This is a genomic window from Streptomyces sp. NPDC001889, assembly GCF_053594535.1.
Window position 1 is genome coordinate 230,686 of sequence record NZ_JBSFER010000006.1, and the last position, 57,671, is coordinate 288,356.

The following is a 57,671-nucleotide window of genomic DNA, read 5'->3' on the forward strand; positions in this document are numbered from 1 at the left end:
CAGCACGGCGGGGGCGGCACGGGCCGCCCCCACAGAGGTCTCACGGTGTGTCAGATGCCGATGGTGGTGAAGGGGAGGCAGCGGAACGGCCTGGAGTGCTCGGGGTCGAGCCGGTTGAGCACGAGCTGGGCGACGTTGGGGTCGATGGCCATGCCGAGGTGGCCGGCGGAGTCCGGACGGCACTTGTCCTGGAGGACGATGTTGGTGACGTTGTCCCCGGTGAGCAGGCCGCTGGTGTACGGCGTGACGACACTGTCGTAGCGGCTGACGATGGTGGTGTACTCCGGCCCGGGCACGGCGACGGGGCCGTCGTTGAGCTTGGCGAGGAAGGCGGAGCCGGGCAGATAGTCCGTACAGGCCCCGCAGCCGACGCCGGTCAGCAGCCCCTGGAGCTTCAGGGCGGCGGCCAGGTTCGTCAGGCCCTGGAGCGTGGTGCCGCGGAAGTTGGAGCCGAAGCCGATGAAGTCGTCGACCTTCGCGGCCCCGCCCAGGTACTTGATGTAGTAGGCCGGGACGGTGGTCCCCTCGGAGTGGCCGACGATGTCGACCTTCGCCGACCCCGTCGCGGCGCGCACACGATCGACGAACCCGCCCACCTCGGCGGCGCTCTCGGCCATCGGGGCGAGCCCGCCGGCCAGCCCGCCCAGCACGGTCTTCCCGTAGGTCTCGGAGAAGACGCAGTAGCCGGCCGAGCGGAGGGTGGGTGCGAGGGTCGCGAAGTTGTCCCAGCTGTTGCCGCCGAGCCCGTGGACGAGGACCACCGGCTCGGGATGGGCGGCGCTGGGACGGCAGGACCAGTTGTTCCACCCCGACCGGGGCGGCGCGTCGGCGGAGGCCGCCGTGGTCAGCGTGGTCGAGGCGAGTACGGACAGCACGAGGGCTGCCAGGAACGTGCGGAGCCTGGCCATCGGGCAACTCCTTGTTCGTGGAAGGTTACCCGGAAGTAGAGCACGCCCTCTTGCTGGGAACAAGGCATCGTTTCCAAAAAGAACAGGGGCGTGCGCCGACCGACCCCGGAAGGGTTTCCCGCGGCGCGCGACGGGCGTGACGGGACGTCAGGAGCGGTGGAGTCCGGAGCTGACCACGGTGTAGAAGCGGTCGAGACCCTCCTGGAGGGACGCCCGGTCGGCGGGCGGCGCGGTGCCGGTGTCCACCAGCCAGTCGGCGATGATGTCGAACAGGCCACCGATCAGCCCCATGGCCACGGTGTGTCCGTGCGGACCCGCCTCGACGCCCAGCCGCCGCCAGGCCGTCTCGACGAAGGAGGCGGCCCAGCGGCGGTTGGCGCGCCGGTGCGCCTCCGCCAGCGGTGTCACGGCCCGGCCCTCGCCGAACGTCACCCGCGCCACTCGCACATCGTCCACGAAGGCGTCCGCGAAGTGCCGGATCAGAGCCCGCGCGGCCTCGCTCTCGTCCCGGCCGCCACCCGGCGCGTCCCGTGCGTCGAGCGCCGAGGTGAGCCGGCCCGTCACATCGACCACGATGCGGTCGAGCAGCGCCAGATACAGGGCCTCCTTGCCGGTGAAGACCTCGTAGAAGCTCTTGGTCCCGACGTACGCCTGCTTGCAGACCTGCTCGATCGAGGTGTCCTGGTAGCCCTGGACGGAGAACAGCTCCAGCGCCGCGTCCAGCAGATCCTCACGGCGTCTCGCGCGCCGCTCCCCGGCGTCCAGACCGCGGATGCGCCGGCCCTTCGCGTCTCCCATGTCCCCCACCGAACCAGCCACCGGCCCAAGATACAGGCCGCCCGGCGGATCTCGTTCCGCGGGCTGCCGAGCACGGCCACCGCACCGGCGACCGCCCGGCCACCAACGCTCAATTTCAAATACCCCATCGCATGGTTGCTTCTCCTTCACCCCTTGAAAACAAGGGAGTCTACGAAAAAACTGAACTTGCATTCACATCACTCAACCCGCCCTGGAGGTGCGATGAATCGCCGAGTCCTCGTGGCTGGTGCCGGGATGATCCCGTTCACCAAACCGGGTCACAGTGACCCTTACGACGTGATGGGCGCCCATGCGATCCGCGCGGCGCTGGAGGACGCAGGGATTGCCTACGACCGGGTCCAGCAGGTGTACGCCGGCTATGTGTACGGCGACTCGACCAGCGGCCAGGCCGCGCTCTACCGCGTCGGTATGACCGGAGTGCCGGTCGTCAATGTGAACAACAACTGCGCGACGGGTTCGTCCGCCCTGTGGCTGGCCCGTCAGGCGGTGGAGTCCGGGGCGGTGGAGTGCGCGCTCGCGGTCGGCTTCGAGCAGATGCGGCGCGGGGCGCTCACCACCCACTGGAGTACGTTCTTCGGCGCACGGTCTTCGACCGTCCCGTCGCCTCCTTCCAGAACACCGAGTTCGTGCTCGCCGAGTGCGAGACCGAGGTGACCGCGGCACAGGCGCTCTGCGACCTGGCCATGGAGCTGGAGGAGTCGGGCGACCTCACCCCCGCCGACGCGGCCCGTGTCAAACTCCACGGCACCGAGAGCGCGGGCCGGGTCATCGACCAGTGCCTCCAGCTCCACGGCGGCTACGGCTACATGCTGGAGTACCCCATCGCCCGGATGTACGCCGACATCCGCGTCAACCGCATCTACGGCGGCACCAGTGAGGTGATGAAGACGATCATCGCCAAGGACATGGGCCTCTGACCGCCCGCCTCCGGCGACCGTTCCGGCTGCACGGGCACGGGCACGGGCTCCGGGGGAAGAGCAGATCTTCCCCCGGAGACCGCTCCGGTTCAGCCGGTTCAGTCGGTGATGCCGTAGTAGTCGGTGAGGAAGGCGATGACGGCCGCCGTGTGCGGCAGGAGCTGGGGGAGATAGGTGGTGAGGGCCGCGCGGGTGGCCGTGGCCAGCTCATGGCCGCTCGTCGTGGAGGAGCGGACATACGGGTCGAGACGGCGGATCAGTTCGTAGTTGCTGGCGATGTCCAGGTCCTTCATCGCCTTCTCCAGCGGCGGTGCGCTGGGCGGGGGAATCGGAGGCAGGATGCGGGAGATGTAGGTGACCCGGTGGAGGACGCGCCAGCAGGGCGGCTTGTGGTCGCTCTGGCGGGCCTGGCGCAGGGCCGCGGCGTTCGCCTCGTTGCTGTTGGCGAGCCAGACCGGGTCGGCGACCTTGTTGTAGAAGTCGTCGAAGTGGGAGGTGTCCTCACCGAGGTAGAAGGTCATGAAGCGATAGGCGTCGACCTTGCCGGGGGCGAGGACGGGCTTGCCGTTCAGATACACCGGTTTGCCGTCCTGGCCGTACTTCTGGAGGTCGTTGGTGGGGCTGCACACCACGCTGAGGCTGTGGGAGCGGGTGGCCTCCCGGGAGCGGTGGCGGGTGACGGTCATACCGCCCCCGATGGAGGCGTCGAACTGGAGGCCGACCCCGATGCCCGCGATCTCGAAGTCGATCTCCAGGGATGTGGTGACCGAGCCGGAGACGCTGTAGGAGCCGCCGGTGGTCTCGGTGACGACATCGACCGTGCTCGTGGTCTCGGCGAAGAATCCGCCGTCCGCCGTCCAGACGTAGGTGTTGGCGATGTGGCGGTTGGCGAAGGCGTCCTGGGAGCGGGTGGCAGCGTTCTTCGCCGGTGTGCTCGGTGAGGCGCCGATCACGGAGCCCAGGACCCGTGCCGCGAGTTCCCGCGTCGGGTCGGAGTCATGTGTCTCGGTGGAGACGGCGTTGTAGTACGCCTCCAGATGCTGGCGCTCGCGCAGGATGCGGCGCTTGAGGGCATAGGCCTCGCGGGGCTTGAAGTAGCTGTAGTCGCCGCGCTGGGAGGCGTTGGGGTAGGAGGGGTCGAGGACCTTCCCCTGGTCGTTGAAGCCGACCGCGCCGTCCAGGGTGCCCTGCTTGGTGTACTGGGGGTTGATGGGGAAGGTGATGATGTTCCAGTCCCGGGGGATGTCCGGGTTGGGGGTGATCCGGTAGGCCACCAGGGTTCCCGAGTGGGCGAGCCGCAGGGCGTAGACGTCGGCGGTCTCGGACTGGACGAGGGCGTACCCCTGGTTGGCGGGGACATAGCGCTGGCCGATGGCGCTGTTGAGGGGCGCCGACCTGTCCTCCCAGTGTCCGGTGAGGGTGGCCGTGGTGGCGTAGTCGGTGGTGGTGCCCTGGGAGACGGAGGTCTCGTCGGTCCAGGTGTTGACGTACTCCATACCGCCGCCGATCCGGGCGCGGAGGGCGACGGAGGCGAGTGGCTGGGCGGTGCCGATGCCGAGAGGGGCGGTGATCATCAGGATGTTCTCGTCGATCTCGGCGCCCGCGGCGAGGTTGAAGGAGGCGTTGACGCTCCGCTCGCGGTCGGAGGAGAGGGTGGAGGTGACGGTGTCCGCCTGCTGGAAGGTGACACTGGAGCAGCCGGCGGGTTCGGTGGTGGTGGTCGTGCTGGTGAGGTTCTCGGAGGGGACGGGGGGCGCGCCCTCGATATAGCCGATGAGCTGGGGGTCGAACTGGATCTGGCTGACCCATTCGCTGACCAGGTCGCCGACCTTGTAGCCGGTGGTGAGGTTCCAGGCGCTGTCCTTGATGTGGCTGTAGCAGCGCTTGAGGACGCCGAACGCCTCACCGGCGGCCGTGTACTGGAGGTCGGCGTACTCGGCGGCGGCGGGGGGTGCGGAGATCGTGCGGTGGAAGGGGGTGGCGACGGTGGCGAGGGCCGAGCGGACGGCGGCGGTGTCGGTGGAGACGGGTGCGGTGGACTGGACGACGGTGGGGCGGCTGTTGCCGGTTCCCAGGTCGAGGTTGTTGCCGCGCAGGGAGTGGTCGGCGACGGTGGCGGCGCTGGTGGTGGTGGAGGCGCTGTCGAAGGGCCAGTAGCCGAGGAGGTCCTTCTTGTCGCCCTTGAGACGGGTGAAGAGGTTGTCGAGGAGCTGTTCCCGGGTACGGGCGGTCTGCCAGATCCGTACCTCCTCCAGGGTGCCCCGGAAGAAGTCGGCGTGGGTGGTGCCGCCGGTGTTGATGGCCCCGAGGGTGAGCTGACCGCCGCTCCAGCCGCGGAGGGTGACGGTGTTGACGGCGGTGGACGGGAGGGGCTGGCCGTTGCGGTAGATCCGGAAGGTGCTGGCGGCCGGGTCGGGGTCGGTGGTCCAGCGGGCGCCGCGCAGGCGGAGGGTGTGGCCGCCGGCCGGGTCCTGGGTGGTGCTGCCCTCGTTCTCCTCGAAGGACCAGCGGGACACCAGTCCTTCGTCACGGGGCTGGAGCGGGGTGCCGATCTGGGCGGTGTCGCGGGCCCTGCTCCAGATGCGGACCTCGCCGAGGGTGCCGGTCAGCGGGTGGACGGCGGAAGTGGTCCGGGCGCGGCCGATCTCCAGCGACCCGTCGTTGCCGCGCGGGCCGGGGCCGGTGTAGCGGCCGGTGCCGATCTCCTGGCCGTCGGCGACGAAGACGATGTCGTCCCAGGTCTTGGTGTCGACCCGGTCGATCACCTCCACCGTCTGGGTCTTCTCCTTGCCGTCCGCGTCCTTGTAGGTGAACTCCTTGTTTCCCTTGATCTGCTCCATGGACTTCCCGCCGCGGCGGACCACGGCGAGCCGGTGGAAACCCGGGGTGATCGCTGTGCTGGAGGTGTAGCGCCGGACCGAGGGGCCGGGCTCCTCGAAGGCGAACTCCAGCCGTCCGCCGGGGAGTACGGAGAACTGGTAGGGGACGCTGCCCGCGCTGTCGCCGAGCTGCCCCTTGGAGACAAGGCCCTGCCGGGTGCCGACCGCGTCGATCGTGGCGAAGACCTCGATGGTCAGGTCCTCGGTGAGGTCGAGCTGGTCGGCGTCCTGGGTCTCCGCCCAGGAGGAGCCGTCGAGACGGAGCCCCCAGGACTGCTCGTACACGGCGGCCAGATGGGACCATTCCCCGATCGGGCAGGTCCGGTCACTGATCCGGATCTGGTCGGCGACCTTGGCGATGACCTGGTAGCCGAGGGGGGAGTCGGCGTTGTCGGCGTTGCCCCAGACCCCGCCGTGGCGCACGGCGGTGGAGCGGTCGGTGAAGAGCAGGGCCCCGTCACTGTACGAGGTGCTCTTCTGGTAGCTCCACGCGCCGGTCAGTCCGGCTTCGTCGCCGGTGACGGGCCGGTCCCTGAGGGCGGTGATCTCGGCGTCGGAGCGGGCGGTGTTCCAGGTCCGCAGTTCGGCGAGGTGTCCGTTGAAGAACACGGTGGTGCCGGTGTCCGTGCGGCCGACGATGACGAAGGTGGCGTTCCCGGGCAGGGTGGCGGCGGTGCGGCGGGCGACCTCGGCACCGTCCCGGTGGATGACCTGCGCCTTGGTGGTGCGGTTGAAGGTGACCGCCCAGTGGTGCCAGTCGGTGTCGCTCCAGGTGGTCGTGGTGGTGAGCGTCTCCACGGAGCTGCCGGTGCCGAAGCCGAAGCTGAAGGCGCCGCTCGCGGTGAAGCCCATGGTGAGTCCGTTGGTGCCGCAGGCGACGATGGTGTCCGTGCTGTTGCGGTTGGCGGAGCGCTTGAGCCAGCACTCGATGGTGAAGTCCGTGCCCGTGGGACTCGCGTTGTTGATCTGCATGGCGCTGATGCCGTTCAGCGCCATGGCGCGGGCGGCGGGGAGCAGCATCAGGGAGGTCTTGGTGTCGCCGGACTCCAGTTGGACGAGCCGCTGGCGGGTCGGGGTGGTGGTGACGGGGTCGGGTTTGGCCCAGGCCTCCACGGTGAGATCGCCGGCGGGGGCGGCGAGCTGGGGCAGTTGGGCCGTGGGCAGGGAGAGCCGCTGGGTGGTGCCGTCGAAGGAGAGGGCCCGGCCGGGTGAGTCGCCGCGCCAGCGGGTGCCGTGGCCGGGGGTGGCTCCGGTGGCGGTGCCGTTGGGGATCAGGGTGTCGGCGCTCTCCGCGCCGACGGCGATCCAGCGGGAGCCCCGTGCGAGGGAGGCCCCCGCGCGGGACGCGGTGGCCTGGGCGGTGTCGTAGCGCACCAGGGAGACCACGGCGTTGGTCAGACCGGTCGCGAGATCGGAGGCGACGGTCACGGCGGTGGCGCCGCTCTGCACGGCGGAGGTGACGCGGTAGCGGCGGCCGGAGATCTGGAGGAAGGTGGCGTCGGTGAGTTCGAGGGGGCTTCCGGCGGCGAGGGTGAGGGTGCGGCCCGCCGCACTGGCGACGGTGCCGATCCTGACCGGTTCGTCCGGAAGGCCGTTGATCACTCCGGCCAGGTCCCGGGCGCGGCGCGGAACGTTCTGGAAGGTCTCGGTCTCGGTGGCCCGGGTGATGGTCAGCGTGCACAGGGTGGTCGCGGCTCCGGCCGTGACGGTGATCGTGGTGTCCTTGCCGATGTCGACGCCGGGGTCGCGGGCGGTGAAGAGGATCGTTCCGTCGGTCCCGGAGAGCCGCTGGGTGGAGCGTACGGTGGCGGTGTCCAGATAGGCGGCGGAGAACTGGCCGTCACCACTGGCCCGGTAGTAGAGGGCGACCCGGCCGGTGGCGCTGTCCAGCAGGAACGGGGTGGTGTCGGCCTTGGCGAAGGTCAGCAGGGCTCCGGAGGTGCTGAGGCCGGCGGCGTCGGTGCCGATCAGCGGCACGGCGAGCGTGGTGTCGGCGGCGCCCTGCGCCCCGCCGGTGAGCCGGGCCAGTTCATCGCGGGCGGCGTCCAGCTCCAGGCCCTTGACGGTGCGCAGATTCTCCTTGTCCGCGATGGAGTTGTCGAGTGTCGCCTCCTGCTGCCGCTTCTCGTGGTTGAGCACATCGGGCGCGTAGGCGAGCAGGGACTGGATGCTGATCTGCGATGCCTGGCTCTGTTCCTGGATGGTGTTCCCGCTCAGGTACTTCCCGCTCGCCACGTGCTTGAGTGTCTGGCGGTAGCGGGTCGTGTCGTACGAGCTGCTGAGAACCCACTGGGCCGAGTCCGGCAGCGGCTGGGCGAAGGAGCGCCGCCTCAGCACGAGGCGGGTCCCGGCGGTGGTGCCGCCGTTCTCGGTCTCCACGACCCGGTAGCCGCCGGCCTCCAGGTCGACGATGGCCACCCGGACGTCCCAGGCGGAGCTGCTGGGGAGCGGCAGCAGCTGCCAGTTGTACATCCGGTTGAGCAGGGTGACCGGTGCGCCGTCGGTGGTGCTGCCGTCGGTGCCGAGGACCCTGATCTGGCCCCCGGCGGAGACGTCCAGGCCGACCTTCCGCCGCAGGATGTCGGTGACCCAGGGATCGGAGGGGAGGGCGCGGTCGGGCCCGAGGGCGCTCCGCTGGTTCCGCAGTCCGGTGATGTCGGTGCCCAGCTGGGCGGTCTCGTTCTGGAGGGTGGTGATGCGCTGGTTGAGGGTGTCGGCGGTGGTGGAGGACGGCGGCGGTTGGGGGAGGGCGGTGAGGGTGACCACATCGGGGATCTGGGAGAGCCGTCCGTCCAGGCCGACGCCGAAGTCGACGGTGGCGGCGGCGGGGTCGCCCGTGGCGGTGCCCGTGGGCCGGGTGCCGCAGGCCAGGAGTACGCGGGCCTGCCGCTTGGCGGGCTGGACGGTGCCGCTGTGGCCGGAGGCCAGGTTCTCCTGCTGGTAGTAGACGGTGGCGGTCAGTCCGGTGACGACATCGCGCCCGCTCAGGGTGAAGCTGTCCCGGCGCACCCCGGGGTGGTCCCCGATGGGCGCCTCGGAGGCGACCCAGGAGCAGCTTCCGGTGAGGGTGCCGTGGGCGCCGGTGTCGCTCTGGTCGTACGCCGTGCTGCCGGTCGCCTCGTCGAGACGGTAGTAGGCCACCAGCCCCGGTTCGTTGCCGATCAGCCGGTAGGACAGCTCCTCCGCCAGCTCGCTCTGGGTCCGGGCCCGGTTCCAGATCCGTACCTCGTCGATGACGCCGGAGTAGGTGCCGCCGACGGCGGACGCGGCGTTGATGCAGAGGCTCGCGGTGCTGCTCGATGTCCTGGGCAGGGTGCCCTGTTTCACCAGTGACCCGTTGACGTACAGGGAGGCGGTGGTTCCGTCGTAGGAGGCCGCGATATGGGCGTACACCCCGGTCTTCAGGACGTTGTAGACCCACACACTGCCGTTGGGGTGGGTGAGTTCCAGGTGGCGGTCGTCGGTGGGATTGGCGTACGGGCCGGTCTGATCGGTGTAGACCTTCAGCCGGAAGCCGCTCTGGAACGAGTAGTCCGCCTGGGACACCACCGAGCCGCTGCGGCTGCCCGGCTTGACCCACGCCTCGATGGTGTACGGGCCCGAGCCGAGGCCCAGGGCGGGCCGGCCGCAGTCGATCCAGTTGTTGCCGGTGGCATCGGGGAAGCTGACCGCGCTCTCCGCGTGCAGGGCCTCCGGCAGGACGGGGACCAGCGGCCGGCCGGTGAAGGGGCAGAAGCCCGGGGCCCGTTCATAGACCGATGTCCGGTACTGGGGGTCGGGGCTGGTCCAGTAGCGGGTGCCCTGGGTGTTGAACAGGCCCTCGGTGCCCTGCTCCACACTGAACGAGTCGATCCGTTTGGTGGTGGTGTTGTGGGCGAAGAACTGCCATCGCTGCCGGCCCTGTACGGCGGTCGGGGTGAGGACGGCGGTGAAGCGGCCCCCGGTCAGGTTCCGGATGAACGCCAGCTCCTGGGTGGGTTCGAGGAACGGCCTGCCGTCCATGTCGGTGGCGCCGAGGCTGTCCTTGACCGAATCCGGACTGGTCTTGTGACGGCTGCGCCGGAAGCGGACCTCGCTGACCGGTTTGAGGGCGCCGCCGACGAGGAGGAAGCGGTCGCAGAGCAGCGTAGCTGCGGCCACCGGCACCTTGGTCCCGGCGGTGTCCTTCACATAGTCGGTACGGGAGGCGCTGCCGGAGCTGCCGCCCCCGGTGAGGAGGTGGACGGCGTCCGCGTGTCCGCCGTCGACCGCCTGCCGGAGCACCACCACATGGGTGCCGTCCGACAGGACCTGGAACGGCACGGCGGGCGCGGTCAGCCGGGCGGTCGAGGAGAGAAAGGGGTCGGTCTCGTCGTCGGCGAGCAGTTCGTCCGCGCCCGCCTCGCTCCGCCCGCCCCGTTTGACCACGGGCAGGGCGGTCGCGCCCGCCACCGCGTAGCCCACTTTGACGATCTCGCGCGGGAAGGGCAGCTCGACCGGGTTCTCGGACCAGTAGGCGGCGTCGAGTTCCCCCTTGGCGTCGTCGTGGACGGAGAGGTCGAGCACCGTGTAGACGATGCGGCGCTGCTCGTCCAGGGCGAAGGCGAGGGCCGTTCCCTGGTGGCGCACCATCGTGGTGTGGGTGTAGCGGCGGTCGTTGTAGGCCTTCTGCAGACTCGGGTCAGCCGTGGTCATGGGCCATCCGTCCTCGGAGCGGCCCCACCTCGTGCGCGGGGGAACGCGGGTGGGGGAAACGGGTGGAGCAGGGGGCTGGGCAGGAGAGAGCAACCGCCGGCCGGGGCAGGGCAGAGCGAACGCGTCCCGGGCAGGCGGGTGAAGGAGCGGTCATGTCGATTGCGGCACAGTCGACCACACCCCGACTCTCACCGAAAATCGAACAGACAGCCAAAAATCCCGCGAGAAGGCGGAATGGCGCATACCCCCACCACACGGAGAGAGATCCGCCCCCGGTCGGTGACCGGAACCCATTCCGGCACCGGCGCCCGGCACAGCACCGAGGCGCACCACTCCCCCGCACGCGGCGTCAGCAGCCGGAACAACCCCGGCCCACTTCGGAGAACGCCGCGCCGCCCGGCCCTCCGGCGCACCCGGACTCCGCGCACCCCGTCGTCCGGCACTGGCTCAACCCCGCCGCCACGGCAGGAGGAGAACGGCCCGAAACCACCCCGGGCGGGCCGCGGAGGGGCAGCGCCGCCCCCGCGCCGGCGGAGGGGGACGGCTGCCGGATGGCGCCGAGGCGGTCCTCGCGGACGCCGGCCGGGGCCGGCGTCTCCCCGGGAAAGAGGTCCCAGGGCGGTTGTCCGGCGGGGCGCCCGGAGCGGCGCTCCCGGTCTCCCCCTCCGCTGTCAGGTCCGGAGCCCCGGAACCGCATCCGCGGAACCGTCGGTGAGTGGGTGGGAACGGCCGTCTCCGTGACAGCCGTTGAAGGCGGCGCCGGTCTCCGTCATCCGCTCGACCGCGTAGGCCGGGTCGATCAGTGCCTCGGGGGTGTGGATGCCGGGCGGGACGGCTTCGCCGCGCAGCCCGAGCAATCGCTCGACACCGAGGGCGATGCCGGTCGCGGTCAGGGGGCGCTGCCCCGCCGGGTGGACCAGGCAGCGGCTCGTACGGATCGGCGCTCCCCCTCGGTCCGCTCCTTCGAGGTCGATCCGGACCTCGAAGGAAGCGGGTTCCCCGCGGCTCCGGCCGGCGGATTCGCCGATGGCGAGGTCGAAGCGGACATGGGGCGCGTCCGTGGCCAGGGCGAGACTCGGCACATCGAGGATGGCGATGCTCTGGCCGGGCAGATCGATGCCGTCGGTCCTGCGCACATCCGCCTCCGCGTCGGGGCCGGTGACCCAGGTGAAGACGCCGTCCCGGCGCACGAGTCCCGCCGAGGTGGCCGTGGACCACCGCTCCAGATCCGCCGTTCCCGCAGGCCCGCCGGTGTCCTGTTCGTCCAGCACGGCACTGATCCGGATGGTGTCGATCCGGTCGAACCGCCGGGCCGCGCGCAGTGCCGCGAGGACGACGGTACCCGCGCAGTAGTGGCTGGCCACCAGGATCGGCGCGGCCTGTGCCCGCTGGGCGCCCGCGACGACCTCCGGCGCGATGTCCACCAGACCGCTGGAGACGCTGAGGTACGGCAGCCCGCGGCGCTGCGCGTAGCGCAACCCGTGCAGGCGGTCGTCCCAGAGCGCGGCGACCACCGCCGAGTGGCCCCGGTCGGCCGGGAGGCCGAGATCGGCGCGCCGCAGATCGATGGTCGCGGCGGTCGCGGCGCCGAGTCCGTCGGCCACCCGCCGCGCGCGACCGATGTCACGGCCCGCGATCGTCAGCGGCAGTGCCGGGTGCCACTGGCGCAGGAGGGCGGCGGCACCCGCGCCCGCCTGGCCCGTTCCCCCCAGGATCAGTACCGATTCCTGCTGTTCCACGGTCGGTTCCCCCTCACATCCATGAAGCTACATTTTGTAACCTACGTTTTGTAGCTTAGATTGGAGCGGGAACGCAAGGGAGGACCATGGCCACCACACCGACCCGTCTGTCCAGGCAGGCCAGGCGCGAGCAGTTGCTCGACACCGCCGGGGCGATCGTGCGCGGCCAGGGCGCCGACGCCCTGACGCTGGTGACCCTCGCGGAGGCGGCCGGGGTGAGCAGACCGATCGCGTACGACCACTTCGCCACTCGCCCCGGCCTGCTGCTCGCGCTCTGCCGGCGACTCGACGAACGCCACCGGGCCGCGATCACACAGGCGCTGCGGGACGCCGCACCCAGCGCCGGCGAGGTCGCCCGCGTCATCAGCGCCGCCTATTTCGCCTGTGCCACCGACATGCCGGAGCTCAGTGCCGTTTCCGCCGCGCTGAAGGGCAACCCGGGCATGGAGGCGGTCCAGCACGAGCTGACCGACGGCTACGCGGAGCTGATGGCCACCGCGCTGCTGCCGTACTCCGGCCTCGCGCCCCAGGCCCTCCGGCTGCGGTGCGTCGGCCTGCTGGGTGCGGCCGAGGCGATCGCCGCCGAGCTGCACCGGGAGCGGACCACCGACGGCGAGGCGGTCGCCGTGTTCACCGACCTGATCCTGGGCGGTCTCGACGCCAGGGCTCGCGAGCCCGGCGAGATCCGCGAGAGACGACCCGGGTCCTGAACGGAAGGACATCGCGGTCAGGGTCCCGGTAATGCCTTCGTGGCCGTCGGGAGCGAGGCGTCCCGGCGCGTTGGGCGGTACGGGAGCGGCTCGGCGGGACGGCCGGTGGCCGGCGGGTCGTGCGGACGGGAATGCATGGGCCGGAGCCCGTGTCGATCCCCCACAGGTGCGACAGGGCTTTGCGCCGAAATACTCCCCGCCGGGCTGCTGCTGCCCTCGTCCCGGCAGGTGGCAGGCGTTCACACACTGACGTGTCTGGCTTGTTCGACCGCAGGGCAGTCGTTCATCCGTCTGTGGGCCCATGGCATCGCGGAGGATGGCGGTCACTGACCGGTTCGAGGAAGGGGAGTTCTCGGCATGGCGGATTGGGTGAAGGTCGCGGGCAGTCTCACGGCCGTCTCGGCGGGGTCCAGGACGACGGTGTGGGGGGTGAACGCGGCGAGCGCCGTCTATCACTACACCAACTACGACGGCAGCCCCTGGATCAACATCCCCGGGACACTGAGCGACATCGGCGCCGCGTCGGACGGCACCGTGTGGGGCGTCAACAGCGGGAACCAGATCTACCGGTACACCGGCGACCAGACCACGACGAACTGGGTGGGCATCAGCGGGAGCCTGGTCCGTGTCGACGCGGGCTCCCGGACGAACGTGTGGGGTGTGGACTCCGCCGGTGCCGTCCACCGGTACACCAACCACGACACCAACCCCTGGATCAAGATCCCCGGGACACTGAGCGACATCGGCGCGGGCGCCGACGGCACCGTCTGGGGCGTCAACGCCGGGAACCAGGTCTACCGGTACACCGGCGACCAGGACAGCTCGAACGCGTGGAAGGGCGTCAGCGGCAGCCTCAAGCGCATCGCGGTGGGCTCCCGGACCCATGTGTGGGGCGTCGACCCCGGCGGCGCCATCTACCGGTACACCAACAACGACGCCGCCGGCGGCAACCCGTGGGTCAAGATCCCCGGCACCGCCACCGACATCGCCGCCGGCGCCGACGGCACGGCGTGGCACATCAACACCGCGGGCGAGATCTACCGCTACACCGGTGACCAGCCCAGCTGACGCCGCCCCACCCCCGCGCGGGCCCCCGGCCGATCAGGCCGGGGGCCCGCGCCGCGAGCACTCCGGCACCGGTGCCGGTGTCACGGTTTCGCCCCGACGGTTCGCGCCTGCCGGCGGGATAATGCCGCGAGCCGAGTCCCGTACACCAGACTGATCCGAATCGATGGAACGACCATCGCATCGGAGGGGGCCAGGCCATGGGGGAACGGCACGGATCTGCGCGGTTCTCGTGGAACACCGTCAGAGTCTTCGGGGTGATCTGGCTCGTGGGCCTCGTGGGGTCCTGTTGTGTGGGGCTCGCGGTCGTGGGTGTCCTCGATCTGGGCGTGGAGCCGACGGCCAGGGGCGGGACCCTCGCGGACGGCCCCGGGAAGGGCTGGTATCTCGCCGCCGGCTGGACAGGTGGCGTCTGGGTCCTGTTCCTCGGGATGATTGTTGTTCTCAGCGTGAAGTCGCCTGAACCATTGCACCCGGTCGAGATGCTGGTGCTGCTGACCCATATGCCCGCCGCCGCCGCGATCAATGTGTTCGTCCTGTGGCAGGTGGACGAGACCGGCCGGCACCGGGACAGCGCCTGGGCCTTCATCGCCGCGGGTCTGGTGATCCCGGCTCTGCTGTGGCTGCTGAACCAGGCGGGGTGGCGCGGTCAGCAGGCACGCCGGGCAGCTGCCCGGGCAGGCGCACCCCGTCCGTGAACCGCGGCGCGGACGCGCTCTTCGCCGAGCCGTCCGTCGTGGTGCGCCGCGGAGGGCATCACGTGGTGATGGGGCGATCCTCCGGGACCCGTGTGTTCTCCGCCGTGTCTTGGTGCGGCTGAAGCAGAAGGATAGAAAGGAAGTGACGGTTGGATTCGTCAGGCCCGCCGGACTCCGGCGGGCCCATGGTTGTCTACTCAAAGGTGGATCCTTGAGAATCACCAGACTTGTCTCGCTGGCGCTGAGCGTCATAACCGCCGCCGCCGTGTCGATGCCGACCACGGTATCCGCCGCGGCCGACCCGCCGTCCCCTGCCGCGGCCCCCTCCCTGGAGGCGGTGTTCAACAAGCCGGTTCCCACGGGTACCGCGGGCTACGGCCGGACCATCGAGAACAAGCTGAAAGAGCTGATCGGCAAGGCCACCCCGACCTCCCGCATCCGGGTGTCCCTGTACATCATGGAGGACAGGGAGATCGCCGACGCGCTCATCGCCGCCCAGGCGAGAGGCACCGACGTACGTGTCCTCAGCGAGCGCTGCCGGTGGTCCGGGCCGAATCTGGACTGCGCCGTCCCACTCCCGGAGGTCCAGCGCCTGGCGCAGTCGCTCGGCAACGGCCCCGACAACCGGCCGCGCGTGGTCCTCTGCAACAAGGGCTGCATGCAGACCAAGGACATCAACCACGACAAGTTCTGGCTGTTCAGCGAAGTCTCCGACGGCCGGACGAACGTCGCGGTCCAGTCCTCGCACAACCTGTCGAAAACGTCCCCCGGGCTCGCGGACAACATGCTCATCAGCTCGAACGACGCGCAGATACACCAGGGCTACGAGCACACCTGGGACACCATGCTCTCGAAGGAGATCGCGGGCGAGACCGCCGCGATCTGGCCGCAGGTCGACGCCGGCGGGACCGGCGACTTCAGCGGACACGCGGGCAAGGCCGCCGGCTGGCGCTTCCCCCGGTCGGCCACGCAGGGCGGGGTCGTGAACGACCCGGTGGCCAGGAGCATCAGAGCCCTCGACTGCGCCACACGCCCGCAGGTCCACATCGCGATGGCGTCGTGGGGCGGCCGTACCGAGGTCGACGCCGCCATCAAGGACAAGATCGACAACGGCGCCGTCGGCGGCAATCGGTGCGCGTTCAGGATTCTGGTGGCGGGCTCGCCCGAGAAGGCACTGGCCCTGGAGCCGAACGCGGCACACCCGAACCGGGACGTCCAGGTGTGGGCGGTCACGATGAACCAGCTCAACGGGGCCTCGGGCGGGCTGCACTCCAAGTACACGCTCCTGTCCTGGGAGGATGCCGCCGGCCCGCACCGCGTGGTGCACACCGGCTCCGACAACTTCAACAACCCCGCCGTCACCAGCGCCGACGAGACGCACCTGCGCATCACCGACGCACGGATCTACGACGACTTCAAGGCGAACTGGGACTGGCTGCGCGCGCAGAACGACCTGACGGCGAACGGGCTGACGGCCCTTCCGTTCCTGGCGACGTACCCGCGGGAAACACCCTCGTCGGCCCCGTACTCGGCCAGGCCGTTCACCTTCGGGACGACCGGGCACAACACGTTCCGCGACCCCAAGAACTCCCCCCAGGTGATCAGCTCGCCCGCGGGCGCCGCCCACAGGACGGCCCGGGGTGACGTCAACGGCGACGGTGTGCCCGACCTCGTCACCCTGAACGACGAGGGCGTCAAAGCCGGGAAAGCGACGTTCTCCCTGGAGACCTTCCTCGGCAAGCCCGACGGCCGCTACTCCGCGGGCACCACGTCCTGGAGCGCGAACTCCGACTGGGGCTGGTTCACCAGCATGCGCCTCACCAGTGGCGACTACAACGGCGACGGACGCGACGACATCGCGGCGCTCTACACCTACGCGGGCAACGGCGACCGGTGGAAGATCTTCACCTTCCTCGCCCACTCCGACGGCACCTTCTCCGGACCGAAGACCGGGTACGAGAACACGAGCGGCTTCGCCCGGACGAGCGAGATGCAGCTCGTGAGCGGGAAGTTCGACCCCGACGGCCGCGACGACATCGCGGTCCTCTCCTCCGCCGACGGGCTCGGCCTCCACACGTTCACCGCCAAGGCGGACGGCACCTTCAACCCGCCCTTCCGCTCGTGGACAACGACCAACACCGGTGCCTCGTACTGGGGAGCGCCGGAACGCACACGCATCGTGAGCGGGAACTTCGACGGCAAGGGCGGCGCCGACATCGCGGCCCTGTACGACTACGAGGGCGGCTCCGCGGTCGGTCTGCACACCTTCCTCTCGAAGGCGGACGGCGGTTTCCACGCCCCCTTCCAGGCGTGGAAGGTGACGAACACCCCGGACAACCGCTGGGGCACCGCCGACCGCATGAGGCTGACCACCGGCGACCTCAACGGCGACGGGATCGACGACATCGCCTCTCTGTACGGGTTCACCACGGTCCCCGAGATGGCCGTGCACATCTTCGGCGGCCGGCCGGACGGAACGTTCAACCCGCCGTTCCGCGGTTGGGTGGGCGCCGGGTACACGTGGGGGAACATCCAGGTGCCGGCGGCCTGATGGCCTGACGCGGCGCCCGGTTCTCCACCCGGACGAGCCGGATTGACCCACCGGTCTCCGTGCCGGGCCCTGGAGGCCCGGCACAGAGACCGGCGCGGCGCCTCGCGGTCCGGGACGACCTCGCAGATCCGCGGCCGGCGGGGTGGCCCCACCGTCTCCCGGGTGTCCTTCGACGCGCGCGCGGCCCCGACAGCGGGCCGCCCCCGAAGACGCCCCCGCGTTCGCGCTCACACCGGAACGTCCGCTGCTGGACGATCGCGACACTCCGGGTCCCGGCAGCGAGCACCGGACCGGTTCTGACGTGCGCGCAAGACCGAATCCCGAAACCCGTGCGGCCGGATGCCCCACCGGGACTCCACCACCGATCCCCTGGGCCGGAGTGCGGCCGGCCCACCGGTTCCCCGCCGATATCCCGTGAAGGGGCAACCTCCCCGGTTCGAACCCCCTCTCCTCCCCCGGAGAAAGAGAGGGTGGCGTCCCGGACGGGACGCCATGACGGCAACTCAAGGGAAACGGGGACGAGTTGAGATGGAGAACGACAGGAACTCCCGTGCCGGTGGCAGCTCTCCGCCGCATTCCCCGGGCGCGGCACCAGCACGCTCGCGGACCACCCCGGACCGCGACGGCGCGAGCCCCACCGGACGTCTCCCGCGTTCAGCCCGAGGCGGGCCCTTCCCCACCCACCACCATCCCTTCACCATCCGAAAGGCGGTACAGCCATGAAACGTTCCCGATATTCCGGCGGAATGGCTCTGCTCCTGCTCCCTTTGTTCCTGCTCGCCTCCGTGCTGATCGCCCCCGGCACAGCCGTCGCGGCGCCCTCCGCGAAGTACGGGAACGCGCGCTACGACCAGTGGTCGTTCGTGACCACCCACAATTCCTACGCGTACGACAGCAGAATCACGCCCCGCGCGCGGAACCAGGGCCGCAGCATCAACGCCCAACTGGTCGATGGCGTGCGGGGGTTCATGCTCGACACATACGACCGGAGCGGCGAGATCCAGCTCTGTCACGCGCACGACTGCGCCGACCTGCTCCGCAATGAGCTGCGCACCATCGTGGACTGGCTGAAGCAGAACCGGGAGGAGGTCGTCACGATCTTCCTGGAGAACTCCGTCTCGGAGGAGAGACTCAGGACGGAGATCACCAACCTCCTGTGGGACAGGAGCGCCCCCAAGCTGCTCTTCGATCCGGCCTCCTTCAATATTTACCAGAACAACTGGCCGACCCTGCGGCAGATGGTCGACGCGGATCAACGGCTGGTGATTTTCCGGGACAAGGAGGCGAAGAATGTCTCGGTCGACCCCAACCCCAACGACAGCAAGAACGTCAAGGGCTCCCTGCTGTACACATGGGGTCACGCGGTCGAGACCCAGTACGGATATGGACTCATGGCCACCCCCTATGGCTGCCGGAACCGTGCCGAGAGCCAGCCGATGAACACCCCGAAGGTCAGTGGGAATCTGACGCCGCTGTTCATCCTGAACCAATTCAATTCAGATGACTGGTTCATCGACGGGCCGTTCAACGGCAGGAAGCTGGTCCAGCGCGTCGAGAAGGACTGCGCATCCACGGGGCGTGTGCCGAACGCCATCGCGGTGGACCATTACCACAAGAGCGACGGCTCCGGCGTGACCCCGATTTCGGTGGCCAAGGACCTCAACCGCAAGAACTTCATCTACGCCCATGAAGGCATCTGGATTCTCAACAGCATGAAGCAGTACGAGAACTCCCGGTACCGGAACCGCTGCATGGTGCGCGGCGCCGAGTCGGGCACCACGGGCGGTCTGGTCACTCAGCGCGGGTGCGCGAACCCGGCGCCCAACAGTCAGCAGTGGGAGGCGTCCCTCCCGACCGGGTTCGACAGCCGGAACCACTTCTGGATCAGGACGAACACCGGCAACTGCCTCACCGTCCCCAACAACGGCGGCAGCCATCCGCCGAGCGGTACGCAGCTGTGGTGGTGGCCGTGCGGGAACTCCTGGGGGGTCGGGAATCAGCTCTGGAGCATCCATCCCGTGAAGGTGGGCAACGGCAATGCGAACGGCTTCGCCTTCGCCAACGCGTGGACCGGGAAGTGCCTGACCGTGCACAACGGCGAGGCGTTCCAGAACAACGGCAGGATCGTCGAGGCGTCCTGCCCCACCCCGACGGTCTGACCCCGATGATCCGACCCGCCGATCCGAGCCGGACGATCTGACCCCGCTCCCCCGCGACCCGCGCGGTCCGGGACACCGGAAGATCCACGGGCAGGCCCGGGCCCCACGCTTCGGCGGGGCCCGGGTTCTGCCGTGTCCCCGAGGGCAGCGGGGCCGCCCTCTCGCGCGGGAACTCCCGGCGCCCGGGCCGGTGCGGGGCCGGTGGCGCACTCGGCGCGACTCGGCACGTGAGGCCCCAGCACACCATCCGGAATCTATCGGATCATCCCATGAATAACGCGTTTGGGTGAATACGTTGCGCGCAGTGATCGGCTGGCTCGATACCACTGATATCAATCTCCGTGCGCTCGCATCCGAGCCGAGCACCCTCCCTTCCAGGCCGCGCGTGAAACACGCCCGACCTGGGCCGAGAATGGAGTCCGCGCATGGGAATCACCCTCCGCAAGTCCCTCGCCCTGGTATCCGTGGCGGCGATGGCTTCCCTCCTGTCGGCCGCTGAGTCCGGGGCGGCGCCCACCGCCCAGCAGGCCCCCGGCCAGTACTGCCTGGCCAACGCCTGGGGCACCCCCGACATCTCCAGTCAGCCGTGCGACACCAGCGACCCCGGCCAGCGCTGGACCGTCTCGGGCAACCAGATCTCCCTCACCGACGCGCCCGGCTACTGCCTGGCCAACGCCTGGGGCACCCCGGACATCTCCACCAAGCCGTGCGACCCCACCGACGAGGGCCAGTACTGGGACGTGGAGGGGCAGCAGATCTCGCTCAACTACGCCTCCGCCTACTGTCTCGCCAACGCCTGGGGCACTCCGGACGTCTCCAGCCAGCCGTGTGACACCAATGACCCCGGCCAGCACTGGGTGGTGTTCAAGGACCAGATCAGCCTGGCACTCGTCTGACCCTCACCACCGTGCCCGGGGCAGGGACCACCCTCCCCGGGCACAGCCATGCGCGGATACCGGCGCGGAACGCGGAACCGCACGGGGCCGACGACACGCCTCCCGGGCTTCCCGGGCTTCCCGGGCTTCCCAAGGAGACGGCGGGAGAGTCAGGGCGCGGCGATGAAGGTCCAGCCGGTTTCGAAGACGTCCCACCTGGTGAGGAGGGCGATCAGGGTGCCGGAGACGGGGGCCACGTCGACGGGTTCGTGTTCGAGGATGCGCAGACGGGTGCCCTGGGAACCGGTGGGGTGCGGCTGGGAGGGCTTGGCCGGGTCGAAGGTGCTGCCGGCGAAACCGGGATAGCCCATGGCCCACAGCTGCCGGCGGCCTCCCAGCTCGTATGCCGCCTTCGGCTGCTGGGTGATCGTGCGGTCCGGCTGGACGGTCAGCGCCAGGCCGCTGCGGACGTTGACGATGAAGAAGAAGGTGTACTTGCCGCTGTCGTGGTCGACTTCGAAGCGCCACCGCTGGTGGGCGCCGTTGTTGCGGGTGTGGATGATCGGGGCGGTGCCCGGCGCCGTGGACGCCCGCGGCATGTCCCACACCAGCGCGGGATGGGACGCCAGAGCGATGTACAGCTCGCCGTCCGGGGCCTGGTGCGACTCGTCGAGGTCACGGAAGTGTGCCATGTGCTCCCCCTGCTTCGTCCGCGGTCCCTCACGGGGACGGGACCGTCACCGGTCCTCGCCCAGGGCCGGGCTCAGGACATGTGCGCCACACGATAAGGACCCCCGCCCACCGCTGCCCAGAACGCCAATCCGGCCACCCGGCCCGCCCGCGGCGGGAGGCACGGGCCCCTCGGGCCGACCCACCGGACCTCCGCCCGGCTCCGAACCTCCGCCCGGCCCGGCAGGGGCCGGCGCCCGTCCGGCCGCTCCGGAGAAGCGGCCGGACAGTGCCGGCCCCACGCCTCACTCCTCCCACTCACCCGCCTTCTCCTTCCCCTCCGCCGTGTAGAGCAGCAGAAAGGCGAAGACTCCGGCCAGACCGGCCAGGACACAGGCCACGTCGGTGACATCGGTCCCGAAGCGGGTCATCAAACCGGCGGAGCCCACGGCGATGGCCACCGTCTGGCCCACCACCACCACGAACCCGACGATCAGGAAGAGCGCGACGAGGACGCGGGAGACATTCAGGCAGATCGTGTACATCTTCGTACTCCTATCCGGGAATCCATACCGCTCCCAGCACCATCAGCACGCCCATGAGGTAGGAGGGCACGAGGTAGTAGAGCGTCACCGGAACGAAGATGCGCACCGGGTTGATGGAGGCGATGCCGGCGGCCACGTACAGCGGTGCGGCGCCCGGCGGCGAGCAGCCCTCGGAGGAGGCCCACACGATGACGGCGGCGAAGGCGATGTACGGCGGCACATCGGCCGCCGTCAGCGCGGCGAAGGCCACCGGCCCGACGGCCGCGAGCGTGGAGGTCGTGTTCAGCGGGCCCGCGACGATCACCACGACCAGTCCGACGACGAGCGCCGCGACAACCTGCGGCACCCCTTCCAGACCGCGGAGATACGGGGCGAGCTGCTCGCCGATCCCCAGCGTGCTCAGCACGTTGGAGGCGGCGAAGGCCGAGACCATCGTGACGCCGATCAGCCCGAGCTTGGGGCTGATCTCCGACAGCAGCGTCCACCACTCCCCGCCGCCGCGCGGCAGCGCCCGCCGCTCCACCAGCAGTCCGGCGAGCAGCATCACCACCGGCAGCCAGACCAGCAGCGGCACGGCGTCGGAGACGTCCAGCCCGCCCAGCCGGTCGCCGATGAGATCGCTGGTCGGCGAAGCCGTCAGCACGATGGGCACCGCGATCGCGGCCAGCACCAGCAGCGAGGTCCAGCCGGCCGCGAAGGACCGGCGCAGCGGATGGATGTCCTCCGGCGCCATCGCGCCCACGCCTCGCCGTTTGACGATGACATAGGCGATGACCAGCCGCATCGCGACCATCCAGGCGCCCACGACGAAGATCGTGCCGACCACGTCCCGCGCCTGGAGGACCGGCGTGACGGTGGGGGCCGCGAGCAGGATGAAGAAGGCGCCGCTGAACGGGAAGGTGGCGCCGACGCCCGCGTTGCCGGAGAGGATCAGCGCCGCGGTCTCGCCGCTCGCCCTGGAGCGCTTCATCCACGGGATGGTGATGGACCCGATGGTCGCCACGATCGCCGCGCCGTTGTGCGCGACGGCGCCGAAGAGACCGGCCGAGACCGTCGCCGCGTAGGCGGAGCCGCCCTCGCGACGGCCGAGCAGGGAGCTGAGGATGTCGATCATCCGCTGCACGAGCCCCGTTCTCGTCAGCAGCTCGCTGACGAAGACAAAGGCGAGTGCGGCGAAGGTGATCTCCGACTGCAACCCCTCGACGAGGCTCTCCCAGGCGACGCGGGGCGCGTCCGTGCCGGCGAAGGCCGCGCTGACGAGGAAGCCGACGACCATCGCCTCGCCGATGTTGCGTTTGGCCCAGACGTTCCACACGATGATGGCCCCGATGAAGGCGACCAGCGCGAATATCGCGTTCATCGGCATCTCTCCCGGCGGACGAGGGGCTCGGGGGAGGACGCTTCGTGGGCGGGGCGCGGTTCAGTCCAGCGGCAGCACTTCGAGTCCCGCGTTCCGGTACGCATCTCCGGCCTCCTTCCCGGTGAGGAAGGTGTGCAGGGCGCGGGCCTCGGCCCGGCCGGTGGCCGCGGCGCCCAGCGCGGCGGAGAGTTCGGTGAAGTGCTGGGCCCCGTCCGGCAGCGGCCCCGCCACCTCGGCCTCGGGCACGAAGAGCAGCTCGCTCATCTGCTGGACGGCCAGATCGGCCCGGCCGTCCACCACGGCCAGCGCGGTGAAGCCCTTCTCCACGATCGTGGCCCGCCGGTTGACCTCCTCCGCTATGCCGAGCCGCTCCAGCAGCCCGGCGAAGTGGACGCCGCTCGCGCCGGTCCGCGAGTAGGCGACCGAACGGGCCGAGCGCAGCGCCGTGACCAGCGCGTCGACGGTGTCGAGCGCGGGCGGCTCCGCGCCGGGCGGCACGGCCAGGCCGATCCCGACCCGGGCGACGCTCCGCACCGAGGCCGGGTCGATCACCCCCGCCGTACAGAGCGCCGGGAAGGAGCCGGTCACCGCGACCATGACCTCCGGCCGGTCACCCGCCTCGATTCTCCGCAACAGCACGTTCGTCGGGTCGTAGACGCCGTCGACGGCGGTCCCGGTCCGCTCGGTGAACGCCGCGAGAATGACGTCGTCGAGGGCCTTCTTCACCGCCAGCGCGCTGAAGAGCGACACCGTGCTCGGTATGTCCGTGGACATCTTCGTCCTTTCACCAGGGTGGGGAGGCGGGCGTTCCGGCAGGGATTCCGCCGGGGCGCCCCGCAGCTCCCTCAGGAGATTTCAGGGGGGTGGGTCAGGGGGAGGCCGGGCGCAGGGCCGCGCGCTGGGCCTCTGTCAGCGGCCGGGTGGGGGCGCCGCGGAGCAGCAGGAAGAGCTTGGCCGTCTCCTCGATCTCCTCGGCCGCCGCCAGCGCGCCGTCGGGATCGGCGGCGGCGGCGACCGGACCGTGGTTGCTCAGCAGGAGCGCGGCATGGTCGCGGGCGACCGCTTCGACGGCGGCGGCGGCCCGGCTGTCGCCCGGGGCGAAGTACGGCAGCATCGGGAGGCCGCCGACGCGCATCGCGTAGTAGGCGGTCAGCGGCGGCAGGACGTCGCGGCGGTCGACACCGGCCAGGCACGAGACGGCCGCCGCGTGGGTGGAGTGGGTGTGCACCACGGCTCCGGCGTGCGGCCGGGCGCGGAACACCGCGGCGTGCAGGAACGCCTCCTTGGACGGCCCCGGGCCGGAGACATGGGCGCCGTCGGAGTCGATGACCGACAGGTCCCCGGCGCGTACGGTGGCCAGACTCGACCCGGTGGGGGTCACCAGGATGTGTCCGCCGGCGCGGACCGAGACATTGCCCGTGCTTCCGTGGGTCAGCGAACGGGCGGCGACGGCCCGCGCGAGGGCGATGAGCCGGCGCCGGTCCGGTTCGTCGCGGCGCGCGCTCACGCGGGGTCCGCCGAGGCGTCGAGGAGCAGGCCGGGGTCGCCGAAGTTGCCGGACTTCAGCAGCAGCGCCGGCGGACGGCCGCCCAGCGGATGAATCCACGGCACGCCGCGCGCGGCCTCGGTGCCGACGTGCGCGCCGGTCACCCCGAGTGCCGCGACCACCGCCCCCGAGGTCTCTCCGCCGGCGGCGACCAGCCGGCGCACCCCGCGCCCGGCCAGTCCGGCGGCGATCAGTCCGGTCGCGTGCTCCAGCACGGCGGCCGACCGCTCCACGCCCAGCTCGCGCTGTACCTCGCGCAGCTTCCCGGGGGCGACCGAGGAGTGGAGCACGGGTGCGCCGCCGCCCGGGGGCAGGGCGTCGTACCAGGCGAGCGCCGCATCGGCGAGCGCCAGGGGATCGGGGGTGGCCACCGCGTCCAGGTAGTAGCGGGGCCGGCCCGCGTCGATGAGCGCGGAGAGCTGTTCCAGGGTGCGGCGGGAGCAGCTTCCGGCGAGCACCGCCGCCGGGCCCTCCGGGGTCCTCGGGACGGTCCCGGCCTCCCGGGCGTCACCGGCGGCGGACCGCTCGGCGCCCGGCGGGCGGGCGGCGCGTTCCTCGGCGTACGCGTGCGCGAGGCCGGCGGCCAGTCCGGCGGCGCCCGCGACGAGCGGTGTGCCCAGGGCGGCCCTGCCGAGAGTGCGCAGATCGCTCTCGTCGATGCCGTCGGCGAGGATGTAGCGCGCGCCCCGCGCTCCGGCGCGTTCCCGCGCCGCGCGGACCGCGGCCGGTCCCTCCCGTACGGTGCGGAGCCCGATCAGGTCCACTCGCTCGCGTGTCTGCGCGCGCAGCAGCCGGGGCAGATACGAGTCCGTCATGGGGGTCACCGGATGGTCGCGCATCGGCGATTCGGCGAGCAGGACGCCGTCCACGAACAGACAGCCGTGGTACTGGGTCCGCAGATGCTCCGGTGAACTCGGTGTCACCAGCACGGGACCGGCGCCCGTCGCCTCGGCCAGCCGGTCCAGGACCGGGCCGATGTTGCCGCGCGGGGTGGAGTCGAAGGTGGAGCAGAACTTGAAGTAGATCTGTCCCGCGCCCTGTCCGCGCAGCCACTCCAGGGCGGCCGTGGACGAGGCGACCGCAGCGGCCGCGGGTGTCATCCTGCTCTTCAACGCGACGACCAGCGCCTCGTGTTCCGGCAGCCGGCCCCCGGGGCCTCCGTGGCCCTGTCCCTGTCCGCCCGTGCCGTCCGGGACTCCGAAGAAGAGCAGCGTCCGCAGTCCTGCGCGGCGCAGTGCGACGGCGACGTCCGTCGCGCCGGTGAAGTCGTCGGCGATGACGCCGAGTGGTGCGGCGCGGTCGCCGGCCGGGTCCGTCAGCGGGTGGCTGTCCGGGTTCTCGCTCATACGGGCCTCCCGGTGAGTGCGGAGCGCAGGGCCGCGGCGGCGGCCCGGGGGCCGGAGACGACGGGCAGGCCCAGCGCGGTGGACAGCCGCGCGGCGGCGGGCGCCAGTGAGTACTGCGCGAGCAGGACCACGCCGGCGCCGGCGCTGTGCGGAGCGCACGCGTTCCGCAGTGCGTCGAACAGTGCGGCCGGGTCTTCCCGCCGGGCCGCCTCGAAGGCGCCGGGCGCGACCACACCGACCGGTTCGGCCGCCGAGCCGGCCGCCGCGACCGCGGCGGAGAAGCGGGACTCCGCGTCGCGCAGGGCGGCCTCGAAGGAGGCGAGGACCAGCACCGAGCCGCCCCCCTGGGAGAGCTCCAGCGCCCGCGCGAAGGCGGCCGTGTCGGGGGCCAGCAGCGGGACCGGCGTCTCGATCCCGCTCACGGCCGTGCCGTACAGCGAACACGTCAGCAGCACTCCGTCGGCCCCTCCGGCCAGGGCGTGGCCGATCAGCCGGTGCATCCGGTCCACGAGGCGGGGCGGCAGCGGGCCGTGGTCCGGCGCGTCGGTGAGCAGCCGGTCGTCCAGCAGGTTCCAGGGTTCGGCCGCCGGGAACTCCTCGGCCAGTCCCGCGACCGCCGGGCCGACGGCGGTGGGGGTGGCGCTGATCAGCGCGATCCTCGGTGCCCGGTCCCGGTCGCGGTCCCGGGTCCGGTCGCCGGCTCCGCCGCTCATGGGGTCACCGTCCGTGCGGTCATCGCTGTTCCGGCCAGTTCGGCGACCCAGGAGAGCCCGCGTGCCGTGCCGTTCGCCGGGCGGTACTCGCAGCCGATCCAGCCCGGGTAGGAGGCGTCCAGCAGCGTGTCGAAGATCCGTGGCCAGAAGATCTCACCGCTGCCCGGCTCGGTCCGGTCCGGTGGGTCGGCGATCTGGATGTGGCCGGTCCGGGGCAGCAGCGCGCGGAGAGTGGAGACGAGGTCTCCCTCCTGGACCTGGAGGTGGTAGACGTCGAGGAGCAGCCCGGGACCGTCCGGGCCGAGGGCCTCCACGACCGCCGCGGCCCGTGCCTGGGTGTCCAGGAGGAAGCCGGGTGCGTCCCGGGCGTTCTGCGCCTCCAGCACCAGGCGTACTCCGGTGCCCCGGGCCCGTTCGGCGGCCCAGGCGAGGTTGGCGACGAGGACGGCGAAGGCGCGGTCGTGGTCGACGCCGGCCGGCCGTGTCCCGCCCAGCACATGCAGGAAGTCGCTGCCCAGTTCGACCGCGTAGTCGAGGCCGCGCTCCAGATCGGCGCGGAACCGGTCCGTGTGGCCGGGCAGACAGGCCACGCCCGCCTGCTCCGGGGTGCCGGGCTCGCCCATCGGGGCGTTAATGAGCACCTGGTGGAGCCCGGCGTCGGTGAGCCGGCGGCGCAGCCGGGCGGCCGGGTACGGGTAGGGGTCGGCGTACTCGACGCCGGTGAAGCCGGCGGCGGCCGCGGCGTCGAACCGTTCCTCGAAGGGGACCTCGGTGAAGAGCCACTTCAGATTGGCGTCGAAGCGCAGCCCGTTCGGCGCCCGCATCAGCGGGCTCCGGCGGTGTGCGCGGTGTGCGCGTACTCGGGGTTGACCAGGTGGTCCGGGGTGCGTCCGGTGAGCAGGTCGATCACCTGCCGGGCGGCCATGTCACCGGACCTGGCGCGGGCCTCGACCGTGGCCGCGCCGATGTGCGCGGTGACCAGGACGCTGTCGAGCGCGCGGAGCCTGCTGCCGGACCGCAGCGGCTCGTGCTCGACCACGTCCAGGGCGGCGCCCGCCAGCCGGCCGGCCTCGATCGCGTCGGCGAGCGCTTCCTCGTCCACGACACCGCCCCGGGCGGTGTTGATCAGATACGCGCCGGGCTTCATCCGGCGGAGCGCGGTGGCGTCGATGAGATGCCGGGTGGTGTCGTCGAGGGAGAGGTGCAGGGTGAGGAAGTCCGCCGCCGCCAGCACGCCGTCGAGGGGTCGCGCCTCGACGCCGGTCTCGGTCAGGAAGTCCTCGTCCAGCCGGGGGTCGTGCGCGACGACCCGCATGCCGAGGGCGAGCGCCGCGCGGGCGACGGTCTTGCCGATGGAGCCGAGGCCGACGACGCCGAGCGTTGTGCCGTGCAGTTCCCGTCCGCTCTCCTGCGTCCAGCCGCCGTCGCGTACGGCGGCGAGGTTCTGCGGGATGCGCCGGGCACAGTTCAGCATCAGCGCGAGAACGTGCTCGGCGACGGATATCCGGTTGGACCCGGGGGTGATGGTGACGGCGACGCCCCGGCGGGTCGCGGCCGCGACGTCGATGTTGTCGTAGCCGACGCCGCAGCGGCCGAAGACCCTCAGTCCGGGCGCCGCCTCGATGACCTCGGCGGTGAAGGCGTCGGTGCCGGCGATGATGCCCGCCACATCCCTGACGCACTCCGTCAGCGCCTGCCCGGTGGCCTCCCGGTCGGCGCGCCGGGCGAAGACGGTCTCCAGACCTGCTTCCCGGAGCGTCCGGTCGACCGCGCCGCCGGGTTCGAGATAGGGCGTTGTCACGAGTACACGGAGCGCGTGTTCGTTCGGCGGCTGTGTCATCAGGGGTCCTCTGTGTTCTGGGCACGTTCAGTGAAGAGATCCGGACTATAGTATAGGATTATGCGAAACGCTATAGCGGTAGAGGAGCGAGTCGATCAGGGCGGAGAGGCCGCGTTACCATCGGGCGACAAAGGAGAACTCGCATGACGACGCGCCCGTCCGGCCGGCAACCCCTGGCCGACCAGATGTACGAAGTGCTGCTCGGGCAGTTCATGGACGGACTGTGGTCGCCGGGCCGGCCGCTCAACATCGGCGCGCTCTCCCGCGAGTTGAACGTCAGCCAGACCCCGCTGCGCGAGGCGCTCGCCCGGCTCGAACACACGGGTCTGGTGCGCCGCGAGGCGCTCAAGGGCTACCGCGTGGCCCCGCTCTTCAGCGAGACCGAGCTGATCAAACTGATGGACGCGCGCCTGGTGCTGGAGCCGACGCTCGCCTACGAGGCGGGCCGCCGGACCACCCCCGAGTTCCTCCAGGAGGTGGCCGACAGCATCGAGGAACTGCGGCGCTGCGCGACCGGGGGCGGCGGCTCGACATCGGTCCGCGCCTGTCTGTCGGCCGACGAGCGCTTCCACTTCCTGATCGCCAGGCAGTCGGCCAACCCCTTCCTGGAGTCGGCGTACCGCTCGCTCGGCGGCCATGTGCAGCGGTTCCGTCTCTTCACCGAACTCGGCTCGTCCGACGCGGAGTCACCCGCGCGCGACCACACGGCCGTCTACGACGCGCTGGCCGCCGGGGACGCCGAGGGCGCCGCCGACCGGATGCGGGAGCACATCGAGAACGCGAAGTCGCGCGCGCTGAAGGACCGCCAGGCCGTGGCGGCCGACTGACCGGCGACCGCTCGCCTGTCCGTACACACGGCACCGGCACCGGGACCGCCGGGGGGCGTGGGGCTCGGCGGGGCGCCGGGAACACCGGGTTCCCGTCCGGGTCCGCCGAGGGGAGCACCCTCCGAAGAGCCGGACCCGCACCGCGCCCGCGCATCCGCCCCCGACTGCCGCGCACGCGGGCCCGGAGCATCCCGGCCCGGGGCGAGCGCCGCGCGCTGACCGGGTATCCGGCTCCCCGCCGGGTTCCGCCGGTCAGCCGGCCGGGGTGGTGTTGGTGGCGTCGAGCGCCGTGCGCAGCGCGCGGGCCAGCGCCGCGCCGTCCCCGGCCGCCCAGAAGTGGGCGAAGAACAGCCGGGGTTCCTCGGTGAGGCCGTGGTTGTGCAGCTCGACGATGCTGATCCCGCCGCGCCGCAGGGCTGTCAGCACATGGCGTACCTCCCCGGCGGTCATGGCGAAGTCGCCGTGGACCGCCGCCCGGCGGGCGCCGGTCGGCTGGAAGCTGAGGAGCGTGGTCATGCCCGTGGCCGGGGGCAGGACACGTCCGTGGTCGGTGACCGTCTCGCGGCGGTTGAAGGTGAACCGGAGGATTCCACTGTCGTTGACACCTCTCGCGCTCAGTGTCTCCTCGATGGCGGCGACGTCCAGGTCCAGCACGGGCCGCGAGGCGACCGGCGGGGTGGAGGGCGTGGTCGTGACGGCCAGAGCGGCCTTCGCGCCGCGGGCGAGAGCGAGGGGGTCCCCGGCGTGTCCGTGGAAGTGAATCCACCACATGGCCGGTTCGTGGGCGAGCAGGTGTTTGTGGACGGCGGTGAGTTCCAGGCCGCCCGTGAGGAGCGCGTCGGTGGCGGGCTGCGCCTCGGGCTCGGTGACGGCCAGGCTGCCCATCAGCAGAGTCCGGCCGTCGCCGTAGCGGGTGAACGCCGTGTAGGAGCCGGGGAACAGTCCGACGCCGTAGGTGGTCACCGGCAGGTCCTGGCGGGCGAAGCGCACGCGGTAGACCAGTCCGTCCAGCATCGTCCCCGTCCGGCCCAGGACGCCGGCCACCCCGCTCCAGTCCGCCTCCGCCGTCGGCACCGGCAGCTCCCGGGGCGGCGCCTGCGCGGCCGCCGGTCCGGGAGCGGCCCAGGCCGGCACCGGCGCCGTCACTCCCGCGGCCAGCAGTCGTCGGCGCGACGGGTTCGCCGGGACATCGGTCGCACCCCGCGCCGGAACTCCGCTCACCGCATCAGCCCTTCCGCCGGACAGCCAGTCGCCGGGACCATGAAACCGAGCGGGACCGCCGAACCGGGGGACGCCACGCCGGACCGGGCGGGCGGACCGTCTCTCCGGCCGGGCGGTGTCGCCGCCCTCGCGGGCCGGTCCGCACCGGCCCCGCCGGCACTCGCCCGCGACCGAGGCGGGCGGGGGCGGGCGGGGTCGCCGGTCAGCCCGACCAGGCGTCGGAGAGGAAGGTGTTCGGGTCACGGGTGGTCCACTCGACGACCACCGTTCCGTCGAGCCTGGTCAGGGTGTACTTGTCCTCCTTCTGCCAGAGCGCATCGGCGACCCGGCTGCCCTGGGGGTGGACACGGTTGACGGTCTGCGTGCGGCTGCTCTCCGGCGTGGCGCCGGAGCCGGAGCCGGTGGTGACCTTCAGGCCCCGGCTGATCGTGGTGCCGAGGGAGGCGGTGAATCCCGTGTACACGAAGGACGCGTCGGCGGTGACGGAGATTCCGGTGGCGGTCTGCACCGCGGGCGCGTTGGGGGTGATGAGGCCGACGGTGATCTGCTGCGACCTGGTCTGCTGGGTGGCGCCGTTGTGGTCCCAGTAGTGCGCGAGCTTCCAGGAGCCGTGCCGTTTCAGCAGGTAGTACGGGCTGTCGATGCCCTGCCGGGTGCGTGGCAGGGCCGAGTCGGTGATCAGGGGGAACGGCAGGGCGACCTGGCCGATCAGGACGGGTGCGGTCTGCTGCTGGGCGGGCCGGCCGAAGCCGGTCAGCCGGACCACGTCACCGATGTCGGCCGGGCCGGCGGGTACCGGCGCGAGATCGAGCACCGGCCGGTACTCGTCCTCGACTTCGAGATCCCAGACGTTCGTCGCCTGGGGCGGGCGGTGGAAGAAGTCCTGCTGGGTCTGCGCCCCGGAGCCCGTCGCGTTGCCCTGGAGGCCCAGGTACAGGCCGGTGCGCTGGCTGACGATGTGGTGGCCGCCGCCCGGGGCCTCCCGTAACAGCCAGGTCTGGAGCGCGGTGGGAGCGGTCTGCACGGTGTTCTGCTCCAGCTTGGCCGAGGGCGCGATACTGCCGTCCACGACGGTGGCCACCAGACCGCTGTACTTGTTGGCGATCAGATGGCCGCCGCCGTCCAGCGGGAAGATGTGCCACACCTGGCTCGTGCGGTACTGGCCGGTGTCGAGGCGCCAGGTGTCCAGCCTGTTGCCGGTGTTCGTCGAGTTTCCGGCGACGTTGAGAACGATGCCCGATGTGCGGTTCCTGAGCACGTAGCTGCGCCCGGCGCTGATGGCCATCCGGCCCCTCCTCCGAGAGTCAAAGCCTGCGGGAGTTCCGTCACTGTCCGGCTCCGTGCGATTCATCGGCAAGTGGCACTTACCGGCCACAGCGGATTCCTGGCCGGGCCCGCGCACGGCCGTGGCTCCTCCTGCGGGGCTCTCCCGGGGCGCCGGGGCGGACGGTTTCCCCGGAGGTGCGTACCGGCGCACGCACTCCGGACCGGCGCGGCCGGGCGCGGCCGTCAGGGGCGGTCCGTCGCGCGTTCGGTGGCTGCGGCGCGTTCGGATGCGTACCGCCGCCGGGACCGCCGCCGGGCCACCTGGCCGTTTCCCGCCGACCGTCCCCTTCGCCGGATCGTCCGGCACGGCCCCGGCGGCGCGGACCGGGGCGCCCGGGGGCGGGGTGCGGAGGACGCCGGACCGGCCGGCACCGGACCGGCCGGCACCGAACCGGCCGGACGGTGAGGAGTCCGGGTGTTCGGGCGGGGCCGTGCTTCGGACCGCCCCGGCGGTCCCCGCGCTGCCCCGCGCTGCCCCGCCGGGAGGCTGCCGCGTCCCGGGGACGGGTTCCGGTCGTTGTTCCGGAGCCGGAGGGGAGGCGAGGAAGGTGTGCGGCCTGGTGCGGGCGGGGACCGGATGGCCTCTCGCGGAGTCCCGGACCCCGGTGGGCTCAGGGTGCCCGTCCGGGCGGCCCGCACGGTGAGGGCTGGTGGGAACGGGTCCCTGCGGCGGGGTGCGGCGGTGCCCGGCGGCGACGGGGTCGGGGGGCGTGCCGGGTCCCGGGGAGAGCCGGACTCGCCCCTCATAGCGGAGGTATTGGCCATTCCGCCTCTGTGCGACAGCAATGGGCTTTCTGTTCGATTTCCGGTGAAGGCGGGGTGTGGTCTGCTGTGCCCGGCTCTGCATGACCGTTTCTTTACCCGCTGGCCGGCGGCCCTCTCCCCGCGCGGGCGGTGGCTGCCCTCGCCTGCCCGGCGTTCGTCCCACCCGACAGCCCGCCCGGGCCCCGCTCCGGGCGCGGGGCGTGGCGCGCCGTCCCCCGGATCTCGCATTCTCTGAGAGGAGTACGTGTCATGGCCTTCATGCGGTACAAGGCGACGGGTTTCAGCTGGGTGCTGCCGCATCCGGCGGGCAGTGAGTGGCGGCTGCTGTTCGCCCAGGGGATGGAGGGTGCTCTGGTCAGCGAGCAGCAGCGGATTGGTGGGGACTACCTCACCGCGCTGGCGCCGGAGTTGTTCGGCTTCCAGGGGCGGGGGCTCGCCCTCGGTGCCGTGCTGCTGTCCCGGGCGGGGGAGACGCGGCAGAGTCTGTTCTTCTCGGGCAACCACCATTACCGGTACGACTGGGACCAGAAGACCACCCTGAGCGAAGGGCCGTGGACGACGCTGGCGAACTGGGGCACCGCGCTCCCGGCCGGCTACCGCTCGGAGATCGACGCCCTGTTGCAGGCGCCCGACGGAGCGGGCGGAACACGGCAGACGTACTTCTTCAAGGGCGGGCGGGTCCTCACCCTGAACTGGTCCACCGGCGTGGTGCGCGAGGCGCTGATCACCGACGGCCCGGACGCGTCGGGCAGCGCGGGCTGGGCCGCGCTGCCCGAGGACTTCCGCTCCGGCCTGGACCATGTGGCGCCGTACAAACCGGCGGCCGACGGGACCCGGCAGAGCCTGCTGATCAAGGGCGGCCAGGGCGTTCTGCTGAACTGGAAGACCGGGGTCCTGGCCTCCGGCGCGCTGGACCGGCTCGGTGTGGCGGGCCTTGCCGCGCTCCCCGAGCACTACCGGGGGTCCCACCGCCCGGTCACCGGCCGCTGGACGGGCACCACGGGCAACCAGCGGATCGAGCTGCGCGTGGATCTGGAGGGCGAGCGGTCCCTGGGGCTGATCAGCGGGGACCTGTTCACCGGTGACACCTGGACCGACTCCTTCCGTACCGCGTCCGACCTGAGTGTCGTGGCGGGCGGCAGCCATTTCGTCGTCTCCAGTCAGAACCTGTCCTGGGCGAACAGCTCACCGTGGAACCAGATCGTCGTCCAGCTTCCCCGGGTCGCCGTGAACAGCCCCGCACGCACCGCCCACCTCGCCCTCTTCGGGCCCGGCACCACCACCTCACTGCAACTGTCCTGCTCCTACGCGGGGCCGGGGCTGCGGTCGGTGGAGCTGGAGACCGACGCGCTGGCGGGCGAGACCCCCTTCCAGAGCTACGACACCTCACGCCACCAGGGGCCGCGCGGCTACCGCAACCGGGTGCTGACCATCGCCTCCGTCTATGCCGAGGCCGGTATCGAGCTGAGAAACGCGGGCCAGGTCAACACGGTGGCCAACACCTCCGGCGACGATCTGGCCTGGTCCATGGCCGAGCTGCACGCCGCCATGACCGCCAACTTCAGCCTCCACCGCGACGTGGAGCAGTGGCGCGTATGGACCTTCGTCACCAACCGCAGCTCCGACAACCCCGAAGCGGCCGGATTCATGTTCGACGGCTTCGGCAGCCAGCGCCAGGGCATGGCCGTCTTCAACAGCAACATGCGGGACCAGAGGAACATCGGCCAGGCCTTCGAGCTGTTCAACTACGTCCATGAGCTGGGGCATGTCTTCAACCTGGTCCACTCCTGGGAGAAGCATCTGACCGCCCCGCCCGGCCTGCTGGGCCCGGAAAACGGCTACGGCGACCTGTCCTGGATGAACTACCCGTCGTACTACCGGAACGGCAGCCGCGCGGAGGCCGGCCACTTCTGGCAGGACTTCGCCCTCTCCTTCACCGACGACGAACTGCGCCACCTCCGGCACGGCTTCTACCGCGGCGTCGTACCCGGCGGGGACGGGTACGGCTTCAACGCCGCACTCATCAACCCCGCCGAGTCCTCAGCGGCGCTGGTCCTGCCCGGCGGCCCCGAGGACCCCGGCCTGGCCCTCTCCCTGGGCGGGAAACACGTCTTCGGCTACGGCGAACCCGTCATGGCCGAGTTCCGTCTCTCCCGCACCGGGGTGACCGGGGATGTGACCGTGGCCGGGGCGATCGGCCCGACGTCCGAGCGCACCACCGTCGTCATCACCGACACCTACGGCCGCACCCGGGTCTTCCGGCCCGTCGCCCGCGTCTGCTCCGGACACGGGGAGAGCGAGCGGACCGTCACCCTCACCGAGGCGAACCCCGCCGTCTACGAGACCGCCTACCTCGGCTACGGCAGCGACGGCCTCTGCTTCGCGGAGCCCGGCACCTACCGCATCACCGCGGTCCACACCGGCCTCGACGGCGCCCGCACCGTCTCCCCCACCCGCACCATCCGCGTACGGACCCCGCTCGACCGCGCCGACCAGGAAGTCGGCGAACTCCTCACCGGCGACGACCAGGGCACCCTGCTGGCCTTCCTCGGCTCCGACGCACCCCACCTCACCGCCGGCAACGACGCGTTCCGGGAACTGATCGAACGCCACGGCGACCATCCCCTGGCCGCCTATGCCCGTCTCGCGCGCGGCGCCAACGCCGGGCGCCACTTCCAGACCATCGGCGACGGCGCCGTCCAGGTCCGCCAACCGGACATCACCGAATCGGTCACCCAGCTCACCGAGGCCATCACCACCTCCCGCACCGACCAGGACACCGGCCTGGACAACCTCACCCTCAACGCCGCCTTCCGCCGCCTCGCCACCGTCCACGCCAAGGCGGGCGACCTCGAACGCGCCGACGCCACCCTCGACACCCTCACCACCCACTTCCACGACCAGGGCGTCCCCGACCACGTACAGCAGCGCATCCAGGAACAGGCCGACACCACCCGCGCCCAGATCCACGAAACCGCCGGAGAGCAGCCCGCCTCCTGACCGGTCCGCCCCGGCACCGTGACACGACGCCCCCGGGCCCCGACCGGCTGTCGAGGCCGTCGGGGCGGAGTGGCGCGGGCCGGGCGGCGGGCCGGCGCCGGCCCCACCGCGAGACCGAGTCGGCATGCCGGGCGGCCCGTCCCGGATCGGCGCGATGCGGGAAGGCCCCCGGGGTGTGCGCCCCGGGGGCGGCGCGGCGGGCGGCCCGGCCGAGGCGTGTCCGGGACGCCTCCCCGCACCGCGTCCTGCCCGGAGGGGGAAGCGCAGCACCGGCAGGCGGATCTCCCGGGGCGCGGGTCAGCTCACCGGGTACAGCTTCCAGCGCCGGTCCGACAGGCTGGTGTCGCTGGTGATCTGCCCCAGGACCGCCCGCAGCCCGCCCCAGGCCGTGGACTCGCTGCCCACCCGCAGCACCAAGTCGCAGTGGGGGCTGGACGCCACGCAGGCCCAGGTCTCGGCGGAGGTGCCGCCGCGGAAGTCCCATGCCTGGTCGGCTCGCCGGCTGCACGGGAAGAAGTCGACGCGGCCCGTCCTGTCCCCGCTCAGATGAAACGCGTCCAGACACATGTCGGTGGTCAGGTTGCGGGCCTCCATGAACTCCGGTCCATGGGACGCCGCGGTCGGCCCGATCCGCCACCGGTCGGTGGTGCCGTCGCAGGAGCCGACGTAGACACCGGTGTCCCCGGACTGCGGTCCGGCGCGCAAACAGGTTCCGAGGGGGACCCGGGGCTTGATCTGGTAGATGCCCGCCGGGACCGCGACCCGCGGTGAGACCTCCTCGCTGACCCGGCCGCTCCGCTCCGGCGCTTGCGCCGTCCCGGCGGTGGCCGGGGCGCCGGGCACCGTCAGCCAGCCGACCGCGACGGCGGTCACGGTGATCAGGGCGGTGCGCAGCCGTCTGTGACGTGTCATGGAGTTCCTCCCGAAGGGCCGGTGGCGAACGGGCCGCAGCCCAGGGAGCGGTCGCGGCCTCGCCGACGTACGGCGCGCCGGCCCCGCGACGGCGACCTGTCCTCCGGTGTCCCACAGGGTCCGCCGGCTGTGAAGCGGGAGAACGAGCCAACTGTCACCGGGCGTCCGTCCGTTGCGACCCCCCGCGCTGACAGCGGACTCCCCGGCCGGTCCGGCGCGATGTGCCGTGGTGACGGCGCGCGGCAGGTGATCTCGCGGACGCTCTTCCGTGACGGACCACTCCGCGCGGGGTGGTCCCTCATGGAAGATCCACCCCGCGCGGGGCGGACGGCTTCCGCCGGCCCCGGCGGTCGCGCACCGCGAGCGCCGGCTCCCGCGCCGGCCCGGTCCCGTCCCCGCACTCTCCGAGGGGCACGCGGCCGGACCGTGCGCGCCCTTGCGGTGTCCCGTCCGGCTCAGGTCACGGCACCCGGGCGGCCCCCGCCGCTCGTCCAGTGCTCCATGGGCGGCCGGGCCGGCGAGCCACCCCGGCGCTCAACGGTCCGCGGCGGACAGACAGAACTCATTGCCCTCGGGATCGGTCAGCACGACATTGGCGGTGCTGTCCGTGCTGTCCGTGCTGCCCGTGCTGTCCGTGCTCTTCATGTACCGGGCATGGACCGTCGCCCCGAGAGCGGTCAGGCGCCGGATCTCCGCCTCCGGGTCGACGGCGCGCAGATCCAGGTGCACGCGGTTCTTCACCCTCTTGGTCTCCGGCACGAGCTGGAACCACAGACGGGGCCCTCCGTCGGCCGACTCCACCAGCACCGTGGGGTCGTCCTCCGTGCTGGTGATGCCCTCGGAGCGCAAGCGGGCCAGTTCCGCGTCGTCATAGGGCGCGACGGCGTAACCGTCCAGAGCCGCAGCCCAGAAGCGAGCCGTGGCCGCGGGCCGAGCGGCGTCGAACACGATGTCATGGAGTCGGGCCATGCTCCTATGATCCCGGCGCGGGCGGGGGCTGAGGCACGGCCCCCCGGCCTGCGTGCCGTGGCCCGGGGATCGTCCGGAACCGGTACTCCGGGGGCGGATTGGCGGCTACGGTGGTGAGTTCGGGCCCGGGGCTGCCGAGGGCTCCCGCGTGGTCCGGCCGGACTCGACGGCAGGGGGAGGTGCATCGCATCCGCCGGATGGTCTGCGAGAGTGCGCGCCGGGTGGCGGACGCGCTCATCGGGCCGGGCGGTGCCGGCCGGCGCCGCCCTGCCACCGGGAGTGGGACCCCGGTCGCCGGGGGCGTCCGTGGTCAGCGCCCGGCCGCCGTGGGGCGAGGGTGTCAGCGGGCCGGGTCGTGACGGGCGGGCCGGAGCGCGCGGTGCTGCCCCCGGCGCTGCGCGGGTGGCTCGGGCTGATCGCGGTCCTCGCCGCGCTGACGGTCGTCGCGCTCGGTGTGCTGTACGCCGGTCACGGCCGGCCCGGCGGGGTGGACGCGTCGATCCAGCCGGCGGTGGACGGTGTGCCGCCGCCCTGGCGGAACGCCGCTCTGGCCACGGACTTCCTGGCGGAGCCCGCCGGGGCGGCGGTGCTGGTCGTGGCCGCCGTGACGGGCTGTCTGCTGTCGCGGCGGCCTCGCGCGGCGGTGCTCGTCGTGGCCGGCACCGGTCTGACCGTGGGGGCGACGACACTGCTCAAGCCCCTGGTGGGACGCACGATCCACGGTGAACATCTGTCCTTCCCGAGCGGGCACACCGCCTTTCTCACCGCGCTCGCCCTCGTGGTGGCGCTGCTCGCGACCGGCAGGCCCGGCCTCGGAGGAAGGGCCGGCGCGTCGCTCGTGCTCGCCTCGGCGCTGGCGGCCGGCGCGGCCATGGGCTGGGCCCAGGTCGCTCTGGGCGCGCACTACCCGACCGATGTCCTCGGGGGCTGGTGCACCGCGCTGGCGGTGACACCGGCCGCCGCGTGGCTGGTCGACCGGATGGCGGGCGCCGGCCGGCGGGAGCGCCGCTGAGCGCCCGGCCGCCGCGCGCCGCCGTTTCGCCCGGGCGGCCGTGCGCCCGGGCGGACATCGCGCCGAGCGGCCGCGACCGGGCGGGCCCCGGCGGTCATGGTCACTCGGTGCCGGTGCGGTGATCGGCCCGGACGCGGCTCTCCGGCAGCAGTGCCGCGACGGGCACGGCCCGGGACGGTCGCCCCGGCCCGGCGATGCCCCGGAGAGCGACCCCGCCGACGGCCCGGTGTGCCGAGACCCCCGGCACGCACGCGCCTCGCCTCACACCAGCCGGCGGAAGACGGGCTTCACCGGTCGCCCGGCCAGCCAGGGAGTGGGGTCCCCGGCGTCCAGCGCCTTGCGGTAGACCGCGCAGGCCTGCGCCACGGTGTCGATGGTGCGGTCGATGTCGGTGTCGTCGAGGGCGTCGCTCACCACGAACGACGGCGCGAGGACCCCGCCCAGGAGAAGGCGGCGCAGGAAGAGGGTGCGGTAGCGCTGCGACGGCCGCAGGTTCTCGTCGAGGGTCGCGAAGACCAGATTGCTGGCCCGGCCCCGGAGGACGAGGTGCTCGCCGACGCCCATGGCGGACGCGGCATCGCGGATTCCGGCGGCCAGCCGCTCGCCGGTGGCGTGCAGCCGCGCGGTGACGCCCTCCTCGGTGTAGGTGGTGAGCACGGCCATCGCGGCGGCCAGCGAGTGGGTCTCCGCGCCGTGCGTGGTGGAGAGCAGGAACACCCGGTCGCCGAAGTGGCGCAGCCCGCCCCACTCCATGAGGTCGCGGCGCCCGGCCAGCGCGGCGACGGCGAACCCGTTGCCCAGCGCCTTGCCGAACGTGGAGAGGTCGGGGACGACGCCGTACAGCCCCTGGGCACCCGCCTCGGACCAGCGGAAGCCGGTGATCATCTCGTCGAAGACCAGGACACAGCCGTGCCGGTCGGCCAGCTCGCGCAGGCCGGCGAGGTATCCGGGCGGCGGCTCGGTGTGGGTGGCGGGTTCGAGGATCAGACAGGCGATCTCGTCCGGGTGGCGGGCGAACAGCTCCTCCACGGCGGCCAGATCACCGTAGGGGAACGCGACGGTCGGCTCGGTGGCCGCCGGCGGGACGCCCGCGGACATCGGCGTGGTGCCGATGAACCAGTCGTCGACGGAGAAGAACGGATGGTCCCCGCAGAGGGCCACCCGCCGGCGCCCGGTGACGGCGCGGGCCAGCCGTACCGCGGCGGTGGTGGCGTCGGAGCCGTTCTTCGCGAACTTCACCATCTCGGCGGTCGGCACGGTGGCCAGGAAGCGCTCCGCGGCCTCGACCTCCACGATGGACGGCCTCACGAAGTTGCTGCCGCGGTCGAGTTCCCCGCGCACCGCCTCGACCACGCGCGGGTGGGCGTGGCCGAGGCTGACCGACCGCAGGCCGGAGCCGTACTCGATGTAGCGGTTGCCGTCGACGTCCCACACATGGGCGCCGCGGCCGTGGCTGATGACCGGGGCCAGGCCCTCGGGGTACTGGTCGTCGCCCTTGGCGTAGGTGTGCGCGCCCCCGGGGATCAGGGCGTGCAGGCGCTCGTTCGCCAGCCGCGACCGGGGCAGGAGGAATTCTCCGCTGTCGTCCACGCCGGTCTCACTTCCCATGGTTCCGCAGGGCCTCGGCGAGGCCCGGTGCCTCCCGGTCGCGCCGGGACATCGCGGTGACCGGCAGCGGCCAGGGGATGGCCAGCTCCGGGTCGTCGAAGGCGATCGTCACGTCCTCGGACGGATCGTGCGGGCGGTCGATCCGGTACGAGACATCGGCGGTGTCGGTCAGGGCCTGGAAGCCGTGCGCGCACCCCGCCGGGATGTACAGCGTCACCTGGGTGTCGCCGGACAGCTCGAAGAAGGCCCGGCCGCCGTAAGTCGGTGCGTCCTTCCGCAGATCCACGACGACGTCGAAGATCCTCCCGTGGGAGCACCGCACCAGCTTGGCCTCGCCGGCGCCGGCGCGCAGGTGCAGTCCGCGCAGCACCCCCCGGACCGAGCGGGACACGCTGTCCTGGCCGAAGGCGTCCGGGTCGAGACCCACCGAGCGGGCCACATCGGCGTCGAAGGTACGGCAGAAGAAGCCGCGTTCGTCCGCGTGCGGGGTGGGTTCGAACAGGTACGCGCCGACGATCGCCGGTACTCCGGTCGCCTTCATGGAGCCTCCCGCAGGGCGTGGGGGTGGGGGTGGGGGTGGGTGGGGCCGGCCGCCGGGAAGAGGGCGGCGGTCAGGGCCGTGAACTGGTGCCCGAGGTGCCGGGCGGTGACCAGATTCCGCTCGGTGAGGGTCCGGCGCACCTCCGCCGATCCCCGCTCCAGCTCCCGGAACTGCGCGAGCAGCCGGTCGGCGTCGACCTCGCGGGCGGGATGGCAGTACGCGCCCAGCCCCATCCGGGCCATGAGCGCGTCGCTCTTCGCGGCATAGCTGAGCGCGAGCGTCGGTGTGCCGACCCTCAGGGCGCAGACCAGGTTGTGGTAGCGGGTGGCCACCACGGTGTCGGCGGCGGCCATCTCCCTCATCAGGTCGGCCAGCGAGGCTGTCTCGGCGGCGGTGACCAGCGGCGAGTCCACCGCGGCGAGGATCGCGCCGGCCACCGGCGCGTCGACCCGGTCCCCGGTGAGCAGCCGGACCGGTCTGCCCTCCCGGGCCAGCGCGCGGACGAAGCGGGTCGTCCCGTCGAGATAGCGCCGGTGGATCTCCTCGGCGCGGGCGCGGTCGTCGTTGCCGCCGTGGAAGGCCATGACGCCGACACAGACCGGGCCCGGCGGGCCCTGGGGTGCGACGGCCGGGGGCGCGGGGAGGGCGAAGGCGAGATCGGGGTGGACCTCGTCGTGCGCGGTGTCCACGCCCATCGCCCGCATCGCGTCGCGGGACAGGGTGTCCCGGTACGAGCGGTAGGCGGCCAGCCGCGCCGACCAGCGCACCAGGGCGCGGGTGGGCCGGCTGCGGATCGCGGCGGCGCCGACACCGACCAGCGCGACCCGGGTGCCGAACAGCCGGCCGCTCGCGCTGAGCAGGAACAGGGCGTAGGGGAAGCCCCAGGGCCGCAGCGGCAGCGTGGCCTCCAGGACGCCCATGCCCGGCACGATCACCACGTCGTGCCGGCGGACCCAGGCGGCGGTGCGGAAGGCGTCGACGAGTTTGCCGAGGCCCTTGGCGGCGACGGCGCCCGCACGCGACGCGGTCCGGTACTCCCCCCGGTACCAGTGCAGCCGTGTCGCGGGAATCCGGTACCGGGCCGTGACGGCCTCGGGCCCGCCGCACAGCGCGTCCACGACCGCCTCCGGGTGCTCGGCGCGGAGGTATCCGAGCACGGCCTCCAGCGACCCGTCGTTGCCGAGGTTGCCGGAGCCGAGCAGGCCGAACACCCCCACGCGCACCGGGGTCCCGTCCGCGGGGCTCATGTCCGCCTCCCCTCGCGGCCGGCGACGAGGGCGTCGACGGAGACGGTGACCCGGTCCGGGTCGACCGGGGCGCGGTCCTCGACCCGTTCACCGGCGCCCGGCCGGAGCCGGCTGGCCATCCAGGCGGCCAGATGGCGGTGGCACGCGCGCCGGTCGGCCGGGGACAGCGGCGCCCGCCGGATCGCGGCGACGAAACCCCAGACGTACTCGGCGAGCAGCCGGGGCGTCGGGTGCAGCGGGCCCGCCCGGCGCGGGTCCAGGTTGACGCACCGGGCGCGCTTGCCGGGGTTCGCCCGCTCGGCCCGGGTGGGGTGGTCGCGGCGGAAGTACAGCAGCTCCGGCACCTGGTGGAAGGGGCCGTGCAGGACGATCTCGGCGACGAAGGCGCGGTCGGCGTGGTGGTAGCTGTCGTGCGGCTTCACCCGGCGCAGCGTGTCGGCCCGCATCACGCCGTAGAAGTCGTCGCCCCCGGGCTCGAACAGCAGACTGCGGAAGCGCTCGGGCGCGTGCGGCGAGTCGGTGGCGAGCCCGTAGGCGTACGGGACCTTCACCCGGCCGTCGCCGTCGATGACGGCCTGGCCGGTGTGCGCGAGGATCGTGTCCGGCCGCTCGTCCAGCGCCTCCACGCAGCGGCGCAGCAGGTCCCGGGCGTACAGGTCGTCGTGCGAGGCCCATTTGAACAGCTCGCCGCGGCACTCGGTGAACACATGGTTGTGGTTGGGCGCGGCGCCGATGTTCCGGGGCAGCCGGAGGTATCGGACGCGCGAGTCCCGCGCGGCGTACCGGCGGCAGATGTCCTGGGTCCCGTCGGCCGAGGCGTTGTCGGAGACGACCAGTTCGAAGTCCTCGTAGGTCTGGCCGAGCAGGGCGTCGAACGCCTCGGCGAGATACTCCTCGCCGTTGTACACGGGCAGGCCGATGCTGAGCCGGGGCGGGCGGCGGAATGCCGTCATGGTGTCCTCACTTCACGGATGGGTTCTGGTGGCGCTCGCGCAGGGCGGACCGCAGGTGCAGCCACCACACGGCCGAGCTGCTGACGGTGGCGGCGGCGACGCCCCAGGCCGAGCCGACCGTGCCGGCCGCGGCCGCTCCGCCGAGCCCGCCGCCGACATAGCAGACGGAGGCGAAGAGCTGGCAGCGCAGGCCGCGCCGGGCGGCGGCGAGCGCGCGCAGGCCGGCCGCCGCGCCGGTGCCGAGGCTGGCGCCCGCGACACCGAGGGTGGCCGGCACGATGAGTTCCGACGCGGCGTGCCAGACGCCGCCGAGCAGGGCGGTGCCGGCCCGGTCCGGCACCAGCAGCAGGGCCGCTCCCCAGAGCAGGGCCGCGGCGGCCTGTCCGGCGCCGAGGAGCAGACAGAACCCGCCCAGCCGGCGCGGGGCCCGCCGCAGCACCCGGGCCGCCTCGGGGACGGTGACCAGCGACAGCCCCATCAGCACCGCGAGGAACGGGCCGAGCAGCAGCTCCGCGCCCCGGACCACTCCCACCGCGCTGACCCCGATGATCGCCCCGAGGCCGTACGCCCGCACCTGGGCCGCGCCGCTGACGCCGACGTTCTCGGCGAGATACCGGTAGCCGAGGTCGCGCTGTTCGCGGAGCCACGCGCGCGCTCCGGCCGGCCGGGGCAGGATGCCGGACTGGACGCAGCCGTACCCCGCGGCCACCGCTGCGGCGGCGCCCCAGGCGAGCACGGACGCGGCCACGCTGCCGACGCGGTCCGCCGCCACCATGGCGGGGATGAGCGCGACACCGCCCAGGAGGTCGTTGGCGAAGGCCTTGCGCCCGGTGCCGGCGGCGAAGAACGCGTACCGCCAGGCGTCCTGAAGCAGCAGTCCCGGGAGGACGGTGCCGAGGGCGGCGAACGCGAGCCCCACGGTGCCTCCGATGACCGTCCCGGCCGTCAGACAGACCGCGCCGAGGACGGTGCCGACGCCGAGGGCGGTCCCCGTCGACCGGGCGGCGGCGGCGCGCCAGGACGCGGTCGGCACACCGCTGAAGCGGACCGCGAGGGGGTCGGTGGCCAGCCCCCGGGAGACACCGAGCACCACCCCGTAGGTCACCCAGGCCAGGCTGAAGACGCCGAATGCGGCCAGCCCCAGCGAGCGCGCCACATGGATGCCCACCGCGAAGTTGGTCATGCTGCAGACCGCCTGGTCGGCCAGTCCCCAGGAGAGCCGACCCGCGATCGCCCGCCCGGTGGCGGACCGGGTGTGTCCGTCCCGGGCCGCCGGGGCGGGCGTCCTCTTCCTCCCGGTGGTCATCGGCGTCACGCCTTGATCAGCCCGGCGGCGTGCAGGGCGTCGGCCGCGGCGGCGACGGTGCCGAACGGCAGCCCGGAGCGCTCGGCGACGTCCAGCAGACTCTGTTCGCCGTCGGAGAGGCTGAGCACCCAGAGCATGGCCATCTGGGCCTGCTTCGCGTCGCTGCGCCCGCCGAGGGAGTCGTACAGCCCGCGCCGTCCCAGCTGTGGTTCGCCGTAGGGGCTGAGGTTGAGGTACCGCCGGTCGCGGTCCAGCACGGCGAACGCCTCGCGGCAGACGGCGAGGGTGTCCGCCATCGCCTCCGGGGAGACGAAGTCCGGGTTGTCCGCCGAGGTGTGGTACTCGGGGTACCCGGCGTACGGGGTCCGGCTGAGCGACCCCACGCCGAGGTCGAACCCGGGCGAGCAGAACTGCCGCTCGTCGTAGCCGTACGGGGTGAACTCGGTGACCCGGTGCGGGCGGCCGGACTCGCGGAGCACATGCCGCATCACCCGGTCGATCTCCGCGTCGCCGCGTCTGCTCTGCTTGTACGTCAGCCGGCCCGGGTCACCGGCGCAGGCCAGCACCAGCCCGTGTCTGACGCGTTCGATCCGGTCCGCGTTGCGGGCCAGCCAGGTGATCGCGCCGATGGTGCCGGGCGCGAACAGGAACCGGTAGGTGTACCAGGGTGCGCTCTCCGCGAGCGCCCGGGCCAGGTGGGTGGCCACCGCGACACCGGCGAGATTGTCGTTGGCCAGCGACGGGTGGCAGACATGGCAGGAGACGATCACCTCGTCGGGGACCTGTCCGGGGACCACGTGCTCGGCGTAGGTGAGATGGCCGTCGCCGAGTGTGGAGTCGACGCACACCTCGTACTCGCCGTCCGGCAGCGCGTCCAGGGTCTCCTGGGACAGGCAGAACCCCCAGTCCGGCGTGTAGTAGCTGGTGCGGTAGGGCACCCAGGCCGGGTGGTCGGGCAGGGTGTGCAGATGTCCGCGCAGCTCGGCCAGGGACATGGTCGCCGCCACCGGCACGCTGTAGCCGAGCACGTGCAGACTGGACGCGGCGAAGTCGACGACCCGGTTCCCGGCGCTGTCGGCGATGTAGGCGTCCCGGATGTTCCACTCCTGCGGCACCGTCCAGTCGAGCACCCGCGTCCCGGTCGGCACCTCGTGCACGCGCAGCGGGATGTACTCGCCGACGATCTCCAGGGTGGCGCGCACCCCGTCGCCGGTGATGCTCCGGCAGAGCGGGTAGAGCCGCTCCACCAGGGCGTGCATCTCCTCGCCCACCGCTGTCACCGGCGCCACCGCAGGGTGTCGTCGACGGCACCGGCGCCGGACGCGGCGCGCAGCACGGCCAGCCGGGTGAAGCGCCGCTCGAAGTCCTCGCGGGTGAGCCCGTGCTCGCGGTAGGCGTCGGCGAGTTCGAGCGCGCCCCGCTTCACCGTCCACTCGCAGTCGAAGCCGGGCACCGCGGCGCGGAACCGCGAGAAGTCCACCCGGTAGGAGCGCGGATCGGCGCCGGTCTCGCCGGTGACGACCACCCGTGAGCCCTCCACCGCCTCGGCGACCTGCTCGGCGATCTCGGCGACCGTGACGTTGTTGGTCTCGCTGCCGATGTTGAACGCCCGGTTGTGCACGGCCTCCCTCGGGGCGGTCAGCGCGGCGGTGAAGGCCCGTGCGATGTCGGCGGCGTGCACCAGCGGGCGCCAGGGGGTGCCGTCGGAGAGCACCCGTACCTCGCCGGAGAGGAGCGCGTGGCCCACCAGGTTGTTCAGCACGATGTCGGCGCGCAGCCGGGGCGAGTGGCCGAAGGCGGTGGCGTTGCGCAGGAACACCGGGGTGAAGTCGCCGTCGGACAGGGCGTGCAGATCGTCCTCCACCCGCACCTTGGACTCCGCGTACGGGGTGACCGGGCGCAGCGGGGCGTCCTCGGCCACCAGGCCGCCGCCGCCGGCGGCGCCGTAGACCGAGCAGGTCGACGCGTACAGGAAGCGCCGCACCCCGGCGTCGCGGGCCAGCCTGGCCAGCCGTACGGACGCGTGGTGGTTGATGTCGTAGGTGAGGTCCGGCGCCAGCGCTCCCAGCGGGTCGTTGGAGAGCGCGGCCAGATGGATCACGGCGTCCACCCCGGCCACATGGTCGGCCGTGACATCGCGGAGGTCCACCCGGTGGCCCGGCGGGTCCGCGGGCGGTGGGCCCAGTACGCAGTCGGCGAACAGGCCCGCGTCCAGACCGACGACCTCGTGCCCGGCGGAGCCGAGTATCGGGGCCATCACGGTGCCCAGGTAGCCCTGGTGTCCGGTCAGCAGCACGCGCAAGGTTCATTCCCCCAGGTCGAGAGTGAGTTTGGTGACGGCGAACGCCTCGGCGTACCGCGTGTGGCATTCGATGCCGCGTATCCGCGCGAGGCCGAGGAAGGCCTCGCGGTCGTACCAGGGCCGGTGCCGCTGCGAGGGGTAGTGCTCGTGCAGCAGCCGCACCTTCCGTTCGGCGGTCTCCGGTGACAGCGGCTGGTACGCCACCGGGCGGCCGAGGTCGCCGTCCCACTTGACGATCTCGTAGCCGAGCACGAGGTGGTCGCGGTAGGCGGTGGAGACCAGCTTCGCCAGGCCGCGGTGGTCCTGGTGCGCGTCATCGGTCCGGGGGGCCAGCACGAGGTCCGGCTCGGTCCTGGCGCGCAGTTCCTCCACGGCGGCCTTGGCCTCGTCCCATCGCGCCGGCAGCCGGCCGTCCGGCAGTTTGAGCACGGTCAGCCGCAGATCGGCGTCCGGGCAGAAGGCGGCGAGCGCGTCGCGTTCCTCCCGCTCCCGCTCACCGCCGCCGCCGGAGAGCACCAGCGCGTCGACGCGGACACCCGGCCGCGCGAGGCACACCGTCAGCAGCGTGCCGCCGGCGCCGATGGCGATGTCGTCGCAGTGGGCGCCCACCGCGACGATCCGGTCCGGGCGCCCGGCCCCGAGCCGGATCACGCGGTCGTCCCCGCGCCTGCGCCGTACCCGCCGGCCCGCGCGCCGTCCCGTTCCCACACGGCCCAGGGGCGGTCGCCCCGGGCGTAGGCGGCGTCGAGCGCGGCCCGCTCCTTCACGGTGTCGGTGGGCTTCCAGAAGCCGCGGTGCCGGTACGCCGTCAGCCGGCCCTTCGTGGCCAGCCGGGCGCAGCCGTCGGCGACCAGGTCCCCGTTCTCCGGGATGTGCTCGAAGATCTCCTGGCGGAGCACGAAGTAGCCGCCGTTCTCCCACAGCGGGAGTTCGCTCACCGCGGTGATGCCTCCGACCAGGCCGTCCTCGCCCAGTTCCACGCAGTGGAACGAGGACTGCGGCGGCACCACCATCATCGAGGCGCCGGCGTCGCGCCGGGCGAACCGGTCGATCATCTCCGGCAGCGGGGCGTCGGTGAGCACATCGGCGTAGTTGGCGAGGAACATCTCGTCGCCGTCGAGGTGGTGCCGCACCCGGCGCAGCCGCTCCCCGATCGGTGACTCGATCCCGGTCTGCACAAAGGTGATCGTCCAGTCGGCGATGTCGGTGGAGAGCAGCTCGGTCCGCCCGTTGCGCAGCACGAAGTCGTTGGACGCCGTCTCCTCGTAGGTGAGGAAGAAGTTCTTGATGTGGTGGCCGCCGTATCCGAGGCAGAGGATGAACTCCGTGTGCCCGGCGTGCGCGTAGTAGCGCATCACATGCCAGATCAGCGGTCGCGGGCCGACCATCGCCATCGGTTTGGGCAGGTCGTCGGAGGCTCCGCTGCGCATCCGCAGCCCGTAGCCGCCGCAGAACAGGACGACCTTCATGCTGTGACCTCTTTCATGACGCGGCCTCGACAATGCTCAGTTCCGGTATGGGAAAGACCAGCCGGCCGCCCCAGGTGTGCACGAAGGACAGTTGCTCGACCAGCTCGGCCCGCAGGTTCCAGGGCAGGACCAGCACATAGTCCGGCCGGTCGGCGCTGATCCGCTCGGGCGGCAGGATCGGGATGCGGGTGCCGGGGGTGAACCTGCCGTGCTTGTAGGGGTTGCGGTCGACCGTGTACGGGAGCAGGTCGGGCCGGATGCCGCAGTGGTTGAGCAGGGTGTTGCCCTTGCCCGGGGCGCCGTAGCCGACGACCGTCTCACCGCGCTCGGCCGCCTCGACGAGGAACCGCAGAAGGTCCCGGCGGACCTTCGCCACCCGGGCGGAGAAATCGGTGTACCCGGACAGCTCCCGCAGCCCGGCGGCCTTCTCCCGGTCCAGTGCGCCGGCCACCCTGTCCCGGGCTCCGGGAGCGGCTCCGGCGGGGGACGCTCCCCGGGCCGCCTCGGCCGGCCGGGCCCACAGCCGGATGGAGCCGCCGTGGGTGGGCAGCAGTTCGACGTCCACGAGCGCGAGTCCGCCGCTCTCCAGCGCCCGGGCCGCGGAGGCGACCGTGTAGTACTGGAAGTGCTCGTGGTAGATGGTGTCGTACTGGTTCTCCTCGATGAGGGTCAGCAGGTGCTGCACCTCGATGGAGACCCAGCCGTCGTCGGCGACCAGGGCGCGCAGCCCCCGGGTGAAGCCCACGACGTCGGGGATGTGCGCGTACACATTGTTGGCCACGACCAGGTCCGCCGGGCCGTGCTCGGCGCGGACGGCCGCGCCGGTGGCCGGGTCCAGGAACTCCGTGAGCGTGGGCACGCCCGCGTCCCGTGCCGCGGCGCCGACGTTCACCGAGGGCTCGATGCCGAGGCAGCGGATTCCCCGGTCCACCATGTGCCTCAGCAGATAGCCGTCGTTGCTGGCGACCTCGACGACGAAGGAGTCCGGTCCGAGGCCGAGCCGCTGTGCGGTGCCGGCGACGAAGGCGCGCGCGTGCTCCACCCAGGAGGTCGAGTACGAGGAGAAGTAGGCGTACTGCGTGAAGGTCTCCTCCGGGGTGATCAGCGGAGGGATCTGCGCGAGCCAGCAGTCGGTGCAGACCCGCAGGTGCAGCGGGTACGCCGGTTCCGGCTGGTCGAGTTGGTCCGCGGCGAGAAAGCTCTCGCACGGCGGGGTCGCCCCCAGGTCGACGACGCTGGCCAGCGCCGCCGATCCGCAGAGTCGGCATCGTGTCATCTACTGCCCCCATCCCTGTTCGCGCGGGTGCCCCGCCGCGAGCCAGTGCCTGTGTCCTCCACCGGCGGCGGGCCGTCCCCGCCGCCCGACCGACCCGCGATCGCGGTGCGGTACCCCTCCAGCAGGCGCTCCAGCCCGACGGCCGGGCTGAAGCCCTGTTCGTATCGGCGCCGGGCCGCCCGGCCCATCTCCCGGTTGCGGGCCGGTTCGGCCGTGATCCGGCGCAGGCGGTCCGCGAGTGAGGCGGAGTCCCCCGGCCGGTGCAGCAGGCCGGTCACGCCGTCCTCGACGAGTTCGGCGAAGGCGCCGTGACCGGCGGCGACGGCCGGGACCCCGGCCGCCATCGCCTCCGCGGCCACCAGGCCGAACGCCTCCAGCCAGGTCGAGGGGGCCACCACCGCGACCGCCCGCGCGAGGGCCCGCCGGCACTGGGCCGGGTCGTAGAGGCCGGCGTACCGCACATCGTCCCGGCCCGCCGCCCAGGCGGTGACCTCGCTCTCCAGCGGGCCCGCGCCGGCGATCACCAGCGGCACGCCCACTCCGCCGGCCGCGGCGATCTCGTCCCACGCGGCCATGAGCAGGCGTACGCCCTTGGTCTCGGCCAGCCGGCCGAGATAGAGCAGATACTCGCCGTCGCCCGATCGGCGGTGGTCCGGGTCGGGCACGAAGTTGTGCTTCACCGCCAGCCGCCCGGGGGGCATACCGGCCCGCACCAGGATGTCCCGCTGCGCCGCCGAGATGCAGAAGAACCGTTCCACACCGGACCACCACCGGCGGCGGTTGACGGAGAGGCTCACCGCGAGCGGCACCGTCGCCAGCCGGGAGCCGCGGTAGCAGCCGTGCCGGACGGCGGGCAGCGGCGCCGTCCCGACGCACTCGGTACACGGCCGGCCGTCGCGTTGCAGCGTGCCGGGCGGGCAGACCTGGGTGTAGTTGTGCAGGGTGGCGACGGCGGGCACACCGGCGTCGGCGCAGGCGGCCAGCACCGCGGGCGACAGCAGCGGGAAGACGTTGTGGATGTGGACCACGTCGGGCCGCTCGGTGCGGAGCCGGGTGGCCAGCTCCGCGCGGACCGCCGGGTTCCACGGCACCAGCAGCGGGATCGCGGCCTTGCCCGGCAGGGAGCGGGCGGCGATGTCGTCGCTGCGCCGCTCGAAGGCCCCGACCCGGTGGCCGGCCGCGCGCAGCAGCTCCTTCTCCTGGTCGACGACGTTGTTCTCCCCGCTCGGCTGGGCCGAGGAGTAGCGGTTGTGCACCACGAGGACATGCATGGTCAGGTCGTCTCCGATCCCCGGGCCCGGCGCGGGAGATGTGGTCGAGGGGGTGCGGGTGCCGGGAGCGGCGCGGCCCCGGCGGGTGCCGCCAGCAGCGACGCGGCGACGGCCAGATGCAGCAGATACGGCGAGGCGTCGCCCAGTCCGGCCTCGGTGTACGACGCGATCACGCAGTAGCTGATCAGGAAGATCGCGCAGGCCCGCTGGAGCGACGGCGGCCGCAGCAGCGCGACGGCGCTCAGCACGACGATGATCGCCGCCACGACGGCGGTGCCGGTCAGCCCCTGCTCGTGGTAGACGGCCAGCCAGCTGTTGTCGATCGGGAGCCCGCCGAACGACTTGTCCCCCAGGCCCGCGCCGAACAGGTGCTCCGAGGTCGTCCGGGGGGCCGCCAGCAGGGCGTCCCAGACCTTGGCCCGGCCGGTGAGGTTGGAGAAGTTCTCCTGGCTCTGTCCGCGCAGGAACCAGGCCTGGAGCGCGGAGCTGAACACCAGGGAGGCCACCGCGGCGCAGAGCACCGCCCAGGCGAAGAACCGGCGGGCCGGGGCGCTGGTCAGGACGAGCGAGCCGATCGCCAGGGCCAGCCCGATGAGCAGTCCGAGCGTGGCGGTCCGGGTGTGGGTCAGGGCGAGCAGGACGAGTGAGGGCACGATGATCAGCGCCGCGCCGGCCCGGTCGGTCCTGCGGCCCAGGACGAGCAGCGCGGTGAGGCCGATGATCACCGCGGCGTACTGTCCGATCTGCGGTGGGGTGAGCGGCCAGAGCGCGCCGACCAGCCGCCCGCCGTAGAGCTCGGGCATGGCGGCGGCCGGGGAGACGGCCGCGCCGGCGACCACCGACCCGAGCACCGCGAAGTACATCCGGATGTGGTGCCGGACGAAGGTCAGGCCACCGTCCCACCAGCGGCTGAGCAGCCACAGCGCGCCGGTGAAGAGCGCCAGCCGGGCACAGCGGAACAGCGCGCCGAGGCCGGACTCCAGCGATCCGCTGGCGATCACGCTCGGCACCAGCAGGAGGGTGAGCAGGAAGAGGAAGGAGCCGGCCCGGACGCGCAGCCGGAGGTTGAGCGCCAGCGCCAGTGCGAAGGCGGCGACCAGCGCGCCCATGGTGACCATCTGGATCAGGGAGCGGGGCAGCGGGATGACGGTCTTCGCGCCGGCGGAGCCGAGCGTGTTCAGGATCAGCAGCCCCCAGACCACTCCGACGGTCCTCGGCACGGCGGCCGGGCGCGGTGCGGCGGCGGGCCGGTTCCCCGTCCGCGTGTCCGGTACGCCGGGCGGCCCGCCGCGCCCCGGGTCCCCGCCCATCTCAGCCACCGGCCCGGGGGTCGAGGGTGCTGCCCGCGTCCTGGTCGTAGGGGGCGCCCCGCCACTGCACGAAGTCGAGCACCCGGCTCGGGTCGTGGACGACGAACTGCCACGGTCCGAGGTAGACGTTGTCGCGCCAGCGGTTGTGCTGCCGGAGGGTGATCGCCTCGGCGACCCGGTCGCCCCGGTACGGGGACCAGTCGGGGTAGGTGCCGTAGTTGGCCAGCACCGCCATGCGGTCGCACTTCACGGTGCACCCGACGACGGAGGTGTCCAGCACGAAGCGGTTGTGGTGGATGTCCACCCGCTGGGTCTTCCACCGGCAGTCGGCGTGGAGCGGCGCGGTCGCGATCGCCGGGCGCGCGCAGCGCCCGGTCTCCCGCACCAGCAGGGTGCAGTGGCCGGACGAGGTGTTGGCCGGGCTGTTGCAGAACCGGTCGGCGTTCTCCCACAGGGTGATCCCGGACCAGTTGTTCTCCAGCAGGTTCCGGTGGATCTCGATCCGGTCCGTGCGGGCCCGGACCCGTGGTTCGCCGCCGGACTCGGAGAGGTAGATCGTCCCGAAGGGGAAGGTGTCGCCCCGGTCGGCGTAGCGGCGGCCCTCGACCCAGTTGTTCCTCCGGATCGTGTTGTTCCGGATGACCGCGTTGTAGCTGGTCTCATAGATCAGCGCGGCGCCGTCGTTGGCCTCGACCACATTGCCCTCGATGTGGAAGTCGTTGTTGTTGGTGTCCGCCCACAGCCCGGGCCCCCGGTTGTCGTGCACCCAGTTGCCGCGTACGTCGGCGCCGTCGACGGCCCAGAACTTGACGCCTCCGGTGCAGCCGCAGCCCGGCCGCCGCCGCTCCCAGTCGTCGGTGTTGTTGCCGGCGATCTCGTTGCCCTCGACCAGCAGACCGCTGATCCGGCCGCCCGCCTTGTAGGCGTTCATGCCGTACTGGCCGTTGCCGCGCAGACAGCTGGCGCGGACCCGCTGACCGGCACCGGCCATCAGCCCGGCTCCGGAGTTGTGCTGGATGGTCGCGTGCTCGATCACCCAGCCGTCGGCCGAGTCGTGGTTGACCACACCCTCGTTCTGGGGCGCGACGAAGCCCTGCACGGTCAGATGGCGGATGGTGACATCGCGGGCGGTGCCGCCGAACGCGTACTGGTTGGTCCTCCGGCCGTCGAGCACCGCGCCCGGCGCGCCGAGGTAGCGGTTCCCCTTCTTGGGGACGACCTGGGAGTAGCGGCCGGGTTCGAGCCGGTGCCGGCCCGGCCGGAGCCAGAACGTGGTCCCCGGGGAGCTGCCGAGGGTCTTCGCGGCCAGGTCGCCGACGACCGAGGGGTCGACCGTCACCGCGCCCGCCGGTGCCCTCGCGGGACCGGCCGCCGGCGTGGCGCAGACCCGGGCCGCGGGCCGGGCCGCGGCCGGCGCGGCGGCCGAGTCGGCCGGGGCGCCCTGCGGGCCCACACAGCCGGTCGCCAGCAGGGCCGGCGCCGCCACCGGCACCGCCCAGTTCCGCCACTTGATCGCCACGCGTCCTCCCTAGCCGCGGAACCTGAGTACGGTGGTGAACTCCGCCGGCTGCGCGCCGCCGCCGGCGGAGCCGGTGCCGACGAGCGTGGTGGTGGGTTCCTTGCGCCCGAAGCCGGCGGAGTACCAGCCGAGCGGCGGATCGGTCTCGCCCCGGTGGGCCCGCCAGCTCAGCCGCCCGGGCAGGTCGAGCACCGCCGAGCGGTCCTCGCCGTCCCGGGTCCAGGTGAGCCGTGCCCGGCTCCCCACCAGATCCGCGGTGATCGCCGGCCCGAGGTGGAAGGCCAGCCGCGCCGCCCGGCGCGGGCCGCGCACCTCGTCGACCACGCGCAGCTCCCGGGTCGCCCCGGTCAGCTCCACCCGGCGGCGGTGCACGGTGCGCCGGTATCCGTGGTGCTCGGCGCACCAGCGGGCCACGCTCCCGTCGGAGGTGTCCGCGGCCAGGACGCGGCTCCGGGCCTGCCGGGTCCACAGGAACGGGCCGCCGGAGACGGACTGGTCGGCGCCGTCGAGCTGGAGGGTGTTGTGGCCGAGGGTCGACCGGAAGTACCGCCGCCACTCGGGCTGGCCGTGGTAGCAGTACGTCCCCGGGTCGGCGAGCACCTCGACGCCGTCGTGCCGGACCTCCACGGAGAGCGCGTCCGCGTGGGCGTGGGCGGCGATGGAGAGGAAGCCGTGCGGACCGCCGTCGCAGCGGCACCAGATGCCGTCCGGGCCGCGCAGGACGGTGAGCCCCGCGTCGGCGAAGTGGGCCGGCCGGCTCGCCGGGCGGGGCGCGGCCGGCCCCCCGGGCCGGATGAGCGCGGCCAGCAGCGGGGTGCGCACATCGGTGCCGGTGACCTCCGGCCACCAGGCGAGCCGGCCGAACACGGCGTCCCCGGTGGCCAGCAGCGAGGCCCAGCGGTCGGTGCCGGCGCCGTCCACGACCAGACCGTGCCCGTCGTCCGCGTCCCCCTGGCGCGGCGGGCGCAGCCCGCTGTCCACGACGGCCGCGAGCGCGTCGGTCATGCGCAGCAGCACAAGACGGACCGGCGCGGGGACCGGCACACCGGCGGTGTCCGCCTCGGCCAGCGCGGCCAGGCCCAGCTCCAGCACGAGCCCGTGGTACTCGGTGGCCAGTTCGCGGTTGAGGCCGGAGTCGAAGGTGTTGCTCCGCAGATGCCGCTCCAGGGAGCGCAGCGCCCCGGCGCGCCAGCGCTCCGACGAGGGGAACCACCCGAACGCGCAGGCCGCGGCGAGCTGTCCGGCGGCCTCGGCGATGACGTGGTTGTTCGCCGACGACCCCCGGCTGGGGAAGGCGGCCAGCCAGCGCTGGTGGTGCCAGATCTGGTGGAGGGCCACCGGGTTCTCCTCGAACAGCCCGGCCGCGCCGGGCCAGCCGTCGAGCAGCCGGCGGAGCCACACCCAGGAGAGCAGCCGGATGCCCAGCTCGATACCGCTGATCCAGTGCGCGGCGCGCAGCGGCGGGTTGGCCGTCCACCACGACCGCAGGTGCTCGGCCACCCGCTCGGCGTACCGCTCGTTCCCGGTCACCGCGTAGGCGGCGGCGAGGACGGTGAGGTACTGGTGCCGGGACAGCTCCCAGATCTGCTTGATGTCCCCGGACGCGTCCTCGCTCCGGTACGGCACGTCGAAGGCGTACCCCGCCGGAGCCCGGCGCCCGGTCTTCGGGTCGTACGACCAGTCCGGGTCGGCGAGGTCGTCGCGGTCCACGCCGAAGTACCGGGCGTGCCCGGCCATCAGCCGGTCCGCCTCGGCGACCAGGCGCTTCACGGCCTCCGCCGGCACGGTGTCGACCGTCCCCGGGGGCAGTACGGCGGTGAACCGGGCGCCGGTCACGCTCGGGCTGTGCGGCGGCGCCGACCGCCACCGCCTCCGGCGCACCGCGTCGCCCACCCGGCCGCCGACCTCACGGGGTCCCATCCGGGACAGCCGCCGCAGATACCAGCCCAGGGGCGCGCTTGGGGTCATCGCGCCCTCGTCAGGGTCACCGGCGCGCCGCTCGCGAGGCCGGTCCGGACGGCGAGGGTGGCCGCCGTGGTGGCGACCAGCGACTCCAGCGGCACCGGCATCGGCCCGCCGGTCCGCACGGCCCGCAGGAACGCGTCCAGTTCGGCGCGCTGGCCCTTGTCACGGGTCTGGGACAGCCTCGGGCCGGTCCACCGCTTGCGGCCGTGCACCGAGGCGCGGACGAAGTCGTCCAGCCGCAGCACCCCGCCGTCCGCGATCAGGTCCAGGGTCTCCTTGGGGAAGCCCGTCGAGCCGGTGGTGACATAGCTGATGGTGGCGGTGGAGCCGCCCGGGTAGCCCAGCACGACCTGGAGGTCCTCGCCGCCGGGCGTGGCGACCGCGTACAGCGTGAGCGGGTCGGCGCCGAGCAGCCAGCTCACCGTGTCGATGAAGTGGCCGCCCTCGCCGGCGAACCGCGAGCCCTCGGTGTCCTGCCGGAGGTACCAGCTGCCGTGCTCCAGCCGGCCCGCGTTGACGAGGTAGCGGACGCTCGCCGGACCGGTCCGGGGGCCGAACCGCTCGCGGGCCTCCCGCAGCAGCGGCGCGAACCGGCGGTTGAAGCCCACCTGGAGCCGGTCGTTGCCGGACTCCTCCACCGCCGCGAGCACACCGGCCAGCTCGTCCTCGGTGAGCGCCAGCGGCTTCTCCACGAACACCGCCTTGCCCGCCAGCAGCGCCCTGCGGGTCAGTTCGGCGTGCGAGCTGTGCCGGGTGACCACGAAGAGCGCGTCGATGGACGGGTCGCCTAGCACGGCGTCGAGATCGGTGGTCGCCTCGGCGAAGCCGAACTTCCGGCGCGCGTTGACGCCGGACAGCGCCGTGGTGGTGACGACCGTCGCCAGTTCGACGCCGTCGCGCCGGGCCAGGTGCGGCAGCAGCATGGATGTCGCGTAGTTCCCCGCGCCGATGAACCCCAGCCGCACGGGCGTCCCGGCGGGCCGGACCGGGGCGGGCGCTCCGCCGCCGCGCCGCACCTCGGGCACGGCCACCTCCGGGGTCCCGGTCCCGTCGGTGGCGCCGGTGGGGCCGGGGTAGCGGAACAGCACGGCCACAGCCTTCAGATCGCCGTCCTTCAGCCGCTGGTAGGTCTCGACGGCGTCGCCGAAGTCGGCGATGTGGGAGACCAGCGGCTCCACGTCGACACGGCCCCGGGCCAGGAGATCGAGGAAGCAGGCCAGGTTGCGGCGCTCGGTCCAGCGCACATAGCCGATCGGGTAGTCCCGCCCCTCGATCTCGTACTCCGGGTCGTAGCGCCCGGGGCCGTAGGAGCGGGAGAACCGGACGTCCAGCTCCTTCTCGTAGTACGCGTTCCACGGCAGGTCCAGACGGCACTTGCCGATGTCGACGACCCGGCCCCGGTCCCGGCTCAGCCGGGCGGCCAGCTCGACCGGCTGGTTGTCGGCGCCGCCGGCGGCGAGATACACCTGGTCCACGCCGTGACCGCCGGTGAGTTCGGCGACGGCGGACTCCACGGACGCGGACGCGGGGTCGCCGCAGGCCGCGGCGCCCAGCCGCTCGGCCAGCTCGCAGCGGACCGGGTCGGGGTCGACGCCGACGACGCGGACCCCCGAGGCGGCCAGCAACTGGACCACCAGCTGCCCGATCAGCCCGAGGCCGATCACCAGCGCCACATCGCCGAGCTGCGGCTCGCCCCTGCGGACGCCCTGGAGGGCGATCGACCCGACGGTGCCGAAGGCGGCGTGCCGGGGGGCGAGGCCGTCCGGCACCGGGGCGCAGAGGTTCTTCGGCACCCAGTTCAGCTCGGCGTGCAGCGCGTGCTCATTGCCGGCGCAGGCCACGAGGTCGCCGACCTTCACCTCGTCGATCCCGGCGCCGACCTGCTCGACCACCCCGCACAGCGAGTAGCCCAGCGGTGTGTACGAGTCCAGTTTGCCCATGACCTTGCGGTAGGTGGCGGGCACTCCCTGGGTGGCCACGCTCTGCATCACCTTGGCCACCTGGTCCGGCCGGGAGCGGGCCTTGCCCAGCATCGACATGCCGGCCTCGGACACCTTCATCAGCTCGGTCCCGGTGGAGATCAGCGAGTAGGCGCTCCGGACCAGCACACCGCCCGGCTTGCACCCCGGCACCGGCACGTCGAGCAGCGCCAGCTCGCCGCTCCTGTAGTTCTGCACAACCTGTTTCACCCGAGCTCCTCTTGTCTCCACACCGTCACGCCGTCCGGCTCCGGCCGGAGCCGGAGGTCGCGTCGCGATACCAGTACTCAAGGGTCAGCACATGCCAGAGATGTTTGGAGTAGTCCCGCTGTCCGGCGGCGTCCTCGGCGACCAGCCGCGCCAGCGCGTCGCGGTTCAGGAAACCGGAGTTGACGAGCAGACCGTCATGGACCACCTCGCGCACCAGCGGTGCCAGATCCCGGCTCATCCAGGCGCGCAGCGGAGCGCTGAACAGGCCCTTGGGCCGGTACACGATCTCCCGGGGCAGGACCGAGGCGGCCGCCTCCTTGAGGACGGCCTTGCTCTCCCGCCCGGCGATCTTGCGGTTGCCGGGGAAGGCGAACGCCGCCCGGACCACCTCGACGTCCACGTACGGCACCCGCACCTCGGTCGAGGCGGCCATGCTCGACCGGTCCGTGTAGGCGAGGTTGAGGCCCGGCAGGAACATCCGGGAGTCGGTCAGGCACATGCGGTTCACGAAGTCGTCGAGGTCGTTGTCCCGGTAGATCTCCGCGTGCTCGTCCAGTACGTCGTCGACCGTCCCGGCCAGGTCCGGGCTGACCAGGCCGAGCAGCTCCTCCCGGTCGTACATGGTGTAGCTGCGCCGGAAGGCGGTCTCCTCCGGCAGATCGGCGAAGGA

42 protein-coding genes and 2 pseudogenes (1 of these 44 running past the window's edge) are annotated in these 57,671 nt (G+C 72.4%); 11 read left to right on the forward strand and 33 right to left on the reverse strand.

The genetic code is table 11. The annotated features are described in order from the left end of the window. Positions 1-50: 50 nt before the first annotated feature. Positions 51-908 carry a lipase family alpha/beta hydrolase gene (locus ACWCRA_RS08785; protein WP_351542905.1) on the reverse strand — a complete coding sequence of 286 codons (858 nt, stop codon included), beginning with the start codon at positions 906-908 and terminating at the stop codon, positions 51-53. A gap of 147 nt (positions 909-1,055) precedes the next feature. Continuing rightward, positions 1,056-1,706 carry a TetR/AcrR family transcriptional regulator gene (locus ACWCRA_RS08790; protein WP_351542908.1) on the reverse strand — a complete coding sequence of 217 codons (651 nt, stop codon included), beginning with the start codon at positions 1,704-1,706 and terminating at the stop codon, positions 1,056-1,058. Between the two features lie 255 nt (positions 1,707-1,961). Between ACWCRA_RS08790 and ACWCRA_RS08795 the strand changes: the two genes are divergently transcribed. Continuing rightward, complete coding sequence (locus ACWCRA_RS08795; protein WP_451067112.1) at positions 1,962-2,381, forward strand: thiolase family protein; 420 nt, start codon at positions 1,962-1,964, stop codon at positions 2,379-2,381. Beyond that, a pseudogene (locus ACWCRA_RS08800) lies at positions 2,294-2,644 on the forward strand (acyl-CoA dehydrogenase family protein); the annotation flags it as partial. The gene ACWCRA_RS08795 and the pseudogene ACWCRA_RS08800, both read left to right, overlap by 88 nt. Positions 2,645-2,742: 98 nt before the next feature. Here the strand turns inward: ACWCRA_RS08800 and ACWCRA_RS08805 are convergent. Continuing rightward, a complete protein-coding gene (locus ACWCRA_RS08805) occupies positions 2,743-10,197 on the reverse strand; it encodes a LamG-like jellyroll fold domain-containing protein (RefSeq protein WP_451067113.1) in 7,455 nt (2,484 codons plus the stop codon). A gap of 671 nt (positions 10,198-10,868) precedes the next feature. Beyond that, the gene (locus ACWCRA_RS08810; protein ID WP_451067114.1) at positions 10,869-11,936 is read right to left on the reverse strand and encodes a saccharopine dehydrogenase; all 1,068 of its coding nucleotides are present in this window, start codon (positions 11,934-11,936) and stop codon (positions 10,869-10,871) included. A gap of 86 nt (positions 11,937-12,022) precedes the next feature. On the opposite strand from ACWCRA_RS08810, the gene ACWCRA_RS08815 reads away from it, so the two are divergent. The 6 genes from ACWCRA_RS08815 (at position 12,023) to ACWCRA_RS08840 (ending at position 20,015) form a co-directional block, all read left to right on the forward strand. Next, on the forward strand, positions 12,023-12,646 hold the full coding sequence (locus ACWCRA_RS08815; protein WP_451067115.1) for a TetR/AcrR family transcriptional regulator: 624 nt from the start codon (positions 12,023-12,025) through the stop codon (positions 12,644-12,646). A 357-nt stretch (positions 12,647-13,003) separates the two neighbouring features. Then, a complete protein-coding gene (locus ACWCRA_RS08820) occupies positions 13,004-13,714 on the forward strand; it encodes a tectonin domain-containing protein (protein ID WP_351542920.1) in 711 nt (236 codons plus the stop codon). Between the two features lie 290 nt (positions 13,715-14,004). Then, positions 14,005-14,409, forward strand: a complete 405-nt coding sequence (locus ACWCRA_RS08825) for a hypothetical protein (RefSeq protein ID WP_451067116.1) — start codon at positions 14,005-14,007, stop codon at positions 14,407-14,409. A 211-nt stretch (positions 14,410-14,620) separates the two neighbouring features. Beyond that, the gene (locus ACWCRA_RS08830; RefSeq protein ID WP_451067117.1) at positions 14,621-16,960 is read left to right on the forward strand and encodes a phospholipase D-like domain-containing protein; all 2,340 of its coding nucleotides are present in this window, start codon (positions 14,621-14,623) and stop codon (positions 16,958-16,960) included. A gap of 746 nt (positions 16,961-17,706) precedes the next feature. Next, complete coding sequence (locus ACWCRA_RS08835) at positions 17,707-19,119, forward strand: RICIN domain-containing protein (protein ID WP_451067118.1); 1,413 nt, start codon at positions 17,707-17,709, stop codon at positions 19,117-19,119. 425 nt (positions 19,120-19,544) lie between these two features. Beyond that, positions 19,545-20,015: a ricin-type beta-trefoil lectin domain protein gene (locus ACWCRA_RS08840; RefSeq protein ID WP_351542930.1), complete on the forward strand. Its 471-nt coding sequence runs from the start codon at positions 19,545-19,547 to the stop codon at positions 20,013-20,015. A 149-nt stretch (positions 20,016-20,164) separates the two neighbouring features. On the opposite strand, the gene ACWCRA_RS08845 is transcribed toward ACWCRA_RS08840, so the two are convergent. From ACWCRA_RS08845 to ACWCRA_RS08885, 9 genes are all read right to left on the reverse strand, one after another. Beyond that, complete coding sequence (locus ACWCRA_RS08845) at positions 20,165-20,686, reverse strand: RICIN domain-containing protein (protein ID WP_351542933.1); 522 nt, start codon at positions 20,684-20,686, stop codon at positions 20,165-20,167. 282 nt (positions 20,687-20,968) lie between these two features. Further along, a complete protein-coding gene (locus tag ACWCRA_RS08850; protein ID WP_351542936.1) occupies positions 20,969-21,208 on the reverse strand; it encodes a hypothetical protein in 240 nt (79 codons plus the stop codon). Positions 21,209-21,218: 10 nt separating this feature from the next. Then, a complete protein-coding gene (locus ACWCRA_RS08855; RefSeq protein ID WP_351542939.1) occupies positions 21,219-22,568 on the reverse strand; it encodes a TRAP transporter large permease subunit in 1,350 nt (449 codons plus the stop codon). 60 nt (positions 22,569-22,628) lie between these two features. Continuing rightward, complete coding sequence (locus tag ACWCRA_RS08860) at positions 22,629-23,342, reverse strand: molybdate ABC transporter substrate-binding protein (protein WP_351542942.1); 714 nt, start codon at positions 23,340-23,342, stop codon at positions 22,629-22,631. Between the two features lie 94 nt (positions 23,343-23,436). Beyond that, positions 23,437-24,075, reverse strand: a complete 639-nt coding sequence (locus ACWCRA_RS08865; protein ID WP_451067119.1) for a class II aldolase/adducin family protein — start codon at positions 24,073-24,075, stop codon at positions 23,437-23,439. Further along, on the reverse strand, positions 24,072-25,460 hold the full coding sequence (gene otnK, locus ACWCRA_RS08870; protein ID WP_451067120.1) for a 3-oxo-tetronate kinase: 1,389 nt from the start codon (positions 25,458-25,460) through the stop codon (positions 24,072-24,074). Before otnK ends, ACWCRA_RS08865 begins: the two co-directional genes overlap by 4 nt. Further along, positions 25,457-26,173 (reverse strand): hypothetical protein, encoded by a 717-nt coding sequence (locus tag ACWCRA_RS08875; protein ID WP_451067121.1) that lies wholly within the window; start codon positions 26,171-26,173, stop codon positions 25,457-25,459. The genes otnK and ACWCRA_RS08875 overlap by 4 nt, the downstream gene beginning before the upstream one ends. Further along, the gene (locus tag ACWCRA_RS08880; RefSeq protein ID WP_451067122.1) at positions 26,170-26,997 is read right to left on the reverse strand and encodes a hydroxypyruvate isomerase family protein; all 828 of its coding nucleotides are present in this window, start codon (positions 26,995-26,997) and stop codon (positions 26,170-26,172) included. Before ACWCRA_RS08880 ends, ACWCRA_RS08875 begins: the two co-directional genes overlap by 4 nt. Beyond that, complete coding sequence (locus ACWCRA_RS08885) at positions 26,997-28,013, reverse strand: phosphoglycerate dehydrogenase (RefSeq protein WP_451067123.1); 1,017 nt, start codon at positions 28,011-28,013, stop codon at positions 26,997-26,999. The genes ACWCRA_RS08880 and ACWCRA_RS08885 overlap by 1 nt, the downstream gene beginning before the upstream one ends. 143 nt (positions 28,014-28,156) lie before the next feature. On the opposite strand from ACWCRA_RS08885, the gene ACWCRA_RS08890 reads away from it, so the two are divergent. Next, a complete protein-coding gene (locus ACWCRA_RS08890; protein ID WP_351542959.1) occupies positions 28,157-28,840 on the forward strand; it encodes a GntR family transcriptional regulator in 684 nt (227 codons plus the stop codon). Between the two features lie 252 nt (positions 28,841-29,092). On the opposite strand, the gene ACWCRA_RS08895 is transcribed toward ACWCRA_RS08890, so the two are convergent. Next, positions 29,093-30,061: a DUF1259 domain-containing protein gene (locus tag ACWCRA_RS08895; protein ID WP_451067124.1), complete on the reverse strand. Its 969-nt coding sequence runs from the start codon at positions 30,059-30,061 to the stop codon at positions 29,093-29,095. 202 nt (positions 30,062-30,263) lie between these two features. Beyond that, complete coding sequence (locus ACWCRA_RS08900) at positions 30,264-31,346, reverse strand: RICIN domain-containing protein (protein WP_451067125.1); 1,083 nt, start codon at positions 31,344-31,346, stop codon at positions 30,264-30,266. A gap of 1,055 nt (positions 31,347-32,401) precedes the next feature. On the opposite strand from ACWCRA_RS08900, the gene ACWCRA_RS08905 reads away from it, so the two are divergent. Further along, a complete protein-coding gene (locus tag ACWCRA_RS08905; protein ID WP_451067126.1) occupies positions 32,402-35,152 on the forward strand; it encodes a hypothetical protein in 2,751 nt (916 codons plus the stop codon). 297 nt (positions 35,153-35,449) lie between these two features. On the opposite strand, the gene ACWCRA_RS08910 is transcribed toward ACWCRA_RS08905, so the two are convergent. Together ACWCRA_RS08910 and ACWCRA_RS08915 are read right to left on the reverse strand one after the other, a co-directional pair. Then, the gene (locus ACWCRA_RS08910) at positions 35,450-36,064 is read right to left on the reverse strand and encodes a hypothetical protein (RefSeq protein WP_451067127.1); all 615 of its coding nucleotides are present in this window, start codon (positions 36,062-36,064) and stop codon (positions 35,450-35,452) included. A 534-nt stretch (positions 36,065-36,598) separates the two neighbouring features. Continuing rightward, positions 36,599-37,033: a VOC family protein gene (locus ACWCRA_RS08915; RefSeq protein WP_451067128.1), complete on the reverse strand. Its 435-nt coding sequence runs from the start codon at positions 37,031-37,033 to the stop codon at positions 36,599-36,601. Between the two features lie 337 nt (positions 37,034-37,370). Between ACWCRA_RS08915 and ACWCRA_RS08920 the strand changes: the two genes are divergently transcribed. Beyond that, entirely contained in the window at positions 37,371-38,045 is a 675-nt protein-coding gene (locus ACWCRA_RS08920) for a phosphatase PAP2 family protein (protein ID WP_451067129.1), read from the forward strand. A gap of 261 nt (positions 38,046-38,306) precedes the next feature. Here the strand turns inward: ACWCRA_RS08920 and ACWCRA_RS08925 are convergent, their stop codons facing one another. The 16 genes and pseudogenes from ACWCRA_RS08925 to asnB all read right to left on the reverse strand — a co-directional run. Then, entirely contained in the window at positions 38,307-39,653 is a 1,347-nt protein-coding gene (locus ACWCRA_RS08925; protein ID WP_351542983.1) for a glutamate-1-semialdehyde 2,1-aminomutase, read from the reverse strand. After that, entirely contained in the window at positions 39,643-40,194 is a 552-nt protein-coding gene (locus ACWCRA_RS08930) for a dTDP-4-dehydrorhamnose 3,5-epimerase family protein (RefSeq protein WP_451067130.1), read from the reverse strand. Before ACWCRA_RS08930 ends, ACWCRA_RS08925 begins: the two co-directional genes overlap by 11 nt. Further along, positions 40,191-41,441 (reverse strand): polysaccharide pyruvyl transferase family protein, encoded by a 1,251-nt coding sequence (locus tag ACWCRA_RS08935; protein WP_451067131.1) that lies wholly within the window; start codon positions 41,439-41,441, stop codon positions 40,191-40,193. The genes ACWCRA_RS08930 and ACWCRA_RS08935 overlap by 4 nt, the downstream gene beginning before the upstream one ends. Continuing rightward, entirely contained in the window at positions 41,438-42,394 is a 957-nt protein-coding gene (locus ACWCRA_RS08940; RefSeq protein ID WP_351542991.1) for a glycosyltransferase family 2 protein, read from the reverse strand. Before ACWCRA_RS08940 ends, ACWCRA_RS08935 begins: the two co-directional genes overlap by 4 nt. Further along, a pseudogene (locus ACWCRA_RS08945) lies at positions 42,391-43,700 on the reverse strand (hypothetical protein). The gene ACWCRA_RS08940 and the pseudogene ACWCRA_RS08945 overlap by 4 nt, the downstream one beginning before the upstream one ends. Before the next feature lie 5 nt (positions 43,701-43,705). Beyond that, a complete protein-coding gene (locus ACWCRA_RS08950; protein ID WP_451067132.1) occupies positions 43,706-44,989 on the reverse strand; it encodes a DUF4910 domain-containing protein in 1,284 nt (427 codons plus the stop codon). Then, positions 44,977-46,002 carry an NAD-dependent epimerase/dehydratase family protein gene (locus ACWCRA_RS08955; RefSeq protein ID WP_451067133.1) on the reverse strand — a complete coding sequence of 342 codons (1,026 nt, stop codon included), beginning with the start codon at positions 46,000-46,002 and terminating at the stop codon, positions 44,977-44,979. The genes ACWCRA_RS08950 and ACWCRA_RS08955 overlap by 13 nt, the downstream gene beginning before the upstream one ends. Before the next feature lie 3 nt (positions 46,003-46,005). Beyond that, positions 46,006-46,653: a PIG-L deacetylase family protein gene (locus ACWCRA_RS08960; RefSeq protein WP_351542998.1), complete on the reverse strand. Its 648-nt coding sequence runs from the start codon at positions 46,651-46,653 to the stop codon at positions 46,006-46,008. After that, entirely contained in the window at positions 46,650-47,471 is an 822-nt protein-coding gene (locus ACWCRA_RS08965; protein ID WP_351542999.1) for a glycosyltransferase family protein, read from the reverse strand. Before ACWCRA_RS08965 ends, ACWCRA_RS08960 begins: the two co-directional genes overlap by 4 nt. Before the next feature lie 13 nt (positions 47,472-47,484). Beyond that, complete coding sequence (locus ACWCRA_RS08970) at positions 47,485-48,747, reverse strand: class I SAM-dependent methyltransferase (protein WP_451067134.1); 1,263 nt, start codon at positions 48,745-48,747, stop codon at positions 47,485-47,487. Then, positions 48,744-50,018, reverse strand: a complete 1,275-nt coding sequence (locus ACWCRA_RS08975) for a glycosyltransferase (RefSeq protein WP_451067135.1) — start codon at positions 50,016-50,018, stop codon at positions 48,744-48,746. Before ACWCRA_RS08975 ends, ACWCRA_RS08970 begins: the two co-directional genes overlap by 4 nt. Positions 50,019-50,020: 2 nt before the next feature. Next, the gene (locus tag ACWCRA_RS08980) at positions 50,021-51,328 is read right to left on the reverse strand and encodes an O-antigen ligase domain-containing protein (protein WP_451067151.1); all 1,308 of its coding nucleotides are present in this window, start codon (positions 51,326-51,328) and stop codon (positions 50,021-50,023) included. Position 51,329: 1 nt separating this feature from the next. Next, a complete protein-coding gene (locus tag ACWCRA_RS08985) occupies positions 51,330-52,847 on the reverse strand; it encodes a right-handed parallel beta-helix repeat-containing protein (protein ID WP_351543008.1) in 1,518 nt (505 codons plus the stop codon). A gap of 9 nt (positions 52,848-52,856) precedes the next feature. Continuing rightward, positions 52,857-54,815, reverse strand: a complete 1,959-nt coding sequence (locus tag ACWCRA_RS08990; RefSeq protein WP_451067136.1) for an alginate lyase family protein — start codon at positions 54,813-54,815, stop codon at positions 52,857-52,859. After that, positions 54,812-57,001 carry a bi-domain-containing oxidoreductase gene (locus ACWCRA_RS08995; RefSeq protein WP_451067137.1) on the reverse strand — a complete coding sequence of 730 codons (2,190 nt, stop codon included), beginning with the start codon at positions 56,999-57,001 and terminating at the stop codon, positions 54,812-54,814. Before ACWCRA_RS08995 ends, ACWCRA_RS08990 begins: the two co-directional genes overlap by 4 nt. Before the next feature lie 25 nt (positions 57,002-57,026). Further along, on the reverse strand, positions 57,027-57,671 hold the 3' end of the coding sequence (asnB, locus tag ACWCRA_RS09000) for an asparagine synthase (glutamine-hydrolyzing) (RefSeq protein ID WP_351543016.1). It continues 1,284 nt past the right edge of the window; 645 of the gene's 1,929 nt are visible here — the last part of the coding sequence; its start codon lies beyond the right edge, outside the window; the stop codon is at positions 57,027-57,029.

What these genes read in the sequence shown, in the direction of transcription:
- ACWCRA_RS08785 (WP_351542905.1), bottom strand. Translation starts at nt 908, where the DNA reads ATGGCCAGGCTCCGCACGTTCCTGGCAGCCCTCGTGCTGTCCGTACTC.
- ACWCRA_RS08940 (WP_351542991.1), bottom strand. Translation starts at nt 42,394, where the DNA reads ATGACGGCATTCCGCCGCCCGCCCCGGCTCAGCATCGGCCTGCCCGTG.
- ACWCRA_RS08875 (WP_451067121.1), bottom strand. Translation starts at nt 26,173, where the DNA reads ATGAGCGGCGGAGCCGGCGACCGGACCCGGGACCGCGACCGGGACCGG.
- ACWCRA_RS08975 (WP_451067135.1), bottom strand. Translation starts at nt 50,018, where the DNA reads ATGCATGTCCTCGTGGTGCACAACCGCTACTCCTCGGCCCAGCCGAGC.
- ACWCRA_RS08815 (WP_451067115.1), top strand. Translation starts at nt 12,023, where the DNA reads ATGGCCACCACACCGACCCGTCTGTCCAGGCAGGCCAGGCGCGAGCAG.
- ACWCRA_RS08990 (WP_451067136.1), bottom strand. Translation starts at nt 54,815, where the DNA reads ATGACCCCAAGCGCGCCCCTGGGCTGGTATCTGCGGCGGCTGTCCCGG.
- ACWCRA_RS08980 (WP_451067151.1), bottom strand. Translation starts at nt 51,328, where the DNA reads ATGGGCGGGGACCCGGGGCGCGGCGGGCCGCCCGGCGTACCGGACACG.
- ACWCRA_RS08925 (WP_351542983.1), bottom strand. Translation starts at nt 39,653, where the DNA reads ATGGGAAGTGAGACCGGCGTGGACGACAGCGGAGAATTCCTCCTGCCC.
- ACWCRA_RS08930 (WP_451067130.1), bottom strand. Translation starts at nt 40,194, where the DNA reads ATGAAGGCGACCGGAGTACCGGCGATCGTCGGCGCGTACCTGTTCGAA.
- ACWCRA_RS08860 (WP_351542942.1), bottom strand. Translation starts at nt 23,342, where the DNA reads ATGTCCACGGACATACCGAGCACGGTGTCGCTCTTCAGCGCGCTGGCG.
- ACWCRA_RS08915 (WP_451067128.1), bottom strand. Translation starts at nt 37,033, where the DNA reads ATGGCCCGACTCCATGACATCGTGTTCGACGCCGCTCGGCCCGCGGCC.
- ACWCRA_RS08795 (WP_451067112.1), top strand. Translation starts at nt 1,962, where the DNA reads ATGATCCCGTTCACCAAACCGGGTCACAGTGACCCTTACGACGTGATG.
- ACWCRA_RS08935 (WP_451067131.1), bottom strand. Translation starts at nt 41,441, where the DNA reads ATGAGCCCCGCGGACGGGACCCCGGTGCGCGTGGGGGTGTTCGGCCTG.
- ACWCRA_RS08845 (WP_351542933.1), bottom strand. Translation starts at nt 20,686, where the DNA reads ATGGCACACTTCCGTGACCTCGACGAGTCGCACCAGGCCCCGGACGGC.
- ACWCRA_RS08820 (WP_351542920.1), top strand. Translation starts at nt 13,004, where the DNA reads ATGGCGGATTGGGTGAAGGTCGCGGGCAGTCTCACGGCCGTCTCGGCG.
- ACWCRA_RS08890 (WP_351542959.1), top strand. Translation starts at nt 28,157, where the DNA reads ATGACGACGCGCCCGTCCGGCCGGCAACCCCTGGCCGACCAGATGTAC.
- ACWCRA_RS08905 (WP_451067126.1), top strand. Translation starts at nt 32,402, where the DNA reads ATGGCCTTCATGCGGTACAAGGCGACGGGTTTCAGCTGGGTGCTGCCG.
- ACWCRA_RS08850 (WP_351542936.1), bottom strand. Translation starts at nt 21,208, where the DNA reads ATGTACACGATCTGCCTGAATGTCTCCCGCGTCCTCGTCGCGCTCTTC.
- ACWCRA_RS08805 (WP_451067113.1), bottom strand. Translation starts at nt 10,197, where the DNA reads ATGACCACGGCTGACCCGAGTCTGCAGAAGGCCTACAACGACCGCCGC.
- ACWCRA_RS08900 (WP_451067125.1), bottom strand. Translation starts at nt 31,346, where the DNA reads ATGGCCATCAGCGCCGGGCGCAGCTACGTGCTCAGGAACCGCACATCG.
- ACWCRA_RS08965 (WP_351542999.1), bottom strand. Translation starts at nt 47,471, where the DNA reads ATGAAGGTCGTCCTGTTCTGCGGCGGCTACGGGCTGCGGATGCGCAGC.
- ACWCRA_RS08790 (WP_351542908.1), bottom strand. Translation starts at nt 1,706, where the DNA reads ATGGGAGACGCGAAGGGCCGGCGCATCCGCGGTCTGGACGCCGGGGAG.
- ACWCRA_RS08910 (WP_451067127.1), bottom strand. Translation starts at nt 36,064, where the DNA reads ATGACACGTCACAGACGGCTGCGCACCGCCCTGATCACCGTGACCGCC.
- ACWCRA_RS08855 (WP_351542939.1), bottom strand. Translation starts at nt 22,568, where the DNA reads ATGAACGCGATATTCGCGCTGGTCGCCTTCATCGGGGCCATCATCGTG.
- ACWCRA_RS08885 (WP_451067123.1), bottom strand. Translation starts at nt 28,013, where the DNA reads ATGACACAGCCGCCGAACGAACACGCGCTCCGTGTACTCGTGACAACG.
- otnK (WP_451067120.1), bottom strand. Translation starts at nt 25,460, where the DNA reads ATGAGCGAGAACCCGGACAGCCACCCGCTGACGGACCCGGCCGGCGAC.
- ACWCRA_RS08840 (WP_351542930.1), top strand. Translation starts at nt 19,545, where the DNA reads ATGGGAATCACCCTCCGCAAGTCCCTCGCCCTGGTATCCGTGGCGGCG.
- ACWCRA_RS08835 (WP_451067118.1), top strand. Translation starts at nt 17,707, where the DNA reads ATGGCTCTGCTCCTGCTCCCTTTGTTCCTGCTCGCCTCCGTGCTGATC.
- ACWCRA_RS08970 (WP_451067134.1), bottom strand. Translation starts at nt 48,747, where the DNA reads ATGACACGATGCCGACTCTGCGGATCGGCGGCGCTGGCCAGCGTCGTC.
- ACWCRA_RS08880 (WP_451067122.1), bottom strand. Translation starts at nt 26,997, where the DNA reads ATGCGGGCGCCGAACGGGCTGCGCTTCGACGCCAATCTGAAGTGGCTC.